At 70.6% G+C, this 57,671-nt stretch carries 44 protein-coding genes, 1 tRNA gene and 1 pseudogene (2 of these 46 cut by a window edge); 29 read left to right on the top strand and 17 right to left on the bottom strand.

What is annotated here, in order from left to right; genetic code table 11:
* Both AQJ67_RS03460 and AQJ67_RS03455 read right to left on the bottom strand, forming a co-directional pair.
* Positions 1 to 1,118, bottom strand: the 5' portion of a protein-coding gene (locus AQJ67_RS03460; RefSeq protein ID WP_062716450.1) for an AMP-dependent synthetase/ligase. 709 nt of this gene lie to the left of the window's left edge; the window shows 1,118 of its 1,827 coding nt (coding positions 1-1,118); it begins with the start codon at positions 1,116 to 1,118; its stop codon lies beyond the left edge, outside the window.
* A gap of 492 nt (positions 1,119 to 1,610) precedes the next feature.
* Complete coding sequence (locus AQJ67_RS03455; RefSeq protein ID WP_062716449.1) at positions 1,611 to 2,474, bottom strand: LysR substrate-binding domain-containing protein; 864 nt, start codon at positions 2,472 to 2,474, stop codon at positions 1,611 to 1,613.
* Positions 2,475 to 2,667: 193 nt separating this feature from the next.
* On the opposite strand from AQJ67_RS03455, the gene AQJ67_RS03450 reads away from it, so the two are divergent.
* The gene (locus AQJ67_RS03450) at positions 2,668 to 3,723 is read left to right on the top strand and encodes a bile acid:sodium symporter family protein (protein ID WP_062716448.1); all 1,056 of its coding nucleotides are present in this window, start codon (positions 2,668 to 2,670) and stop codon (positions 3,721 to 3,723) included.
* On the opposite strand, the gene AQJ67_RS03445 is transcribed toward AQJ67_RS03450, so the two are convergent.
* The 3 genes from AQJ67_RS03445 to AQJ67_RS03435 form a co-directional block, all read right to left on the bottom strand.
* Positions 3,659 to 4,894 carry a DUF4185 domain-containing protein gene (locus AQJ67_RS03445; RefSeq protein ID WP_062716447.1) on the bottom strand — a complete coding sequence of 412 codons (1,236 nt, stop codon included), beginning with the start codon at positions 4,892 to 4,894 and terminating at the stop codon, positions 3,659 to 3,661. The genes AQJ67_RS03450 and AQJ67_RS03445 overlap by 65 nt on opposite strands.
* 19 nt (positions 4,895 to 4,913) lie before the next feature.
* Positions 4,914 to 6,794 (bottom strand): sialidase family protein, encoded by a 1,881-nt coding sequence (locus AQJ67_RS03440; protein ID WP_062716446.1) that lies wholly within the window; start codon positions 6,792 to 6,794, stop codon positions 4,914 to 4,916.
* Positions 6,795 to 6,926: 132 nt separating this feature from the next.
* Complete coding sequence (locus tag AQJ67_RS03435; protein ID WP_062716445.1) at positions 6,927 to 7,844, bottom strand: quinone oxidoreductase family protein; 918 nt, start codon at positions 7,842 to 7,844, stop codon at positions 6,927 to 6,929.
* A 99-nt stretch (positions 7,845 to 7,943) separates the two neighbouring features.
* On the opposite strand from AQJ67_RS03435, the gene AQJ67_RS03430 reads away from it, so the two are divergent.
* Positions 7,944 to 8,381 carry a MarR family winged helix-turn-helix transcriptional regulator gene (locus tag AQJ67_RS03430; RefSeq protein ID WP_062716444.1) on the top strand — a complete coding sequence of 146 codons (438 nt, stop codon included), beginning with the start codon at positions 7,944 to 7,946 and terminating at the stop codon, positions 8,379 to 8,381.
* Between the two features lie 134 nt (positions 8,382 to 8,515).
* Here the strand turns inward: AQJ67_RS03430 and fdhD are convergent, their stop codons facing one another.
* The 5 genes from fdhD to AQJ67_RS03405 are packed head-to-tail and all read right to left on the bottom strand — an operon-like array spanning position 8,516 to position 15,004.
* Entirely contained in the window at positions 8,516 to 9,379 is an 864-nt protein-coding gene (gene fdhD / locus AQJ67_RS03425; RefSeq protein WP_062716443.1) for a formate dehydrogenase accessory sulfurtransferase FdhD, read from the bottom strand.
* 23 nt (positions 9,380 to 9,402) lie between these two features.
* On the bottom strand, positions 9,403 to 10,263 hold the full coding sequence (locus AQJ67_RS03420; protein WP_062716442.1) for a 2Fe-2S iron-sulfur cluster-binding protein: 861 nt from the start codon (positions 10,261 to 10,263) through the stop codon (positions 9,403 to 9,405).
* Positions 10,260 to 12,083: an NAD(P)H-dependent oxidoreductase subunit E gene (locus AQJ67_RS03415; RefSeq protein WP_062716441.1), complete on the bottom strand. Its 1,824-nt coding sequence runs from the start codon at positions 12,081 to 12,083 to the stop codon at positions 10,260 to 10,262. Before AQJ67_RS03415 ends, AQJ67_RS03420 begins: the two co-directional genes overlap by 4 nt.
* 6 nt (positions 12,084 to 12,089) lie before the next feature.
* Complete coding sequence (locus AQJ67_RS03410; RefSeq protein WP_062716440.1) at positions 12,090 to 14,036, bottom strand: molybdopterin oxidoreductase family protein; 1,947 nt, start codon at positions 14,034 to 14,036, stop codon at positions 12,090 to 12,092.
* Positions 14,033 to 15,004: a 2-dehydropantoate 2-reductase gene (locus tag AQJ67_RS03405; protein WP_062716439.1), complete on the bottom strand. Its 972-nt coding sequence runs from the start codon at positions 15,002 to 15,004 to the stop codon at positions 14,033 to 14,035. Before AQJ67_RS03405 ends, AQJ67_RS03410 begins: the two co-directional genes overlap by 4 nt.
* Positions 15,005 to 15,255: 251 nt before the next feature.
* Here AQJ67_RS03405 and AQJ67_RS03400 point away from each other — a divergent pair, with 251 nt between their 5' ends.
* From AQJ67_RS03400 to AQJ67_RS03320, 19 genes and pseudogenes are all read left to right on the top strand, one after another.
* Positions 15,256 to 16,614, top strand: coding sequence for an OFA family MFS transporter (locus AQJ67_RS03400; protein WP_062716438.1), 1,359 nt, complete (start codon positions 15,256 to 15,258; stop codon positions 16,612 to 16,614).
* Positions 16,595 to 16,729, top strand: coding sequence for an MFS transporter small subunit (locus tag AQJ67_RS50125; RefSeq protein WP_273634024.1), 135 nt, complete (start codon positions 16,595 to 16,597; stop codon positions 16,727 to 16,729). The genes AQJ67_RS03400 and AQJ67_RS50125 overlap by 20 nt, the downstream gene beginning before the upstream one ends.
* 160 nt (positions 16,730 to 16,889) lie before the next feature.
* Complete coding sequence (locus tag AQJ67_RS03395) at positions 16,890 to 17,828, top strand: beta-ketoacyl-ACP synthase III (RefSeq protein ID WP_062716437.1); 939 nt, start codon at positions 16,890 to 16,892, stop codon at positions 17,826 to 17,828.
* Positions 17,829 to 18,000: 172 nt separating this feature from the next.
* Positions 18,001 to 18,678, top strand: a complete 678-nt coding sequence (locus tag AQJ67_RS03390) for a GntR family transcriptional regulator (protein ID WP_062716436.1) — start codon at positions 18,001 to 18,003, stop codon at positions 18,676 to 18,678.
* Positions 18,679 to 19,079: 401 nt separating this feature from the next.
* Positions 19,080 to 20,261 carry an ROK family transcriptional regulator gene (locus AQJ67_RS03385; protein WP_062716435.1) on the top strand — a complete coding sequence of 394 codons (1,182 nt, stop codon included), beginning with the start codon at positions 19,080 to 19,082 and terminating at the stop codon, positions 20,259 to 20,261.
* 131 nt (positions 20,262 to 20,392) lie between these two features.
* Positions 20,393 to 21,913, top strand: coding sequence for a sugar ABC transporter ATP-binding protein (locus AQJ67_RS03380; RefSeq protein ID WP_062716434.1), 1,521 nt, complete (start codon positions 20,393 to 20,395; stop codon positions 21,911 to 21,913).
* A complete protein-coding gene (locus AQJ67_RS03375) occupies positions 21,910 to 22,929 on the top strand; it encodes an ABC transporter permease (RefSeq protein WP_062716433.1) in 1,020 nt (339 codons plus the stop codon). The genes AQJ67_RS03380 and AQJ67_RS03375 overlap by 4 nt, the downstream gene beginning before the upstream one ends.
* 17 nt (positions 22,930 to 22,946) lie before the next feature.
* The gene (locus AQJ67_RS03370) at positions 22,947 to 23,984 is read left to right on the top strand and encodes a substrate-binding domain-containing protein (protein ID WP_062716432.1); all 1,038 of its coding nucleotides are present in this window, start codon (positions 22,947 to 22,949) and stop codon (positions 23,982 to 23,984) included.
* A 547-nt stretch (positions 23,985 to 24,531) separates the two neighbouring features.
* Positions 24,532 to 25,830 carry a Gfo/Idh/MocA family protein gene (locus tag AQJ67_RS03365; RefSeq protein ID WP_062716431.1) on the top strand — a complete coding sequence of 433 codons (1,299 nt, stop codon included), beginning with the start codon at positions 24,532 to 24,534 and terminating at the stop codon, positions 25,828 to 25,830.
* Between the two features lie 15 nt (positions 25,831 to 25,845).
* Positions 25,846 to 26,844 carry a sugar phosphate isomerase/epimerase family protein gene (locus AQJ67_RS03360; protein ID WP_062716430.1) on the top strand — a complete coding sequence of 333 codons (999 nt, stop codon included), beginning with the start codon at positions 25,846 to 25,848 and terminating at the stop codon, positions 26,842 to 26,844.
* A gap of 264 nt (positions 26,845 to 27,108) precedes the next feature.
* Positions 27,109 to 30,834 carry a ThuA domain-containing protein gene (locus AQJ67_RS03355; RefSeq protein WP_062716429.1) on the top strand — a complete coding sequence of 1,242 codons (3,726 nt, stop codon included), beginning with the start codon at positions 27,109 to 27,111 and terminating at the stop codon, positions 30,832 to 30,834.
* An 84-nt stretch (positions 30,835 to 30,918) separates the two neighbouring features.
* The gene (locus AQJ67_RS03350) at positions 30,919 to 32,226 is read left to right on the top strand and encodes an inositol-3-phosphate synthase (RefSeq protein ID WP_244190348.1); all 1,308 of its coding nucleotides are present in this window, start codon (positions 30,919 to 30,921) and stop codon (positions 32,224 to 32,226) included.
* Complete coding sequence (locus AQJ67_RS47455; RefSeq protein WP_159058706.1) at positions 32,216 to 32,551, top strand: hypothetical protein; 336 nt, start codon at positions 32,216 to 32,218, stop codon at positions 32,549 to 32,551. The genes AQJ67_RS03350 and AQJ67_RS47455 overlap by 11 nt, the downstream gene beginning before the upstream one ends.
* A complete protein-coding gene (locus AQJ67_RS03345) occupies positions 32,548 to 33,513 on the top strand; it encodes a sugar phosphate isomerase/epimerase family protein (protein ID WP_062716428.1) in 966 nt (321 codons plus the stop codon). The genes AQJ67_RS47455 and AQJ67_RS03345 overlap by 4 nt, the downstream gene beginning before the upstream one ends.
* A gap of 434 nt (positions 33,514 to 33,947) precedes the next feature.
* A pseudogene (locus AQJ67_RS03340) lies at positions 33,948 to 34,634 on the top strand (EboA domain-containing protein); the annotation flags it as partial.
* Positions 34,634 to 35,554 carry a TatD family hydrolase gene (locus AQJ67_RS03335; RefSeq protein WP_062716427.1) on the top strand — a complete coding sequence of 307 codons (921 nt, stop codon included), beginning with the start codon at positions 34,634 to 34,636 and terminating at the stop codon, positions 35,552 to 35,554. The pseudogene AQJ67_RS03340 and the gene AQJ67_RS03335, both read left to right, overlap by 1 nt.
* 3 nt (positions 35,555 to 35,557) lie before the next feature.
* Positions 35,558 to 36,727 carry a metabolite traffic protein EboE gene (gene eboE / locus AQJ67_RS03330; protein WP_062716426.1) on the top strand — a complete coding sequence of 390 codons (1,170 nt, stop codon included), beginning with the start codon at positions 35,558 to 35,560 and terminating at the stop codon, positions 36,725 to 36,727.
* A gap of 35 nt (positions 36,728 to 36,762) precedes the next feature.
* Positions 36,763 to 38,229 carry an alkaline phosphatase family protein gene (locus tag AQJ67_RS03325; protein ID WP_062716783.1) on the top strand — a complete coding sequence of 489 codons (1,467 nt, stop codon included), beginning with the start codon at positions 36,763 to 36,765 and terminating at the stop codon, positions 38,227 to 38,229.
* An 83-nt stretch (positions 38,230 to 38,312) separates the two neighbouring features.
* On the top strand, positions 38,313 to 39,371 hold the full coding sequence (locus AQJ67_RS03320) for a sugar phosphate isomerase/epimerase family protein (protein ID WP_062716425.1): 1,059 nt from the start codon (positions 38,313 to 38,315) through the stop codon (positions 39,369 to 39,371).
* A 66-nt stretch (positions 39,372 to 39,437) separates the two neighbouring features.
* Here AQJ67_RS03320 and AQJ67_RS03315 read toward each other — a convergent pair whose 3' ends face one another.
* From AQJ67_RS03315 to AQJ67_RS03295, 5 genes are all read right to left on the bottom strand, one after another.
* A complete protein-coding gene (locus AQJ67_RS03315; protein WP_079055736.1) occupies positions 39,438 to 40,829 on the bottom strand; it encodes an OFA family MFS transporter in 1,392 nt (463 codons plus the stop codon).
* Between the two features lies 1 nt (position 40,830).
* A complete protein-coding gene (locus tag AQJ67_RS03310) occupies positions 40,831 to 42,216 on the bottom strand; it encodes an OFA family MFS transporter (protein ID WP_062716423.1) in 1,386 nt (461 codons plus the stop codon).
* A 120-nt stretch (positions 42,217 to 42,336) separates the two neighbouring features.
* Positions 42,337 to 44,481, bottom strand: a complete 2,145-nt coding sequence (locus AQJ67_RS03305; RefSeq protein WP_062716782.1) for an acetate--CoA ligase family protein — start codon at positions 44,479 to 44,481, stop codon at positions 42,337 to 42,339.
* Between the two features lie 4 nt (positions 44,482 to 44,485).
* Positions 44,486 to 45,727, bottom strand: coding sequence for a formyl-CoA transferase (gene frc / locus AQJ67_RS03300; protein ID WP_062716422.1), 1,242 nt, complete (start codon positions 45,725 to 45,727; stop codon positions 44,486 to 44,488).
* A gap of 10 nt (positions 45,728 to 45,737) precedes the next feature.
* On the bottom strand, positions 45,738 to 47,420 hold the full coding sequence (locus tag AQJ67_RS03295) for a thiamine pyrophosphate-binding protein (protein ID WP_062716421.1): 1,683 nt from the start codon (positions 47,418 to 47,420) through the stop codon (positions 45,738 to 45,740).
* A 145-nt stretch (positions 47,421 to 47,565) separates the two neighbouring features.
* Between AQJ67_RS03295 and sucC the strand changes: the two genes are divergently transcribed.
* The 3 genes from sucC to AQJ67_RS03280 all read left to right on the top strand — a co-directional run bounded on the left by sucC (position 47,566) and on the right by AQJ67_RS03280 (position 51,245).
* The gene (gene sucC / locus AQJ67_RS03290) at positions 47,566 to 48,699 is read left to right on the top strand and encodes an ADP-forming succinate--CoA ligase subunit beta (RefSeq protein WP_062716420.1); all 1,134 of its coding nucleotides are present in this window, start codon (positions 47,566 to 47,568) and stop codon (positions 48,697 to 48,699) included.
* A 14-nt stretch (positions 48,700 to 48,713) separates the two neighbouring features.
* Positions 48,714 to 49,598 carry a succinate--CoA ligase subunit alpha gene (sucD, locus tag AQJ67_RS03285; RefSeq protein WP_062716419.1) on the top strand — a complete coding sequence of 295 codons (885 nt, stop codon included), beginning with the start codon at positions 48,714 to 48,716 and terminating at the stop codon, positions 49,596 to 49,598.
* A 105-nt stretch (positions 49,599 to 49,703) separates the two neighbouring features.
* The gene (locus tag AQJ67_RS03280) at positions 49,704 to 51,245 is read left to right on the top strand and encodes an aldehyde dehydrogenase family protein (protein WP_062716418.1); all 1,542 of its coding nucleotides are present in this window, start codon (positions 49,704 to 49,706) and stop codon (positions 51,243 to 51,245) included.
* A gap of 39 nt (positions 51,246 to 51,284) precedes the next feature.
* Here the strand turns inward: AQJ67_RS03280 and AQJ67_RS03275 are convergent, their stop codons facing one another.
* Positions 51,285 to 52,616 (bottom strand): DUF2254 domain-containing protein, encoded by a 1,332-nt coding sequence (locus tag AQJ67_RS03275; protein WP_062716417.1) that lies wholly within the window; start codon positions 52,614 to 52,616, stop codon positions 51,285 to 51,287.
* A gap of 142 nt (positions 52,617 to 52,758) precedes the next feature.
* Between AQJ67_RS03275 and AQJ67_RS03270 the strand changes: the two genes are divergently transcribed.
* Positions 52,759 to 52,843: transfer RNA gene (locus AQJ67_RS03270), tRNA-Leu, on the top strand.
* A gap of 171 nt (positions 52,844 to 53,014) precedes the next feature.
* Here the strand turns inward: AQJ67_RS03270 and AQJ67_RS03265 are convergent.
* On the bottom strand, positions 53,015 to 53,545 hold the full coding sequence (locus AQJ67_RS03265) for a MarR family winged helix-turn-helix transcriptional regulator (RefSeq protein WP_079055735.1): 531 nt from the start codon (positions 53,543 to 53,545) through the stop codon (positions 53,015 to 53,017).
* Positions 53,546 to 53,759: 214 nt separating this feature from the next.
* Here AQJ67_RS03265 and AQJ67_RS03260 point away from each other — a divergent pair, with 214 nt between their 5' ends.
* The 4 genes from AQJ67_RS03260 to fusA all read left to right on the top strand — a co-directional run.
* Positions 53,760 to 54,983 (top strand): cytochrome P450, encoded by a 1,224-nt coding sequence (locus tag AQJ67_RS03260; RefSeq protein WP_062716416.1) that lies wholly within the window; start codon positions 53,760 to 53,762, stop codon positions 54,981 to 54,983.
* 45 nt (positions 54,984 to 55,028) lie between these two features.
* A complete protein-coding gene (locus tag AQJ67_RS03255) occupies positions 55,029 to 55,229 on the top strand; it encodes a ferredoxin (protein WP_062716415.1) in 201 nt (66 codons plus the stop codon).
* A 109-nt stretch (positions 55,230 to 55,338) separates the two neighbouring features.
* On the top strand, positions 55,339 to 55,464 hold the full coding sequence (locus tag AQJ67_RS50120) for a hypothetical protein (protein ID WP_279616869.1): 126 nt from the start codon (positions 55,339 to 55,341) through the stop codon (positions 55,462 to 55,464).
* 262 nt (positions 55,465 to 55,726) lie between these two features.
* Positions 55,727 to 57,671, top strand: partial view of an elongation factor G gene (gene fusA / locus AQJ67_RS03250; protein ID WP_062716414.1) — the 5' portion only. It continues 104 nt past the right edge of the window; 1,945 of the gene's 2,049 nt are visible here — the first part of the coding sequence; its start codon is at positions 55,727 to 55,729; the stop codon falls past the right edge of the window.

Below are 57,671 nucleotides of genomic sequence, written 5' to 3'. Positions count from 1 at the left end.
AACAGACCGAGCCGGCGGTCCATCCCCGAACCACCGGTCATCGCCTGCTTGATACGGCCGCCCATCGCGGCCCGCATCTTGGCGTAGACGAGCTTGTCGAAGACCTGGTGCTGCATCCGCAGCCCGGCCGACGGGCCGGGACCGATGCCCCACGCCTTGGCCTCCATGGCGTCCGCGTACTTCACGGCGACCTCGACGGCCTTCTCGAAGGCGCCCGACCTGCCCTCCTTCTCGGCCTTGCGGCGGGCGGCGTTGAAGACCTTCTCGAAGATGTACGGCACGGCCAGGAAGAAGGTCGGCTTGAACGCGGCGAGGTCCGGCAGCAGGGCGGCCGCGTTCATCTGCGGCTGGTGGCCGAAGCGGACCCGGCCGCGGATCGCGGCGACCTGCACCATCCGGCCGAAGACGTGCGCGAGCGGCAGGAAGAGCAGGGTCGCCGCCTCGTCGCCCTTCTTGGAGTGGAACACCGGCTCCCAGCGCTCGATGACGGTGTCCGCCTCGTACATGAAGTTGCCGTGCGAGATGACACAGCCCTTGGGGCGGCCCGTCGTCCCCGAGGTGTAGATGATCGTCGCGACGGAGTCGGGGGTGACCGCCTGCCGATGGCGGTGGACCACCTCGTCGTCGAGGTGGGCGCCGGCGTCGTACAGCTCCTGCACGGCGCCCGAGTCCAGCTGCCACAGCTGGTGCAGCCGCGGCAGCCGGTCGATGACGGTGGCGATCGTCATCGCGTGGTCCTCGTGCTCCACGATGGCCGCCGAACATTCGGCGTCGTACAGCATCCAGAAACACTGCTCGGCCGACGACGTGGGGTAGACCGGCACCACCTGGGCGCCGATCGTCCACAGGGCGAAGTCGAAGAGCGTCCACTCGTAGCGCGTACGGGACATGATCGCGACCCGGTCGCCGAACCGGATGCCGCGGGCGAGCAGGCCCTTGGCCAGGGCTAGCACCTCGTCCCGGAACTCCGCGGCGGTGACGTCCCGCCACTGCCCGCCCTCGTCCTTGCGGCCGAGGGTGACATACAGCGGGTCCTCCTGGGCATGCTGGAAGACGACGTCGGCCAGGCCGCCCACCGGCGGTGCCAACGCCAACGGAGGGTTGGTGAACTCGCGCAAACCCCGCTCCCCGCTCCCCGTCCGAATGCCTCGCTGACGCTCCGCTCAGCGCCGTGAAAGCTACCCCAACCGCGTTTCGGACGGGAGGGGGCCGGAAATCGACGGGTGCTCAGGTACGCACAGGTCAGCGCGGGAAAATGCGCTCACATGGGGAAGGGTCGGACATGAAACTGACGGTTGAGTAAGTTTCGGGCCCGTAATCTCCACCGAATCTGTACACGACCCGATCGCCGGGCACGGGCCCAGTGGATGATGCCGTCACCGGCGCGCAGCCGTCTCCTCCCTCAGCGTATGAGCCGCCGCACGTGTCACTGAGCCTTGATGTGGAGTCGCTGGGTCATCGGTCGCCGGCGGCTGAGCCAACCCAGGGGCGCGGGGCTGTATCGATGTGCGGCTCCGCCGCGTGGGCGCGACCAGCCACGATGGCGCCGCAGACGGCAGACGGCAGACGGCAGACGGCAGATCGGCATACCGCGGCACCCAGCGGAGCGCCTAGCGCCGGTGCAGCCGGTCGCCGCCCGCCAGGATCGCCGCCGCCAGCGCGTCCGCGGCCCCCTGTGCCGCCGTACGGCGTGCTCCGTGGACCAGCACGAAGTCGACCCGCCCCAGCTCCGGCAGCCCGGCCCGGTCCGGCACCCGCACGAGACCCGGCGGGATCAGGCCCCGCGAGTGCGCCATCACGCCGAGCCCCGCCCGCGCGGCGGCGATCAGCCCGTTGAGGCTGCCGCTGGTGCACACGATCCGCCACTCGCGCCCCTGCCGCTCCAGCGCCTCCAACGCCAGGGCCCTGGTGATGCCCGGTGGCGGATAGACGATCAACGGCACCGCACGCTCCGGCTCCAGGCGGAGCCGCTCCGCGCCGATCCACACCAGCCGGTCGTGCCAGACCAGCTCGCCGCGCGGTTCCTCCGGGCGTCGCTTGGCCAGCACCAGGTCCAGCTTTCCGGCCGCCAGCTGCTCGTGCAGCGTGCCCGAGAGCTCGACCGTCAGCTCCAGGTCGACCTCGGGGTGGTCGTAGCGGAAGCCCTCCAGGATCTCCGGCAGCCGGGTCAGCACGAAGTCCTCGGACGCGCCGAACCGGAGCCGGCCGCGCAGCCGGGTGCCGGTGAAGAACGCCGACGCCTGCTCGTGCACCTCCATGATGCGGCGGGCGAAACCGAGCATCGCCTCACCGTCCTCGGTCAGCTCCACGGAGTGGGTGTCCCGGGAGAACAGCGGCCGCCCGGTGGCGTCCTCCAGCCGCCGTACGTGCTGGCTGACGGTCGACTGGCGCAGGCCGAGGCGGCGGGCGGCCTGCGTGAAGCTCAGGGTCTGCGCCACCGCCAGGAACGTACGCAGATGCGAGGGGTCGTACACGCGTCCCAGGCTACCTGTGGTTATCGCGGAACGTGATGACAGTCAGAGTGGTATGCCGGATTCCCGATCGCTGGCCGCCGGAGGACGATGGAGAGGGCACGTCCGTGCCGGGAACCCGAAGTTCAGCGAACGACAGCCGAGTACGACAGCGAAGTAGTGGAGCACAGTGAAACGCCTGCAATGGCCGCGTTGGATGCCGATCGACCCGTACATCCTGCTGCTGCTCGGGACCGTGGGCCTCGCGGCTCTCCTCCCGGCGCGCGGGGCGGCCTCCGACGTGGCGTCCGGTGCCTCCACGGCCGCCATCGCCTTCCTCTTCTTCCTCTACGGCGCCCGGCTGTCCACCCGGGAGGCGTTGGACGGGCTGAAGCACTGGCGGCTCCATGTCACCGTCCTGGCCTGCACGTTCGTCGTCTTCCCGCTCCTTGGCCTCGCCGCCCGCGGCCTGGTCCCGGTGCTGCTGACCCACCCCCTCTACCAGGGCCTGCTCTTCCTCACCCTCGTCCCGTCGACCATCCAGTCGTCGATCGCCTTCACCTCGATGGCCCGCGGCAACGTGCCCGCCGCGATCTGCGCCGGCTCCTTCTCCTCGCTCGTCGGCATCGTCCTCACCCCGCTCCTCGCGGCGGCCGTGCTCGGCAGCAGCGCGGGCGGCTTCTCCGCCGACTCGGTGGTCGAGATCGTGCTGCAGCTGCTGGTGCCGTTCGTCGCCGGGCAGCTGCTGCGGCGCTGGATCGGAGGCTTCGTCGCCCGGCACAAGAAGGTCCTCGGGCTCGTCGACCGCGGCTCGATCCTGCTGGTCGTCTACACCGCGTTCAGCGAGGGCATGGTCCAGGGCATCTGGCACCAGGTGAGCCCGGCCCGGCTGGCCGGACTGATGGCCGTCGAAGTCGTGCTGCTGGCCGTGATGCTGGCCCTGACCTGGTACGGCGCCAAGGCGCTGCGCTTCAACCGCGAGGACCGCATCGCGATCCAGTTCGCCGGCTCGAAGAAGTCCCTCGCCTCCGGGCTGCCCATGGCCAGCGTCCTGTTCGGCGCGCACGCCTCGCTGGCCGTGCTGCCGCTGATGCTCTTCCACCAGATGCAGCTGATGGTCTGCGCGGTCATCGCCAAGCGCCGGGCCCAGGACGCCGACATCGATACGGACACCGATACGGACACCGATGCCGACGCCGCCGAGGCGGTCACCGCGTCGGCGCCACCCGAAGCGTCACGAACCGCGGTCGGTACAGGGACACGTTCCTGCTGAGCTGCGCCGCGGCGCCTGTCGTCTCCAGCCAGTTGACGTCGTAGCTCAGCACGAGCCGCCCGTCGACGCTCAGTTCGGGATGCGTCTGCGGGTTGTAGGCGGCGACCTGGCCGCCCGGCGGCAGCGCCGGGCTGAAGTCCCTCGTCGGCCCGTGCCACGGGCCGACGGGGGAGCAGGCCCAGTACGACGTCACGGTCGTCAGCCCCTCGGTCCCGGCGGCCATCGTGAACAGCACATACGTACCCCGCACCCGCGCCACCGAGAACGCGCTGCCCACCCCCTTGCGCCGCCCGTCCCCGAGCACCGCACCAGGCCGGGCCCCAGGCCCCGCCCACCGCGAGCCGTCCCAGTACCGCCAGGCCCCCGGCTCGGCGAGCCTGCCCTCGGGCACGCGCGCGACGTACGCCCGCGAGGCCGGCCGGGACGCGGCCTGACCGTCGTCGCCCCCGAAGACGTACGTCCAGCCGCCCTCCTCCACCAGCGTCGTCCCGAACAGCACACGCCGCGACGGATCCGGCACCAGCTGCTGGTCGAGCACCTTGACGACCGACTCGACCCGCAGCTCGGGCAGCGAGAGCGTGGCGACCTCCGTGGCGGTGGGCACCCCGTAGATCCACGGCGCCTGCCCTGCCGTACGCACCCACAACAGCACCCGTACGACCTGCTCGTCCGCACCGGGGGAGCGGGGCTCGACGCGGGCCGCGACCGGCCAGCGCCACTGGTTCGGAACCGGGTCGGGGAACAGGGGAGCGGCGAGCGTGCGCTCCAGGCGTCCGTCACGCATGACGACCGCCGCGTTGCGGACCAGGGGAGCGGCCGTGTCCCGCCAGGTCGAGGACTCGCCGTAGGGGTTGGGCGGGGCGTGCACCTGGCCGAGGTAGGTGTCCGAGAACAGCCACAGCAGCCGGCCGTCCGGCAGCCGCACCGAGTGCGTGCCGTCGCCGCCGGTCCAGTCGTCGGTGCGGGACGGGTCGTCGCCGTACCGGGCGAACTCACCGGTCAGGTCGCCGTCCGCCGACCAGGCCGCCACCGAGTGCGGCCGGCACGCGGCACCGCCCTCCCGTTCGCCGTCGTCCGGGAGGGCGGTGAGCAGTACCGCCGCGAGAACCAGGGCCAGCAGGAGGCCGAGCCCGGTTCCCGTGCGCTGTCGTGCTCGTGCGTCGTCGGGCACGCCTGGGACGTTAGTGGTCTCAGCCCACCTGGTCCATGGGCAGCCACAGGACGGTGTCCGACGTGGCCGAACCCTTACGGGCTCCGACCCGCGTCGCCGCGCCGAGCTCCGTGTCGCCGAGCGCCCGGTTCCACACCCGGACGTCGTCGATCGCGCCGGTCAGGAAGGCCCGGCTGTCCATGCGCTGCCCGACGTGCACGCCGAACGGCGAGTTCCGGCTGACCGAACCGGCCACGTCCGTGGTGCTGATGGCCCTGCCGTTCAGGAACAGCGTCAGCTGTCCGCCGCCGCGCCGCAGTGCGAGGTGGTGCCACTCGCCGTCGTTGTGGGCGCCCCCGGCCCACACGGACGAGGTGCGCACCGTCCCGAACCCCTCCCGGGTGGTGATCAGGGCCCGCACCCGGTCGTTGTCGGGCTCACCGCGCAGCCACACCTGGGGCTGGGTGGAGCCGATCCCGCCCATCCACAGGAACGGCTGCTCACCGGAGGCGGCGGAGTACCGGAAGAACAGCGAAACCGTGAACTCCCGCGTCCCCAGCGGCAGTCGGGACCGGTACGGCAGACGTACGGCGTCGTCGTCGCCGTCGAACTCCACGGCCCGGCCCAGCACACCGTCCGTCACCCGGGCGCCCCCGAGGACGGTCGCCCGGGGCGCGCCCGCGGCGAGGTCGGCGGTGGTCGGGTCGGGGCCACGACGCGGCCCGAGCCAGTCCTCGGTGAAGCGGGCGAAGCGGATCTCGTCCCGCGCGTCCACGGCGCCGCCCTCGTACATCAGGCCGACCGTGGACGCGTCGACGCCGACCATGTCGGAGTAGCCCGACCAGTCCGTGCTGACGACCTTGCCGCGGTCCACGCTGTCCCAGGTGGTGCCGCCGTTCCAGGAGGACCGGATCATCATGGTCCGGCGGCGGTCGGGATCGCCGGGCGCGGACAGCAGAAGCCGGTTGCCCAGGCGGAGCGTGGCGCCCTGCACTTGGGGCGTGTAGAGGTCCGGGAGGTCCTTGAACGGCCCGGTGAAGCTGTCGCCGCCGTCCCGGCTGTACGTCTGGGAGCGATGCCCGAGGTCGGTGCCGTCCTGTTCCCGCCCGCTGATGAGGATCGTGCCGTCCGCCCGCTCGGTGAGGGTCACCTCGGACGGCTTCTGCCGGAAGGTGCGGTCGGCGGCGGAGATGGCCCACGAGTCGGTGGCACCGATCCGCCAGCTGTCGCCGCCGTCGTCGCTGACGATGAGCGCGGCGTGGTTGTTGGTGACCCGACTTCCGTCCCAGGTCTCGGTGTTGACGCCGAAGACCAGCCGCCCGGCGTGCTTGCCCCTGGTGAGCTGGATGCCGTGGACGGGGCCGGTGGCGTACCAGGAGTTCCAGGCCGCGGGCAGTATCTGGTCGCTCAGATCGCGGGGCTCGGACCAGGTCGCACCGTCGTCGTCGCTGTACTGAAGATAGGGGGTGCGCTCACACGGCACCGAGCAACTGCCGCTGTCCGTACGGCCTTTGTTGTACGTCTCCGCCAGCAGGATCCGCCCGGTCTCACGGTCCACGATCGGCGCCGGGTTGCCGTGCGTGTCGCCGTCGCCCTCGTTGACGACCTGGAGCGGCCCCCAGGTGCGGCCGCCGTCCGTCGACCGCTTGAGCACGAGGTCGATGTCGGCGGCGTCCCCGCAGTTGAGCACCCGCCCCTCGGCGAACGCCAGCAATGTGCCGGCCTTGGTCTTCACGATCGCCGGGATACGGAAGCAGGCGTACCCGGGATCCTGGTCGGCCCGGAAGAGGACCTGCTGCTCGAACGGGGGTGTTGTGGTGGCCGGTTGGGAATCGGCCGGAACCGATGTCGCGGCCGTCGCCGTGAGGGCGACGGCCGCGACGAGGGCAGCTCTGAGACGTGCGCGAACTCTTGACGGCATGGTGCGGCCCGCCCTTCATCGTCTGGTCATGTGTCCAGGCATCCGAACATCCGGACATCCCACGTCCAAGGTGCGCATCACAGACGTTAGTTGGGCTATCGCACACATCACAAGAACCGTGCACGTGTCACCTCACGGATGGAGTACTACTTTCCCCCGGTTGGCCCGCGCCTCGATGGCCGCGTGCGCCGCAGCGGCCTCCTCCAACGCGAACACTCCGTGCACGGCGGGCGTCAGAACCCCCTCGGTGAAGAGCTTCCACAGCTCCTGCCGCCACCGCTCGTACAACTCGGGCTCCTCCCGGGCGATCCGCGCCATCTGGAACCCGACGACGGACTTCGCGCCCACCAGAAGGTCGTACGCCCGGATGGTCCCGCCGCCCGAGCTGTACGCCACGAGCCGCCCGCCCGGGACGAGTGCGGCGAGGGCCGGGGTGAGCAGGTCGCCGCCGACGGCATCGAGGACGTAGTCGACGGGAGCTCCCCAGTCGTCGTCCGCGTAGACCACCACCTCGTCGGCGCCGAGGCCGAGCACGAAGTCCGCCTTGGCCGGATCGGACACGGCGCCGACGACCCGCCCGGCACCCCGCGCCCGCGCGAGCCGCACGGCGAGCTGCCCCACGCCGCTCGCCGCCGCGGTGACCAGGGCCGCCTCGCCGGGCTCGGGCCGGGCGGCCTCCAGCGCGCCGAGCGCGACCAGGCCGCTGCGGACGAGGGCCACGGCATCGGTGGCGGTGGCCTGGTCGGGGATCGGGGAGGTCATCGCCTCGTGCAGGAGGGCGTATTCGGCGTACCCGTGTCCGAAGCACAGCCCGGTCACGCGGTCGCCAGTGCCGAAGCGGGAGACTCCGGCGCCCACGGCCACGACCCGCCCCGCGATCTCGCCGCCCAGCGGCACGGGCTCGGCGGCCTCGGTGACCTTGCGGACGACGGGGAGCGTCACACCGATCGCCTCGCAGCGGACGAGGAGCTCACCGGGGCCGGGTTCGGGGACGGGGACCTCCTCCACGAACAGGGGGCCGCCGGTGGACTCGTAGCGGACGCGGCGCATCGCGCCTCCAGAAGTCATTGGGGCTACCAACGGTTTGGACACGCTGACGCTATCGCCACTTCGTTGGGGAGTCCAATGACTTCTCGATAGGGTGGGCCCATGTCCGAAGCCCCGCTCCCCGCGATCCGCTCCCTCCCCAGCTGGCTGCTCGGCCGCGCGGCCGCCCGCGGCCGTTCCCTGGTGGCCGAGGCCCTCGCCGCGGAGGGCATGAAGATGTGGCACCACGTGGTCCTCTCCGCGGTCCGCGACCTGGCCCCCGTCGCACAGGCCGACCTCGGCCGCAGCGTCCAGCTCGACCCGAAGGACCTGGTCGGGATCCTCAACGACCTCCAGACCCGGGCACTCGTACTGCGCCGGCCGGACCCGAACGACCGCCGCAAGAACGCGGTCTCCCTCACGGACGAGGGCGCCCGCCTCCTGACACGCTGCGAGAAGGCCGCCCGCGAGGCCAACGACGCACTCCTCGCTCCGCTCTCGACGGCCGAACGCGACCGATTCATGGACCTGTTGATCCGGATTTCCGGTACGCGGAGCTGACGACGGCCGCGACCTGGCTCTCCCCAGCCGCGGCCCCGTACGCGCCGACAACAGAAAACAGCGGGGCCCCTGCAGGCGCAGGGGGCGCTCCCCGCCGTTCAGGGCCCCGCCGGCGTGCCGCGGGGGAACCGGCCTCAGCCCTGGGCGGCCGCGGCCCGCAGGGCGATGCGGTCCTCACCCGCGTACACGTTCATGGAGCTGCCCCGCAGGAAGCCCACCAGCGTCAGCCCCGTCTCCGCGGCCAGGTCCACCGCGAGGGACGAGGGCGCGGAGACGGCCGCGAGCACCGGAATGCTCGCCATCACGGCCTTCTGGGCGAGCTCGAAGCTGGCGCGTCCCGAGACCAGCAGAACGGTGCGGGACAGCGGCAGATCGCCGTTCTGCAACGCACGGCCGACCAGTTTGTCGACCGCGTTGTGCCGGCCGACGTCCTCCCGTATGTCCAGCAGTTCGCCGTCCTCGGTGAACAGGGCCGCCGCGTGCAGACCCCCGGTCCGGTCGAAGACCCGCTGGGCCGCGCGCAGCCGGTCGGGGAGGCTCGCGAGCAGGTCGGGGTCGAGCCGGACCGGGGGAGCGATGCCGCCGTGGGTGTCGTCGACGGGCCAGCGGGCGGTCGTCCGTACGGCGTCCAGGGACGCCTTGCCGCACAGCCCGCAGGACGAGGTCGTGTAGACGTTGCGTTCGAGGGTGATGTCGGGGATCACCACTCCCGGCGCGGTCCGCACGTCGACCACGTTGTACGTGTTCGAGCCGTCCACCGTGGCGCCCGCGCAGTACACGATGTTCTGCAGGTCGCCCTGCTCGGCGAGGACGCCCTCGCTCACCAGGAACCCGGCGGCGAGCGCGAAGTCGTCGCCGGGTGTGCGCATGGTGATCGCCAGCGGTTTTCCGTTGAGGCGGATCTCCAGGGGTTCCTCGGCGACGAGCGTGTCCGGGCGGGTGGAGACCACCCCGTCCCGGATCCGGATCACCTTGCGTCGTTCCGTGACTCGTCCCATGTTCCCGTCCCCACCAGTCCTGATCAGTCCCGGTTCTGTACGTGCTGGTAGCCGAAGCGGCCCTTGATGCACAGGTTGCCGTGGGTCACCGGGTTGTCGTGCGGCGAGGTGACCTTCACGATCTCATTGTCCTGCACGTGCAGGGTGAGATTGCAGCCCACACCGCAGTACGCGCACACCGTGGTCGTCTCCGTCTGCGCCGACTCGTCCCAGGTACCCGCCGCCCGCATGTCGAACTCGGACTTGAAGGACAGCGCCCCGGTCGGGCAGACCTCGATGCAGTTCCCGCAGTACACGCACGCGGAGTCGGTCAGCGGGGCGTCGTGCTCCACGGCGATCCGGGCGTCGAAGCCCCGCCCGGCGACGGAGATCGCGAAGCTGTTCTGCCACTGGTCGCCGCAGGCGTCGACGCACTTGTAGCAGAGGATGCACTTGTCGTAGTCGCGCACGTACAGCTCGTTGTCGATCTTCGGCTCCTCGTTGAGCCGCGCCGCCTCCGGACCGAACCGGTCCGGTTTCGCCTCGTACTCCTTGATCCACCCGGCGACCCGCGGGGTCGTCGACAGGTCGACCGACGAGGCGAGCAGCTCAAGGACGATCTTGCGACTGTGCCGGGCGCGTTCGGTGCCGGTCCTCACCTCCATTCCGGCCTCGGCCTTGCGCGAGCAGGCCGGGACGAGCGTCCGCGAACCCTCGACCTCGACGACACACACGCGGCAGGCGTTCTTGGGCCGCAGCGTGTCCCCCTCGCACAGGGTCGGGATGTCCTTCCCGGCCGCCCGGCAGGCGTCGAGGATCGTCGAGCCCTCGGTCGTGCGCACGGGCTCCCCGTCCAGGGTGAACTCCAGCAGCCGGCGCGGGATCCCCAGCGGTACCACGGTCATTCGTACGCCCCCAGACGGTCGATGGCGGATTCCACGGCGTTCCACGCGGTCTGCCCGAGACCGCAGATCGAGGCGTCCCGCATCGCGCGGCCGACCTCCCTGAGCAGGGCGATGTCGTCGGAGGCCGCCGCACCCGTGCGCTCCACGATCCGGTGCAGTGCCTCCTCCTGCCGTACGGTCCCGACCCGGCACGGCACGCACTGCCCGCACGACTCGTCCCGGAAGAACTCGGCGATCCGCAGCAGCAGCCGGGGCAGCGGAACGGTGTCGTCGAAGGCCATGACCACACCCGAGCCGAGGGTCGTGCCCGCCTCCCGTGTGCCCTCGAAGGTGAGCGGGATGTCCAGCTCGTCGGGCCGTACGAAGCCGCCGGCCGCGCCGCCCAGCAGCACCGCCCGCAGCCCGTCCCGTACGCCCGCCAGCTCCAGCAGCTCACCGAGCGTCGCGCCGAAGGGCAGTTCGTAGATACCGGGCCGCGCCACGCTCCCGGACACGCAGAACAGCTTCGGCCCGGTGGACTTCGCCGTACCGATCGCCGCGTAGGCCGGGGCGCCCATCGTCAGGACGGGCAGCACATTGACCAGCGTCTCGACGTTGTTCGCCACCGTCGGCTTGCCGAACAGCCCCTTCTCCACCGGGAACGGCGGCTTGGAGCGGGGCTCGCCCCGGTAGCCCTCGATGGAGTTGAACAGAGCCGTCTCCTCACCGCAGATGTACGCCCCCGCGCCTCGCCGGATCTCGATGTCGAAGGCGTAGCCCTGCCCGAGGACGTCTTCCCCGAGCAGCCCACGCGCGCGTGCCTGTGCGAGGGCGTGCTCCAGACGCGTCAGCGCCCTCGGGTACTCGCCGCGCAGGTACAGGTATCCCTTGTGCGCGCCGGTCGCGTACGCCGCGATCGTCATCGCCTCGACCAGCGCGTACGGGTCGCCCTCCATGAGCACGCGGTCCTTGAAGGTGCCCGGCTCGGATTCGTCGGCGTTGCAGACGACGTAGTGCGGGTGGTCGGGCTGCGACGCCGTGGCCTGCCATTTGCGGCCGGTGGGGAAGGCGGCGCCGCCACGTCCGACCAGGCCGGAGTCGGTGACCTCGCGGATGACTCCGGCGGGACCGAGCTCGAAGGCCCGGCGCAGTGCGGTGTAGCCGCCGTGGGCGCGGTAGTCGTCCAGCGACGACGGGTCGACGACTCCGACGCGCCGCAGCAGGACCAGGTCGTCGCTTCCCGCCTGCGGTACCGCCATCGCGGCCGGCGGCTCCTCCGGCGCCGAGTCGGGTGCGCTCGCGGCGAGTACGGCGTCGTGCACGGTCGTCGGCGCCGAGACCGCCGTACGCACCGGATCCCCGGCCTTGATCGCGAGCGCCGCCGGGGCGCGTTCGCACAGGCCCAGGCAGGGACTGCGCTCTACCGAAACACCGCTGCCCAGGCCGAGCCGTGCCTCGATCCCGGCGCACAGTTCGCTCGCTCCGGCGGCCGCGCACGCGAGGTCCGTGCAGACGTGGAGCACGGTCGAGGGGCGTGGCTTGACGGAGAACATGGCGTAGAAGGTGGCGACGCCGTACGCCTCCGCCGGCGGCACCGTCAGCCGCCGGCACAGGTAGTCGAGGGCGCCCTCGCTGATCCAGCCGATCCGGTCGTTGATGGCGTGCAGCCCCGGCAACAGCAGGTCGCGGCGGTCCCGGGCCTCGCGGCCGCCCCTGGCCCACCTGAGGTCCGCGTCGGAACGGTCGGCGCCCTCCCAGGACGACTCGGGCGGGCCGAGCAGGGCGTCGACGGCGGCCCGTTCGTCGTCCGTCGGTTTGCTGTCACCGAAGTGCAGGTCCACTTGACGTCACCTCACGATGGTCGCGACGGGGAGCTTCTCGATCCGGATCGCCGACGCCTTGAACTCGGCCGTGCCCGCGATCGGGCAGTTCGCCTCGATCGTCAGCTGGTTGGTGTCCACCTCGTCGGGAAAGTGCATGGTCATGAAGGCCAGCCCGGGCCGCAGCGCGGTGTCCACCCACACCGGTGCGACGACCGAGCCGCGCCGCGAGGTCACCTGGACCTCCTCGCCGACGACGACCCCGTACCGCTCGGCGTCCTCCGGGCACAGCTCGACGAACTCGCCGCGCCGCAGCGGGGAGGCGAAACTGCCGCTCTGCACCCCGGTGTTGTAGGAGTCGAGCCGCCTGCCGGTGGTGAGCCGGATCGGGTACTCCTCGTCGGTGAGATCGACCGGCGGATCGTGCTGGACCAGCCCGAACGGCGCCGCCATACCGCGCTCGGCCGGGTCCTTCTCCCACAACCGGCCGTGCAGATACGTCGGTTCGAGCTGTTCGGTGCTCGGGCACGGCCACTGGATGCCCTGGTGCTCCTCCAGGCGTTCGTACGTCATCCCGTAGTGGTCCGGCGAGACCGACCTGAGCTCGTTCCACACGGCCTCGGCGTCGGCGTACTTCCAGTCGTGGCCGAGCCGCGCCGCCAGCTCGCAGATGATGTCGATGTCCTCGCGCGCCTCACCGGGCGGGGTGACCGCGCGCCGCACCCGCTGCACGCGCCGCTCGCTGTTGGTGGTGGTGCCGTCGGTCTCGGCCCACCCGGCGGTCGCGGGGAGGACGACGTCCGCGAGCTGGGCCGTCTTCGTCAGGAAGATGTCCTGGACGACGAGGAAGTCCAGCTGCCGCATCCGCCGTACGGCCTGCTCGCTGTCCGCCTCGGACTGCGCCGGGTTCTCGCCGATGCAGTAGACGGCCTTGAGCGCGCCCTCCTCCATCGCCTCGAACATCTCCGTGAGGTTGAGGCCGTAGTGGGGCTGGATGACGGTGTCCCAGGCCGACTCGAACTTCAGCCGGGTGCCGGGGTCGAGGATGTCCTGGAAGCCGGGCAGGCGGTTGGGGATGGCGCCCATGTCGCCGCCGCCCTGCACGTTGTTCTGCCCGCGCAGGGGTTGCAGCCCGCTGCCGTAGCGCCCGACATGTCCCGTCAGCAGGGAGAGGTTGATCAGCGCGCGGACGTTGTCGGTGCCGTTGTGGTGCTCGGTGATGCCGAGGGTCCAGCACAACTGGGCGCGCTCGGCGCGGGCGTAGGCGTGCGCCAACTCCCTTATGGCGGCGGCCGGGACTCCCGTCACCTTCTCGGCGAGGGACAGTGTCCAGGGCTCGACGAGCGCCTTGTAGTCCTCGTAGCCGCTGGTCGCCCGCTCGATGAACGCCTCGTTGGCGAGGCCCGCGTGGATGATCTCGCGGCCGATCGCGTGCGCCATCGGGATGTCGGTGCCGACGTTCAGTCCCATCCAGCTCTCCGCCCACTCGGCGGTGGAGGTGCGGCGCGGGTCGACGGCGTACATCCGGGCGCCGTTGTGGATGCCTTTCAGCACGTGCTGGAAGAAGATCGGGTGCGCGAAGCGGGCGTTGGAGCCCCACATCACGATGACGTCGGTGTGCTCGATCTCCTCGTAGGAGGAGGTGCCGCCGCCCGAGCCGAAGGCCGCGGAGAGACCCGCGACGCTCGGGGCGTGACACGTCCGGTTGCACGAGTCGACGTTGTTGGTGCCCATGACGACCCGGGCGAACTTCTGCGCCACGTAGTTCATCTCGTTGGTGGCGCGGGCGCAGGAGAACATGCCGAAGGCGTCCCGGTTGCGGGCCAGCCCCTCGGCCGCGCGGTTCAGGGCCTCCTCCCAGCTCGCCTGCCGGAAGGGCTCGTCTCGTGAGTCCCGGACGAGGGGGTGGGTGAGCCGGGTGTAGGTCTTCGGGGTCCGGTCGCGTTTCCTCGTGCGGCGTTCGTCAGAGTTCATGCGGCGCTCCTCAGCGCGAGCAGGTCCGAGATGGCGTGCACGGTGCGCAGGGTGGGCACCTCCACGCCGGTGATCTCCGCCAACTCGACGACCGCCGCGAGGAGTACGTCGAGTTCGAGCGGCTTGCCGCGCTCCAGGTCCTGGAGCGTGGAGGTGCGGTGGTCGCCGACGCGTTCGGCGCCCGCGAGGCGGCGCTCGATGGAGACGCCGACCTCGCAGCCGAGGGCCTCGGCGACGGCGAGCGTCTCGGTCATCATGGTCTCGATGACCTTGCGGGTGCCGCCGTGCAGACACATCTGCCGCATGGTGGCGCGGGCCAGCGCGCTGATCGGGTTGAAGGAGATGTTGCCGAGCAGTTTGAGCCAGATGTCGTTGCGCAGGTCCGGCTCCACCGGGCACTTCAGGCCGCCGGCCACCATGGCCTCGCTGAGCGCGAGACAGCGCCGGGAGACGCTGCGGTCGGGCTCGCCGACGGAGAACCGGGTCCCTTCCAAGTGCCGTACGACACCGGGGTCTTCGAGTTCGGTGGCGGCGTAGACCACGCAGCCGACGGCCCGTTCGGGCGCGAGCACCGCACTGACCGCGCCGTCGGGGTCCACGCTCTCGACGCGGTGGCCGTCGTGGGGGCCGCCGTGCCGGTGGAAGTACCACCAGGGGATGCCGTTCTGGGCGGCCACGACGGCCGTGCCGTCGTGCAGAAGGGGCTCGATGAGCGGCCCGCACGCCGCGTACGAGTTGGCCTTCAGACCGAGGAAGACATAGTCGACCGGCCCGACTTCGGCCGGGTCGTCGGTCGCGTGCGCGCGGGCGGTGAAGTCGCCGCGCGGACTGAGCACCCGCACCCCGTGCTGCCTCATGGCCGCGAGATGCGGTCCACGGGCGATGAGGTGCACGTCGGCGCCGGCGCGATGCAGCGCCGCTCCGACGTAGGCGCCGATCGCACCGGCGCCGAGGACTGCAACTTTCACTTCGGAACGCTCCGTTCGGTCGAGGGAGTACCGCGGAGGTGGCTGGGAAGTAGTGTCCGATCCGGTCGAATCTCGTCGACTGAATATTGTCTACAGTATGGATAGGGGGTCAGCAAGGGGTCGCGCACGGCGTTCGGGGAAGGCTTTTCCGGACAGTGTTCGACCGTTCGTCGCGCCCGGCATACCGCTCACCGCATACGGTCGACGCGCCGACTTCTCAAGTTCCCGCTCGCTCCCTACCGTTCGGGATCATGAGTCCACCGGTCGCACCCCCGGGCTGGAGCCGCTGGCTGGTTCCCCCCGCCGCGCTCTCCGTCCATCTCTCCATCGGCCAGGCCTACGCCTGGAGCGTGTTCAAGCCGCCGCTCGAATCCGCCCTCGGCCTGAGCGGCACGCAGAGCGCGCTGCCGTTCCAGCTCGGCATCGTCATGCTCGGTCTGTCGGCCGCGTTCGGCGGCACGCTGGTGGAGCGCAACGGGCCGCGGTGGGCCATGACGGTCGCCCTCATCTGCTTCTCGTCCGGCTTCCTGCTCTCCGCGCTGGGTGCCGCCACCGAGCAGTACTGGCTGATCGTCCTCGGCTACGGCTTCGTCGGCGGCATCGGCCTCGGCATCGGCTACATCTCGCCGGTCTCCACGCTCATCAAGTGGTTCCCCGACCGGCCGGGCATGGCCACCGGCATCGCCATCATGGGCTTCGGCGGCGGCGCGCTCATCGCCTCGCCCTGGTCGGCCCAGATGCTGGAGTCGTTCGGCAGCGACAGCTCCGGGATCGCGCTGGCGTTCCTCGTGCACGGGCTGTCGTACGCCGTCTTCATGCTGCTCGGTGTGCTGCTGGTCCGCGTGCCGCGCACCGAGAAGCCGGTCGGCGGTGACGGGCCCAGCGCCTTGGACGGACCGCAGGTGTCCGCGCGCAACGCCGTGCGCACGCCGCAGTTCTGGTGCCTGTGGGTCGTCCTCTGCATGAACGTGACCGCGGGCATCGGCATCCTGGAGAAGGCCGCGCCGATGATCACGGACTTCTTCGCGAACACCTCCACACCGGTGTCGGTCTCGGCCGCCGCCGGCTTCGTCGCGCTGCTGTCCGCCGCCAACATGGCCGGCCGCATCGGCTGGTCATCGACCTCCGACCTGATCGGGCGCAAGAACATCTACCGCCTCTACCTGGGCGCGGGCGCCCTGATGTACGGCCTGATCGCGCTGGCCGGCGACTCCTCGAAGCCGCTGTTCATCCTGTGCGCGCTGGTGATCCTCTCCTTCTACGGCGGCGGCTTCGCGACGATCCCCGCCTATCTGAAGGACCTCTTCGGCACCTACCAGGTCGGCGCCATCCACGGACGGCTGCTCACCGCCTGGTCCACGGCCGGTGTCCTCGGGCCGCTGATCGTGAACTGGATCGCCGACCGGCAGGAGGAGGCGGGCAAGGACGGCGCGTCCCTCTACACCATGTCCCTGTTCATCATGATCGGGCTGCTCGCCGTCGGCTTCGTCGCCAACGAACTCGTCCGGCCCGTCGACCCGCGCCATCACGTCCCCGTTCCGGCGTCGCAGGAGGAGCCGACGGATCAGTCGAAGGAGAAGGAGGCCGCCGATGTCCAGCAGCAGCAGTAGCGGTCCGCCGAGCCGCCGGGGTCTGATCGCCTTCGCCTGGGTATGGGTGGGGGTGCCGCTCGCGTACGGGCTCTACGAACTCGTACAGAAGGCGACGCAGCTGTTCACCGGGTAGGTGCGGGGTAGGTGTTCGGAAAGTGTTCGGGCGTCCGAGGGTCTGAGGGAAGCTGACAACGTGGGCGCCCGTTTCCTGTGGCATCACTTGCACCCGTACCCGTGAGTCACTGATCAGACTGGTGAATCCCGCTACCCAAGGCCCGAGGGGATCACCAACGATGAACGGCTCGCGCATCGCCGCAGTCGGCCACTATCAGCCCGCCAAGGTACTCACCAACGAGGACCTGGCGGGCATGGTCAACACCAGTGACGAGTGGATCACATCCCGGGTGGGCATCCGTACGCGCCACATCGCCGGGCCCGACGAGCCGGTCGACGAGCTCGCCGCGCACGCCGCCGCGAAGGCACTCGCCGCCGCGGGGCTCGCGCCCGGCGACATCGACCTGGTCCTGGTCGCCACCTCCACCGCGATCGACCGCTCCCCGAACATGGCGGCCCGGGTCGCGGCCCGCATCGGCATCCCCTCGCCCGCCGCGATGGACGTCAACGTCGTCTGCGCCGGTTTCACCCACGCGCTGGCCACCGCCGACCACGCTGTCCGGGCGGGGGCCGCGTCCCGGGCGCTGGTGATCGGCGCCGACAAGATGTCCGACGTGACCGACTGGAGCGACCGCACGACCTGTGTGCTGGTCGGCGACGGGGCCGGCGCGGCCGTCGTGGAAGCCTCCGAGGAGGGCGGTATCGGTCCGGTGCTGTGGGGCTCGGTGCCCGAGATGGGGCACGCGGTGCGCATCGAGGGACAGCCGGCACGGTTCGCCCAGGAGGGGCAGAGCGTCTACCGCTGGGCGACGACACAGCTGCCCGCCATCGCCCGCCGGGCCTGCGAGCGGGCCGGTCTCGCCCCCGAGGACCTCGCCGGGGTCGTCCTGCACCAGGCCAACCTGCGCATCATCGAACCCCTCGCGCTCAAGCTCGGCGCCGTCAACGCCGTCGTCGCGCGCGATGTCTCCGAGTCCGGGAACACCTCGGCCGCGAGCATCCCGCTGGCCTTCTCCAAGCTCGTGGAGCAGGGGCGGATCTCGTCCGGGGACCCGGTGCTGCTGTTCGGGTTCGGCGGGAACCTGTCGTACGCCGGGCAGGTCGTGCGCTGCCCCTGACGCCGCTGCCGCGGGCCTCCGGTGGTCGCTGACGCGGGTGTGACGTGGCCAACTCCTCGGTCCCCTGGCCTTTGTGCGCCGTAGACTGTAGACGAAAGACAATCAATACTGGCTTTCCGTGACGGTCGGCTACCGGATGCAGTCGCCCGGCCTTCGCCCAGGAGGGGGACCGATGTTGTCGACAGGACTGCCGCAGGGTGCGGTGCCCAAGCTCGAACGGCCCGGCCCGCTGCGCGACCGTGTCTACGAGGCGCTGCTCGAACTCATCACGACCCGTGCCCTCCAGCCGGGCCAGCACCTGGTCGAGAGCGAACTGGCAGGTCACCTCGGCGTGTCCCGGCAGCCGGTGCGCGAGGCGCTCCAGCGGCTGAACACCGAGGGCTGGGTCGATCTGCGGCCCGCGCAGGGCGCGTTCGTGCACGAGCCGACGGAGGAGGAGGCCGACCAGCTCCTCACCGTCCGTACGCTGTTGGAGGCCGAGGCCGCCAGACTCGCCGCCGCCCACGCCGACAAGGCCGGCATCGCGGCCCTGGAGGAGCTGTGCGCGGAGGGCGAGAAGGCCGTGGCCGCCGATGACGTGGACACCGCCGTCGCCCTCAACGCCCGCTTCCACGCGAAGATCATGGACCTCGCGGGCAACACCGTCCTCGCCGAACTGGCCGCCCAGGTCGACCGCCGCGTCCGCTGGTACTACACGCCCGTGGCCCGCCAGCGCGGCCAGCAGTCCTGGATCGAACACCGGGGCATGATCGCCGCGATCACCGCCCGGGACGAGCAGCGCGCCACCGAGCTGATGCGGGAACACACGGAGCACACGCGACGGTCGTATCACGCGCGGGCCAAGTCCTGAGCTGCGCCGCGGTGTTCAGGACCGCGGCGGCAGCACGAACCGTCTGACGAGGATCCCCTGAGCCGTCCGCGTTCCCCCCAGTACTCCTGTCGGCAGCACTCCTGTCGGCGGAGAAAGCATGGCCAACCATGGCCCGATTGCGCCCCGTTGGCGCACATGGGCGATCAGCCGCGGCGTCGGACTCACCCCTCGCGCACTCTTTGCGCATCCTTGCGCATCCTTGCGAAGCCCTCGCGCCCTCTCCTTTGTCCTGTGAGTGGAGAAAGTTGACGGCAATCTGTGCGCAAGTTCTTCCCAGTCCCGGCAGGCGCTGCTACGTTCCCCTCGAAAGCAGGCCACCCCGGGTGGCCGAAACCCGGCGCGCACAGGCCGAATGAGGCGGGGAGGGGCTCGTGAGACGTATGACCGCGCGACCCGCGAACGCCCATCAGGCACGACTGCTCAAGCTGCTGCGCGACGGCGGACCCAACTCCCGGGCCCAGCTGGGCGATCAGATCGACCTCTCACGGTCCAAGCTGGCCGTGGAGGTGGACCGGCTGCTGGAGACGGGCCTGGTCGTGGCCGACGGACTCGCCGCCTCCCGCGGTGGCCGCCGCTCCCACAACGTCCGGCTCAACCCCGGGCTGCGCTTCCTCGGCGTCGACATCGGCGCGACCTCGGTCGACGTCGCCGTCACCAACGCCGAACTGGAGATCCTCGGCCATCTCAACCAGCCCATGGACGTACGCGAGGGGCCCGTCGCGGTTTTCGAGCAAGTCCTGTCCATGGCCGCGAAGTTGAGGGTCTCCGGGCTCGCGGAGGGTTTCGACGGCGCCGGCATCGGCGTCCCGGGACCGGTCCGCTTCCCCGAGGGCGTGCCGGTGGCCCCGCCGATCATGCCGGGCTGGGACGGCTTCCCCGTGCGGGAGGCGCTCAGCCAGGAGCTGGGCTGCCCGGTCATGGTCGACAACGACGTGAACCTCATGGCGATGGGGGAGCAGCACGCGGGCGTCGCACGCTCCGTGGGCGACTTCCTCTGCGTCAAGATCGGCACCGGCATCGGCTGCGGCATCGTCGCGGGCGGTGACGTCCACCGTGGGGTCACGGGCAGCGCGGGCGACATCGGGCACATCCAGGCCGTGCCGGACGGCCGCCCCTGCGCCTGCGGCAACCGGGGCTGCCTTGAGGCGCACTTCAGCGGGGCGGCCCTCGCCCGGGACGCCGTGGAAGCGGCCCAGCAGGGGCTCACTGTCGAGTTGGCCTCGCGGCTTGAGGCGAACGGCACCCTGACCGCCGTCGACGTCGCGGCCGCGGCCGCCGCCGGTGACGCCACCGCGCTCGACCTGATCCGCGAGGGCGGCAACCGCGTCGGCCAGGTCATCGCCGGACTCGTCAGTTTCTTCAACCCCGGCCTGGTGGTGATCGGTGGCGGGGTGACCGGCCTCGGCCACAACCTCCTCGCCGCGATCCGCACCCAGGTCTACCGCCAGTCGCTGCCCCTGGCGACCGGCAACCTCCCCATCGTCCTGGGCGAGCTGGGCCCCACCGCCGGCGTCATCGGCGCGGCCCGGCTCATCAGCGACCACCTGTTCTCACCCGCGTAAGCCACCCACCCCGTACGGCTCACCGGCACCACACCTCGCACCTCGCTCCGCCCTGCATCGCTCCGCCCTGCATCGCTCTGTCCTGCCTCGCCCTGCCCTGAACCGGCCCGCACGCCCGCCAAGGGGACCTCATGGCACCAGTACCACCGCTGCTCAGCATGAACGGCATCACCAAGTCGTTCCCCGGAGTCCGCGCCCTCGACGGCGTCGACCTCGACGTCCAGGCCGGTGAAGTGCACTGCCTGCTCGGCCAGAACGGCGCCGGCAAGTCCACCCTCATCAAGGTCCTGGCCGGCGCCCACCAGCCCGACACCGGCACCATCCGCTGGCGCGGCGAGGGGGTCACCCTCCGCTCGCCGATCGCCGCGATGCGCCTCGGCATCGCCACCATCTACCAGGAACTCGACCTGGTCGAGCACCTGTCGGTGGCCGAGAACGTCCACCTCGGCCATGAACCCACGGCCGCCGGTTTCGTCGTACGTGGAAAGGTGGCCCGAGCATCAACAACCCAGTTGCTCAAGCGACTTGGGCATCCGGAGATCGACCCGGCCAGGCTGGTCGGGGACCTGTCGGCGGCCCAGCAGCAGATCGTTTCGATGGCCCGGGCGCTCTCCCACGACGTACGGCTGATCGTGATGGACGAGCCGTCCGCCGCCCTCGACCCGGACGAGGTCGACAACCTCTTCCGCATCGTCGGCGACCTCACCTCCGCCGGAGTCGCCGTCGTCTATATCTCGCACCGGCTGGAGGAGATCCGCCGGATCGGCGACCGGGTGACCGTGCTGAAGGACGGGCGGGCCGTGGCGGGCGGGCTTCCGGCGAAGACGACGCCGACACGGGACGTCGTGGCGATGATGACGGGGCGCAACGTCGAGTACGTGTTCCCCGAGCGGCCGCCGAAGGACGCGACGGGCGGCGAGCCGCTGCTGGAGGTGCGGGGACTCGCCCGGCACGGGGAGTTCGAGCCCCTCGACCTGACCGTGCGGCCCGGGGAGATCGTGGGGCTCGCGGGACTGGTCGGCTCGGGGCGCTCCGAGATCCTGGAGACGATCTACGGGGCCAGGAAGCCGAGCGCCGGTCAAGTCCTCGTGGACGGACGGCCGTTGAAGCCGGGCAGCGTACGGGCCGCCGTGCGCGCCGGACTCGGGCTCGCCCCCGAGGAACGCAAGGCGCAGGCGCTGCTGATGCTGGAGTCCGTCACCCGCAACGTCTCCGTCTCCTCCATGTCCCGCTTCTCCCGCGGCGGCTGGATCGACCGCGCCGCGGAACTGGGCGCCGCGCGGGCCGCGACCCGTGAGCTGTCGCTGCGGCCCGACAACCCCTCGGTGCCCGTGCGCACCCTCTCCGGCGGCAACCAGCAAAAGGCCGTCCTGGCCCGCTGGCTGCTGCGCGGCTGCCGCGTCCTGCTGCTCGACGAACCCACCCGCGGCGTCGACGTCGGCGCCCGCGCCGAGCTGTACGCGGTCGTGCGCCGACTGGCCGACGAAGGCCTCGCCGTGCTGCTGGTCTCCAGTGAAGTGCCCGAAGTCCTCGGCCTCGCCGACCGCGTCCTGGTCCTGCGCGAAGGCCGCGTCGTCCACACCGCACCGGCCCGCGAACTCGACGAACACCGCGTACTCGACCTCGTCATGGAAGGAAGCCCGGCGTCATGACGCAGCACGCCTCCCCGCCCCGGGACAGCACCGGCAAGGTGCCGTCCGCCGGAGCGGCGCCCGCCTGGCGGGGCCTGATGGCCCGCGCCGACGTGCGCACCCTCTCCCTGCTCGGCGTCCTCGCCGCGCTGATCCTCATCGGCGGCATCACCAAGCCGGACGAGTTTCTGGACACCCGCAACCTCCAACTCGTCCTCACCCAGGGCTCCGTGATCGGCGTCGTCACCGTCGGCATGACCTTCGTCATCACCTCCGGCGGCATCGACCTGTCCGTCGGCGCGATCGTCGCGCTCGCCTCGGTGTGGGCGACGACCGTCGCGACCCAGGAGTACGGATTCGCCGGCATCCTCTTCACGGCGGTGATCGTCGGCGTGGCGTGCGGGCTGGTCAACGGAGTGCTGATCGCGTACGGCGCGATGGTCCCGTTCATCGCCACGCTCGCCATGCTGGCCTCCGCGCGCGGACTCGCCCTCCAGATCACGGACGGCAAGACGCAGATCGTCACCATCCCCTCCGTGCTGGACCTCGGCGAGCGCGACGCGTACGTGCTCGGCATTCCGCCGCTGGTCATGGTGTTCGCGGTCGTGACGATCATCGGCTGGCTGATCCTCAACCGCACGACCTTCGGACGCCGCACGGTCGCCGTCGGCGGCAACGCGGAGGCGGCCCGGCTCGCCGGCATCGACGTCCGACGCCAGCGGCTCTACCTCTATCTGCTGTCCGGACTGTGCTGCGGCATCGCCGCCTTCATGCTGATCATCCTGTCCGGCTCCGGCCAGAACACCAACGGCAACCTCTACGAACTCGACGCCATCGCGGCCGCGATCATCGGCGGCACGCTGCTCAGCGGGGGTCGCGGCACCATCACCGGCTCAGTGCTCGGCGTCCTGATCTTCACCACGATCACCAACATCTTCGCCCTGAACAACCTGCAGAGCGACGTCCAGCAGATCGCCAAGGGCGCGATCATCGTCGCCGCCGTGCTGGTCCAGCGCCGTACCGCGAGCACGACCTGAGGAAAGGGTTCACCGTCATGCCAGAGCTCACCAGTCGCAGAGGGCTGCTGTTCGGAACCGCCGCGATGGGCGCCGGTGCCCTCCTCGTGGGTTGCACCAGCAACGAGTCGGACGACGAGCCGGCCGCCAACGACCAGCCGGCCGCCGACGACAAGCCCGGCAAGGAGGTCACGATCGGCTTCGCCGGTCCGCAGGCCGACCACGGCTGGCTCAACGCCATCAACGACAACGCCAAGAGCCGGGCCAAGAAGTACTCGGACGTCACCCTGGAGATCACGGAGGGGTCCAACGACACCGCCGCGCAGATCGGCCAGATCGAGACGCTGATCAACAAGAAGGTCGACGTCCTGGTGGTGCTGCCCGCCGACGGCAAGGCGCTCACCCAGGTCGGCCTGAAGGCGATGCGCGCGAACATCCCGGTCATCAACCTCGACCGGATCTTCAACACCCCGCAGGCGTACCGCTGCTGGATCGGCGGCGACAACTACGGCATGGGCCTCAACGCCGGGCACTACATCGGCGAGAAGCTCAAGGGGAAGGCCGACGCCACGGTCATCGAACTGGCCGGCCTGGACAACCTGGAGCTGACCCAGCAGCGTACGCAGGGCTTCGACGACGCCCTGAAGAACTACCCGAACATCAAGAAGGTGGCCCGTCAGGCGGCGGAGTTCACGGTCGAGTCCGGGCAGGCCAAGATGGCCCAACTCCTTCAGGCGCAGTCGAAGTTCGACGCCCTGTGGAACCACGACGACGACCAGGGCGTGGGCGCGCTGCGGGCCATCGAGCAGGCCGGTCGCGACGACTTCCTCATGGTCGGCGGCGCCGGCGCGTTGTCCGCCTTCCAGGCGATCAAGAAGGACGACGGCGTCCTCAAGGCCACCGTCCTGTACCCGCCGACCATGGCGGCGTCCGCCATCGACCTGGCCCGTGCCCTGGGGCAGAGCAAGGGCGTCGGCGGCATGGCCGAGTTCGAGATCCCCGCCTCGATCACGCTCTACTCGGCGGTCGTCGACAAGGACAACGTCGACCAGTACATGCCCACCGGCTTCAAGTGAGGCGCACCCTGCCCGACGGGGCGAGGCGTCCGTCGGGCAGGGCCGTGGGCGTTCAGGGATCGAGCCGACCCTCGATCGGGCTCCGGGCTCCGGGCTCCGGGGTCGGGGGTTGGCTGCGGGCGAGTGGTGGACGGGGGTGGGGGCGCCGTGGCACGGGGGCGCGGCGACCGGGCCGGGGAGTCGACGTTGGCAGCCCACTGCCCTGTTGACCCGCAGTCCCGTAGACCGCAGTCCCGTTGACCCGCAGGTCCGCAGGTCCGCAGATCCGCAGATCCGCAGTTCCGTGGACCCGCAGTCCCGCAGATCCGCATCCCGTTGACCCGCAGGTCCGCAGGTCCGCAGGTCCGCAGTTCCGTGGACCCGCAGTCCCGTAGGTCGGCAGGTCCGGTAGACCCGCGGTCCCGTTGACCCGCAGGTCCCTGGGCCACGCAGGACCGTAGGCGACGCAGGTCCGCAGACCGGCGAGGCCCGAGCCGACAGGACGGCACGATCCGCTGAGCGCCCCCGCAACCCCCCACCGCTGCACGACGACGAGGAGGACTATCGCATGGGACAGCCGCAGCAGCCCGACGAGGCCGAGGCGCAGGCAGGGGCCACGGCTGACGGGGCGGGCGTGTCCGGCCCCGCGGCCGGGACCGGGCCCGAGGTGTCCCCGCCAGGCACGGCGGCCGGAAGGCCGCCGCTGCGCGTCGGCATGGTCGGCTACGCGTTCATGGGTGCCGCGCACTCGCAGGGCTGGCGCACGGCGGGCCGGGTCTTCGATCTGCCCCGCAGCCCGGTCCTGGCCGCGATCTGCGGGCGGGACGCCACCGCTGTGCGGGCGGCGGCCGAGCGGCACGGCTGGGCGTCGACCGAGACCGACTGGCGGGCCCTGATCGCGCGGGACGACATCGACCTCGTCGACATCTGCACCCCGGGCGACAGCCACGCCGAGATCGCGCTCGCCGCGTTGGCCGCAGGCAAGCACGTCCTGTGCGAGAAGCCCCTCGCGAACAGCGTCGAGGAGGCCGAGGCGATGGCGGGCGCTGCCGAACAAGCCTATGAACGCGGCCAGTTGGCCATGGTCGGCTTCAACTACCGTCGGGTGCCCGCCACCGCCCTCGCCCGCAGCATGGTCGCCGACGGCCGCCTCGGACGCCTGCGCCACGTACGGGTGACGTACCTTCAGGACTGGCTCGTCGACCCGCAGTTCCCGCTGACCTGGCGGCTGCGCAAGGAACTGGCGGGCTCGGGCGCGCTGGGCGACCTGGGCGCGCACATCATCGATCTCGCGCAGTACCTGGCGGGGGAGAGGCTGAGCGGCGTGTCCGCGCTGACGGAGACCTTCGTACGGGAGCGTCCGCTGCCCGGCGGGGCGGTGAAGGGGCTGTCCGCCGTGTCGGCCGAGAGCGCCACGGGGCTGGTCACGGTCGACGACGCCGCCGTGTTCACGGGCCGCTTCCCCTCCGGCGCCCTCGCCTCCTTCGAGGCCACCCGCTACGCCACCGGCCGCAAGAACGCCCTGCGCATCGAACTCAACGGCGAGCGCGGCTCGATCGCCTTCGACCTGGAACGCCTCAACGAACTCTCCTACCACGACGGCATCGAACCCGGCGCCCACGCCGGCTTCCGCCGCATCCTCGTCACCGAACCCGACCACCCCTACCTGGACGCCTGGTGGCCGCCGGGCCACGGCCTCGGCTACGAGCACACCTTCGTCCACCAGGCCCGCGACCTGGTCCACGCCATCGCCGAGGGCCGGCAGCCCGAACCCTCCTTCGCCGACGGGCTGCACGTGCAGCGCGTGCTCGCGGCGGTGGAGGAGAGCGCCGAGAAGAACTCCGTCTACACCCCGATCGCGGTCTGAGGAGGCTGACGCGCAATGCCGCGTACGTTCACGCTGTTCACCGGCCAGTGGGCCGACCTGCCGCTGGAGGAGGTCTGCCGGCTCGCCCGCGACTTCGGCTACGACGGTCTCGAACTCGCCTGCTGGGGCGACCACTTCGAGGTCGACAAGGCCCTCGCGGACCCGTCGTACATCGACTCCAGGAAGGCCCTGCTTGACAAGTACGGCCTCAAGTGCTGGGCGATCTCCAACCATCTGGTCGGCCAGGCGGTCTGCGACGCCATCATCGACGAGCGCCACCAGGCCATCCTGCCGGGCGAGGTGTGGGCCGACGGCGACCCGGAGGGCGTCCGGCAGCGGGCCGCCGCGCGGATGAAGGACACCGCGCGGGCCGCGGCCGCCTTCGGCGTCGACACGGTGATCGGCTTCACCGGCTCCGCGATCTGGCACCTCGTCGCGATGTTCCCGCCCGCGCCCGAGTCGATGATCGAGCGCGGCTACGAGGACTTCGCGACCCGCTGGAACCCCATCCTGGACGTTTTCGACGAGGAGGGCGTGCGGTTCGCGCACGAGGTCCATCCCAGTGAGATCGCCTACGATTACTGGACGACCTGGCGGGCCCTGGAGGCGGTCGGGGGGCGCCCCGCCTTCGGCCTCAACTTCGACCCCTCCCACTTCGTCTGGCAGGACCTCGACCCCGTCGGCTTCCTCTGGGACTTCCGCGACCGCATCTACCACGTCGACTGCAAGGAGGCCCGCAAGCGCCTCGACGGCCGTAACGGCCGCCTCGGCTCCCATCTGCCGTGGGGTGACCCGCGCCGGGGCTGGGACTTCGTGTCGGCCGGGCACGGCGACGTCCCCTGGGAGGACGTCTTCCGGATGCTGCGCTCCATCGACTACAAGGGCCCGATCTCCGTGGAGTGGGAGGACGCCGGCATGGACCGGCTCCAGGGCGCCCCGGAGGCGCTGACCCGCCTCAAGGCGTACGACTTCGAGCCGCCCAGCGCGTCCTTCGACGCCGCGTTCAACAGCTGAACCACGCACCCGGCGCAGGTCGGGGACGGGGACCGGCAGCACCGCCGGTCCCCCCTTCCGACCTGCGCGGATCCTGCTTTGTCCTGTGCTGGGAGAAAGCCTGAACGATCCTGACGCAAGGGGTGTTCGCCCCGCACGGACGCGGTTACCGTCCCTGAAGTGTTCAGGACACAAACACCTCCGGGGTGACGGCGCACCCCGGCGCCCGCACCGCACGTCCACGCACCCACCCCGTACGGCACACCCCGTTCCCGGAGGGACTTCGTGCACAGAACCAGACCCATCAGCAGCACCCGCACCCCCAGGCGCCCCAGGCTTCGCACCGCCGTCGCCCTGTTCTCCGGCCTGCTCCTGGCCGTGGGCACCCCGGCCACCGTCGCCGGCGCCCACCCCGGACACCCGGAACACGACGAACCGGCAGCCGCCGAGGGCCAGTTCCAGCAGGTACCGCTCGCCAAGGGCGAACCCGAGATGGGCGAGCCGATGTCGCTCGCCGTGCTCCCGGACCGCAGCGTCCTGCACACCTCGCGCGACGGCACACTCCGCCTGACCGACCAGGGCGGCGTCACCAAGGTCGCCGGCAAGCTCGACGTCTACAGCCACGACGAGGAGGGCCTCCAAGGCGTCGGCATCGACCCGGACTTCAAGAACAACCGGGCGATCTACCTTTACTACGCCCCGCCCCTGGACACTCCCACGGGCGACGCCCCCGAGACCGGCACCGCCGCGGAATTCAAGAAGTTCGACGGCGTCAACCGCCTCTCGCGCTTCACCCTGAACGCCAACGGCACGCTCAACACGGCCAGCGAGAAGAAGGTCATCGACGTCGCGGCCTCCCGTGGCACCTGCTGCCATGTCGGCGGCGACATCGACTTCGACGCGGACGGCAACCTCTACCTGTCGACCGGCGACGACACCAACCCCTTCGCCTCCGACGGCTACACCCCGATCGACGACCGGCCGAACCGCAATCCGGCCTTCGACGCCCGCCGCAGCTCCGCCAACACCAACGACCTGCGCGGCAAGATCCTCCGTATCAAGGTCGCCGAGGACGGCTCGTACACCGTCCCCGAGGGCAACCTCTTCGCCCCGGGCACCGAAGAGACCCGTCCCGAGATCTACGCGATGGGCTTCCGCAACCCGTTCCGGATGAGCGTCGACGACAAGACCGGCATCGTCTACGTCGGTGACTACGGCCCCGACGCCGGCGCCGCCAGCCCCAGCCGGGGACCGGCGGGACAGGTCGAGTTCGCCAAGGTCACCAAGGCCGCCAACTTCGGCTGGCCGTTCTGCACGGGCAACAACGACGCCTACGTCGACTACGACTTCGCCACCGGCGCCTCCGGTGAGAAGTTCGACTGCGCCGCCCCGAAGAACACCTCGCCGTACAACACCGGCCTCACCGACCTGCCGCCCGCGCAGGCCGCGTGGATCCCGTACGACGGCGGCTCCGTGCCCGAGTTCGGCACCGGCTCCGAGTCGCCGATGGCCGGCCCGGTCTACCGCTACGACCCCGACCTCGACTCCAAGGTGAAGTTCCCCGAGGCCTACGACGGCGACTTCTTCGCCGGCGAGTTCGGCCGCCGCTGGATCAAGCGGATCGAGCAGAACGACGACGGCTCCGTCGCGAAGATCAACGACTTCCCGTGGACCGGCACCCAGATCATGGACATGGAGTTCGGCCCCGACGGCGCGCTCTACGTCCTCGACTACGGCATCTCCTGGTTCCAGGGCGACGAGCACTCCGCGCTGTACCGCATCGAGAACGCCGAGGACGGCTTCTCCCCGATAGCCGAGGTGAGCGCCGACAAGACGTCCGGCGCGGCCGGCCTGAACGTCAAGTTCACCGCCTCCGCCAAGGACGCCGACTCGACCGACCTCACCTACAGCTGGGACTTCGGCGACGGCACCAAGGGTGAGGGCCTCAACCCCACCCACAAGTACAAGAAGGTCGGCACCTACAGCGCCACCTTCACCGCCAAGGACCCCGAGGGCAACACCGGCAACGCCAGCGTCCGGATCGTCGTCGGCAACACCGAGCCCAAGGTGCGGATCGACATCCCGGGCAACGGCGCCCTGGCCGAATTCGGCAAGCCGGTCCCCTTCAAGGTGACCGTCACCGATCCCGAGGAGACGGTCGACTGCTCCAAGGTCAAGGTCACCTACAGCCTCGGCCACGACTCCCACGCCCACGAGCTGACCAGCGAGATGGGCTGCGAGGGCACCCTGACGCCACCCGCGGGTGACGGCGGACACGACCCCAACGCCAACATCTACGGCGTCGTCGGCGCCGGCTACACCGACGGCGGGGCGAACGGCCAGGAGGCACTGACCGGCACCGCCCGCACCGTCCTCCAGCCGCTGCACCGCCAGGCCGAGCACTTCACCACCCAGTCGGGCGTCTCGGTCATCGACAAGACCGGTGCCAACGGCGGCAAGACCGTCGGCAACGTCAACGACGGCGACTGGATCTCCTTCACCCCCTACCGGTTCGCCGGGCAGAAGAAGATGACCGTCAGGGCCTCCTCCGGCGGCGCGGGCGGCTTCATCGAACTGCGCACCGGCTCGCCCGACGGACCGCTGCACGGCTCGGCGTACATCCCGCCCACCGGCGGCTGGGAGACGTTCCAGAACGTCGACGTGCCCCTGCGGGCGCTGCCCAGGAAGACCACGGACATCTACCTGGTCTTCAAGGGCGGCGACGGCGCCCTGTACGACGTGGACGACTTCGAGTTCTCCACCCAGCCGTTCAAGGGCGGCAAGAAGGTCCTGGTCTTCTCCAAGACCGCCGGCTTCCGGCACGACTCCATCCCGGCCGGCATCGCCGCCCTGAAGGAGCTCGGCGGCCCGGCCGGCATCACGGTCGACGCGACCGAGGAGGCAAGGCAGTTCACCACGACCAACCTCGCCAAGTACGACGCGGTGGCCTTCCTGTCCACCACGGGTGACGTCCTCAACGCCGAGCAGCAGCAGGCGTTCGAGAACTACGTGGCGGGTGGCGGCGGCTACATGGGCATCCACGCGGCCGCCGACACCGAGTACGACTGGGCGTTCTACGGCGGTCTCGTCGGCGCCTACTTCGACTCGCACCCGGCCATCCAGAAGGCCACCGTCCGCGTCGAGGACCACGACCACCCGTCCACCGGGCACCTCGGCGACGCCTGGGAGCGCACCGACGAGTGGTACAACTACCGCACCAACCCGCGTGAGCAGGCCAAGGTCCTCGCCACCCTGGACGAGACCACCTACCAGGGCGGGAACATGAAGGGCGACCACCCGATCGCCTGGTGCCAGAGCTACGGCGGCGGCCGCTCCTTCTACACCGGCGGCGGCCACACCAAGGAGTCCTACGCCGACGAGGCCTTCCGGGCCCATCTGCTCGGCGGCCTGCAGTACGCCACCGGCCAGGTGAAGGCGGACTGCAAGCCGAGCAAGGGCTACCGGGAGATCTTCAACGGCCAGACCCTGGACGGCTGGAAGCAGGCCGGCCCCGGCAAGTTCAACGTCAAGGACGGCACCCTGGGGACCGAGGGCGGCATGGGCCTGCTCTGGTACCAGGCCAAGGAGCTGAAGTCGTACTCCCTCAAGCTCGACTGGAAGATGCAGGGCGACGACAACTCCGGGATCTTCGTGGGCTTCCCGGCCTCCGACGACCCCTGGTCCGCCGTGAACAAGGGCTACGAGATCCAGATCGACGCCACCGACGCGCCCGAGCGCACGACGGGGTCCGTCTACTCGTTCAAGTCGGCGAACATCAAGGCCCGTGACCAGGTCCTGCGTCCGCCCGGCCAGTGGAACTCCTACGAGATCAAGGTCCAGGGCGAACGCCTCCAGGTGTTCCTCAACGGAGTCAAGATCAACGACTTCACCAACAAGGACCCCCAGCGGAGCCTGACCGACGGTCACATCGGCCTGCAGAACCACGGTGCCGACGACCAGGTCTCCTTCCGCAACATCCAGTTGAAGGAACTGCCCACCACGGGCGGCTGAGCGGCGGCGGGCGGGGGACGCCGGACCCCCGCCCGCCGTCTTCGTCCCACCCCCCGGGGTTCGCGCACGACAAGGAGGCTGCCCATGTCCGCGTCCCTCTCCCGACCGCGTGTGGGAGTGTGGCTGATCGGAGCCCGAGGCTCCGTCGCCACCACCGTCGTCACGGGGTGCGCCGCCATCACCGCGGGGCTGCATCCGCCCACCGGCATGGTCACCGAGACCTCGGCCTTCACCGACAGCGGCCTGCCTGCCCTGTCCGACCTCGTCTTCGGCGGCCACGACACCCTCGACTGCCCCCTGCCCAAACGTGCCGAGACCCTGACCGCCGGCGGCGTCCTCCCACCCGGTACCGCGACCGCCGTCTTGGCCGAACTCGCCGCCGCCGACCGGGAGATCAGGACCGGCGGCCCCACCCCGGGGGACACCAGGAGCGACGCCGAACTGATCACGGCCTTCGCCGACGACATACGCGACTTCACGCACCGCCACGAACTCGAGCGGACCGTGGTCGTGAACGTCGCCTCCACCGAACCGGCGTCCCAGGCGCCCGACGCCCCGCTGCCGGCCAGCACCCTGTACGCGCTGGCGGCCCTGCGCGCGGGCTGCCCCTACGTCAACTTCACCCCGTCCGAGGGTCTGCACCACCCCGTCGCCGCCCGCGAGGCCGAGCGCAGCGGCCTGCCCTACGCCGGCCGGGACGGCAAGACCGGACAGACCCTCCTGCGAGCCGTGCTGGGCCCGATATTCGCGCAGCGGGCACTGACGGTCCGGGCCTGGTCCGGGACCAACCTGCTCGGCGGCGGAGACGGCGCCGCCCTCGCGGACCCGGCCGCCGCGGCCGCGAAGAACGCCGGCAAGGAACGCGTCCTCGCCGACACCCTCGGCACCGTCCCCGAGGGCGAGGTCCACATCGACGACGTCCCCGCTCTCGGCGACTGGAAGACCGCCTGGGACCACATCGCCTTCGACGGATTCCTCGGCACCCGCATGATCCTCCAGACCATCTGGCAGGGCTGCGACTCGGCCCTGGCCGCGCCCCTGGTCCTGGACCTGGCCCGCCTCACGGCGCGGGCCCACGAGACCGGCCTGACCGGCCCGCTCACCGAACTCGGCTTCTACTTCAAGGACCCGGTGGGGGACGGGCCGGCGAGCCTGGGGGAGCAGTACGCCGCGCTGGCGGGCCTGGCCGAGCGGCTCCGCCCTGCGGGCACCGGCGAGACCACGCGGGAGTCCGCCGAACGGCTGGAAGCCGACGCGCGGGGCACGAGCCTCGGCCAGTGCGTGCAGCGAGCTGCTGGTGGGGGCGCGGGTCCCGGCGACTCGGCCAACGACGCGCCCGCACAGGGCGCCGACTCGCGCGAGCGTGCCGTAGGGGAGCGTCGTGAGCCGTAGCCGTAGCCGTAGCCGTAGCCCTCGCCATAGCCGCAGCCCTCGCCATAGCCGTGCCCAGGCCGAACTGCTGTGGCTCACCGCCCGGTTCGCCATTCCCGGCGACGCACTGAGCGGCCCGGTCGCCCACGCCGTCCGCCCCCGCGTCCACGCCCCGCTCAATGCCTCACCGTTCCTGCCCCGGCGACCCGTCGGCGGCGGCACCCGAGCCACCGTGCCGCCCCAGGCGCCGCTCGCGGCCCGAGACGGATCAGTGCTCACCGCCACGGCCGTCCCCGCGCTCGCCCCGCTCGGACGGGCGCACACGAAGAAGGTGAGCGTCACATGAACCCGCGGCCCCACCCGGCGCAGGCCCCCGGAGAACCGGCCGCCTCCCCCACCCCCCTCCGCTTCGGCTACGGCACCAACGGCCTCGCCGACCTCCGCCTCGACGACGCCCTGGCCCTGCTCGCCGACCTCGGCTACGCCGGAGTCGGCCTGACGCTCGACCACATGCACCTCGACCCGTACGCCCCCGACCTCGCCGCCCGCACCGACCGCCTGGCCCGACGGCTCGACGCACTCGGTCTGGACGTCACCGTGGAGACCGGCGCCCGCTACGTTCTCGACCCGCGTCGCAAGCACGGCCCCTCCCTTCTCGACCCCGACCCGGACGACCGCGCCCGCCGCGTCGACCTGCTGCTCCGCGCCGTCCGCGTCGCGGCCGACCTCGGCGCCCACGCCGTCCACTGCTTCAGCGGAACCACGCCGCAGGGAACCGACCCGGACACGGCCTGGCACCGCCTGGCCGACGCCCTCACCCCGGTCCTGGACGCCGCCACCACCGCCGGCGTCCCTCTCGCCGTCGAACCCGAACCAGGCCACCTCCTCGCCACCCTCGCCGACTTCCACCGGCTCCGCCGCACCCTCGGCGACCCGGACCTCCTCGGCCTGACCCTCGACATCGGCCACTGCCAGTGCCTCGAACCCCTCCCTCCCGCCGACTGCGTACGTGCCGCCGCCCCCTGGCTGCGTCACGTCCAGATCGAGGACATGCGCCGCGGTATCCATGAACACCTCCCTTTCGGCGACGGCGAGATCGACTTCCCACCCGTCCTCGCCGCCCTCTCCGCCACCGGTTACCAGGGCCTGACCGTCGTCGAACTGCCCCGCCACTCCCACGCCGGCCCTCAATTCGCCGAACTCTCCCTCCCGTTCCTCCGCCGCGCCGAGGCCACGGCCACCCGATCACCCGTACTCGTCCCACACCCCGGCGATCCCTCCGCCACCCGTGAAGGGAGCACCTCATGACGCACCCCCGCATCACCCCGGCCACCCCGGGCGCGGACACCGAGGCCCGCGCGCGCACCGACATCCGTGCAGGCGCGGAGCCCCACCAGGCCACCGAGCGCGGGCCGGACGCCGACGGCCAGGACCGGGGTACGGAGTCCACACGGGAGGCCGACAGCCAGGACCGGGGCACGGCGTCCCCACGGGAGGCCGACGGCCAGGACAGACGGACGGAGTCCAAACCGGCCGCCGACAGCCAGGACCGGAGTATGGAGTCCAGACCGGATACCGAATGCCGGACGGATACCGAATGCCGGACTGATACCGAATGCCGGACGGATACCGAGGGCCGGACGGGTGCCGATGGCCGGACGGGTGCCGACGGTCGGACGGGTGCCGACGGCCGGGCAGGGGCAGAGGCAGGCACCCCCGGGCATCGGGAGTCCGCCCGGCCCCCAGGGCCCGACCCGCAGGGCACGAGCCCCGCCCTCACCCCACCGGCCGACCTGCGCCGCCACGTCACGGCCCGCCTCGGCAGCGTCGCCCGCTCCTGGCTCCACCGAGCCCTCGACGAAGCCGCCGCGCACCCCGGCACCCACGGCCCCATCTCCGTCTGGGAGCTGCGCATCGCCGAGGCCGGCCGCCGCTGCGGGTCCGACTACGCCGACGCCGCCCGCGTCCTCATCCTGCACGCGGCCCGCGCGGACACGGACGCCGTCACCCGCGTCTACTCCCAGGGCACCGCCGCCGAACGCCGTGCCGTCCTGCACGCGCTGCCCCATCTCGTGCCCGGCCCCGACGCCCTCCCGCTCGTCGAGGACGCCCTGCGCACCAACGACACCCGCCTCCTCTCCGCCGCCGTCGGCCCTTACGCCGCCCGGCACCTCGACGCCCACCAATGGCGCCACGCCGTACTGAAGTGCCTGTTCACCGGCGTGCCCGTCGACGCCGTGGCCGAACTGGACCGCCGCGCCCACCGAGACGCCGAACTCGCCCGCATGCTCGGTGACTACGCCGCCGAACGCACCGCCGCGGGCCGCCCCGTCCCCGAAGACCTGCACCGCGTCCTGACCCTGACCGACCCCACAGCCACTCCGCCGGCCCCCCACGGCACCCGCGGCACCGACGGCAAGGAGTCCTGATGCGCCTCTTCGACCCCCACATCCACATGACCTCTCGGACCACCGACGACTACGAGGCCATGCACACCGCCGGCATCCGCGCCGTCGTCGAGCCCTCCTTCTGGCTGGGCCAACCCCGCACCTCGGTCGCCTCCTTCCTCGACTACTTCGACTCCCTTCTGGGCTGGGAGCCCTTCCGCGCCGCCCAGCACGGCATCGCCCACCACTGCACGCTCGCCCTCAACCCCAAGGAGGCGAACGACCCGCGCTGTGTCGCCGTCCTCGACGAACTGCCCCGGTATCTCGTCAAGGATCAGGTCGTCGCCGTCGGCGAGATCGGCTACGACTCGATGACCCCCGCCGAGGACACCGCCCTCGCCGCCCAGCTCCAGCTGGCCGCCGCCCACGAACTCCCCGCGCTCGTCCACACCCCGCACCGCGACAAGCTCGCGGGCCTGCGCCGCACCCTCGACGTCGTCCGGGAATCCGCACTGCCCCCGGACCACGTCCTGGTCGACCACCTCAACGAGACCACCGTCAAGGAGGCCAAGGACAGCGGCTGCTGGCTCGGGTTCTCCGTCTATCCCGACACCAAGATGGACGAGGAACGGATGGTCGCGATCCTCCGGGAGTACGGCCCCGAGCAGGTACTGGTGAACTCCGCCGCCGACTGGGGCAGGAGCGACCCCCTGAAGACCCGCCGGGTCGCGGACCTGATGCTGGCCGAGGGCTTCGACGCGGACGACGTCGATCTCGTGCTGTGGCGCAACCCGGTCGCCTTCTACGGGCTCAGCGGCCGCCTCGACCTCGACATCACGACCCCGGAAGCCACCCACGAGGGCAACTCCATCCTCCGTGGCGCCCCGAAGGACTCTGACGGACCGGCGGGCGCACCGAGACAGCGGCACGACCCTGCCGGCGCACCGGCCACGGGAGCGTGAGCCATGCGCTTCCGCCACCCCGACGGCTCCACCGTCCACCTCGCCTACTGCACCAACGTCCACCCGGCCGAGACCCTCGACGGCATCCTCGCCCAGCTCCGCGACCACTGCGAACCCGTCCGCCGCCGGCTCGGCCGAGACCGCCTCGGCATCGGCCTGTGGCTCGCCAAGGACGCCGCTCACGCCCTCGTCAGCGACCCGTCCGCCTTGCGCGGACTGCGCACCGAACTCGACCGGCGAGGCCTCGAGGTCGTCACCCTGAACGGCTTCCCGTATGAAGGATTCGGAGCCGAAGAGGTCAAGTACCGTGTGTACAAACCGGACTGGGCCGACCCAGAGCGCCTCGACCACACCACCGCCCTGGCCCGTGTCCTCGCCGGACTTCTCCCCGACGACGTCACCCAGGGCAGCATCTCCACCCTGCCCCTCGCCTGGCGCACCGCCTACGACGAGCAGCGCGCCGAGACCGCCCGCACCGCCCTGCTCACCCTCGCCGAACGCCTCGACGCCCTCCAGGAGCTGACCGGCCGCGACATCCGCGTCGGCCTCGAACCCGAACCCGGCTGCACCGTCGAGACCACCGCCGACGCCATCACCCCACTCACCGCGATCGGCGACGACCGCATCGGCATCTGCGTCGACACCTGTCACCTCGCCACCTCCTTCGAAGATCCGCACACCGCCCTGGACGCACTCGCCGAAGCACGCGTCCCCGTCGTCAAGTCCCAGCTCTCAGCCGCTCTGCACGCCGAACACCCCCACCTCCCCGAAGTCCGCGAGGCCCTCGCCGCCTTCGACGAACCCCGCTTCCTGCACCAGACCCGCACCGCCACCGCCGCCGGCCTGCGCGGCACCGACGACCTGGGCGAGGCCCTCAAGGGCGACGCCCTGCCCGACGCCTCGCCCTGGCGGGCCCACTTCCACGTCCCGCTCCACGCGGCCCCCGCCGCACCCCTCACCTCCACACTCCCCGTGCTCAAGACCGCCCTGACCCGCCTCGTCGGCGGCCCGCACCCGCTCACCCGCCACCTGGAGGTCGAGACCTACACCTGGCAGGCCCTCCCACCCGAACTGCGGCCCCGAGCCCGCAGCCAGCTCGCCGACGGCATCGCGGCCGAACTCACCCTCGCCCGCGATCTGCTGACCGACCTCGGCCTGAAGGAGCTGCCATGACCGAGCCGCTCGACCCGACGGACGCCGCGGACCTGATGGATCCGGCGGACCCGGCCAGCCCGACAGCGCCGCCCACCGCACCCCGAGGCCGCCCAGCACCCCGACCGGACGCCACCGCTCAGCGCCGCCCCACCCCTCTCCTCGTCCTCGACGTCGTCGGCCTCACCCCCCGTCTCCTCGACCACATGCCGCACCTCAAGAGACTCGCCCAGTCCGGCTGCCACGCCCCGCTCGGCACCGTCCTGCCCGCCGTCACCTGCGCCGCCCAGTCCACCTTCCTCACCGGCACCCACCCGTCGGAGCACGGCATCGTCGGCAACGGCTGGTACTTCCGTGACCTCGGCGACGTACTCCTGTGGCGCCAGCACAACGGCCTGGTCGCCGGCGACAAACTCTGGGACGCCGCCCGCCGCGCACACCCCGGCTACACCGTCGCCAACATCTGCTGGTGGTACGCCATGGGCGCCGACACCGACTTCACCGTCACCCCCCGTCCGATCTACTACTCCGACGGCCGCAAGGAACCCGACTGCTACACCCGCCCGCCCGCCCTGCACGACGAACTCACCGGGAGACTCGGCACGTTCCCGCTGTTCCACTTCTGGGGCCCCGGCGCCGATCTCGTGTCCAGCCGCTGGATCATCGACGCGACCCGCCACATCATCCGCACCCGCCACCCCGACCTGGCCCTGTGCTACCTCCCTCATCTCGACTACGACTTGCAGCGCTTCGGCCCCGACGACCCACGCTCCCTGAAGGCGGCCGCCGACCTGGACGCAGCTATGGCCCCGCTGCTGGACGACGCCCGATCCGAGGGCCGTACCGTCGTCGCGCTGTCCGAGTACGGCATCACTCGCGTGAGCCGCCCCGTCGACATCAACCGCGCCCTGCGGCAGGCAGGGCTGCTCGAAGTACACACCCAGGACGGCATGGAGTACCTGGACCCGATGGCGTCACGCGCCTTCGCGGTCGCCGACCACCAGATCGCCCATGTCTACGTACGCAGGCCGGAAGACCTCGACGCGACCCGGGCCGCCCTGGACGGACTGCCCGGCATCGAGCAACTCCTCGACGACGAGGGCAAGAAGGCCCACCACCTCGACCACCCGCGCTCCGGCGAGCTCGTCGCCGTCGCGGAGCCGGACGCCTGGTTCACGTACTACTACTGGCTGGACGACGCCCGCGCGCCCGACTTCGCGCGACTCGTCGAGATCCATCGCAAACCCGGCTACGACCCGGTCGAACTCTTCATGGATCCCCTCGACCCCTACGTCAAGGTCAAGGCGGCGACCGCGCTCGCCCGCAAGAAACTCGGCATGCGCTACCGCATGGCGGTCGTGCCTCTGGATCCCTCACCTATTCGCGGCAGCCATGGCCGCATCCCAGCGAGCGACGCCGACGGTCCGCTCCTCATCTGCTCCACCCCCCCCCGCGCTGTCGGCGACCGCGTCGCGGCCACCGATGTGAAGTCACTTCTGCTCCAACTCGCCGGTCTCGGCTGAGCGGTCAGCCCGCTCAGCTCCGACTGATCACAAGTGAAGCACTCACCACTGACAACGGCCTTCGATCACAGGGAGTTCCAGGCATGAGCCGCTTTTCCCAGACGGATCCCGAACTCACCCACCGCCTCAGCAGACGAGGCATGCTCGGCGTGGCCGCGGGCACCACGGCCGCGGCCCTGCTGGGCGCCGCCGCTGCCCCCGTGACCGCCGCTCCGGGCGCCGCGTCCACCACCGACGCGACCTCCCGCGGCGCCGGCCGCGGCCGTCCCGTCCTGCCGCCCGGTCGCCTCGGCATCCAGCTCTACAGCCTGCGCGACAAGGTTTCCACGCTCGGTTTCGCCCCTGTCTTCGCCGAGTTGGAGAAGTACGGCTACGACGAGGTCGAGTTCGCCGGATACACCCAGGGCTCGGCCGGACCGATCACCCTCGCCCAGCTCAAGAGGCTGGCGAGGAACCACGGCCTGAACCCGATCGGCAGCCACGTCGGCTACTACTCCGACGACCCGAACGCCTACACCTTCGCCCAGAACCTCACCAAGGTCCTCGACGACGCCCAGGCCCTCGGCCTGAAGCACATAGGCACCGCGTCCGGCCCGTTCCGCTACGGCTCCACCGTCGACGCCTGGAAGCGTGCCGCCGAGGAGTTCAACACCTACGGTGCCGCGGCGAAGGCGCGCGGCTTGAAGTTCTACCAGCACAACCACTCCGAGGAGTTCTCCTTCGCCACCGACAACCCCAAGGTGCGCCTCTACGACGTGCTGCTCGCGGAGACCGACCCCGACCTCGTGTACCTGGAGATGGACATCTTCTGGGCGTACTCCGGCCAGTTCCGCTTCTCGAAGCGGCCCGACGGATCGGCCGCCCCCTTCGAGCCCCTGGACTACGTACTGAAGCAGCCGCACCGCTACCCGCTCTTCCACGTCAAGGACGGCGTGAGCGATCCGACCAACCAGTACGGCTACGACATGGTCGACGTCGGTGACGGCGACATCGACTACAAGCGGTTCATCTCCGCTGTGACCAGGCTGCGCGGACAGCGGTTCGCCCACCACTGGCAGGCGGAGCACGACAACCCGACCGAGTCGTTGACCTTCGCACGCCGTTCGAGCGCGCATCTGCACTCGCTGCGGGAGAAGTGCTGACGGTCCTCGAACCGACATGAGGAGGCCCTCCCCGAGCGGGGAGGGCCTCCTCACATGCGCGACCGGTCAGTGCACGGGGTGCGGGACCGTCGCGCTCCGCCCTGGCTGCCGCAGCAGCAAAGCGATGGCCGCGGCCACCAACGACACGCCGCCGGCCAGCGCGTACGCGCCGTCGTAGCCCCAGGCCGCGACGACCATGGAACCCAGTCCGCCGCCGAACAGGCCGCTGATCAGCTTGCCGCTGTAGACGAGCCCGTAGTTGGTGGCGTTGTAGTTCTCCCCGAAGTAGTCGGGGGTGAGCGCCGCGAACAGCGGGTAGAAGGCGCCGCCGCCGAAACCGGAGAGGAAGGCGAAGAACAGGAACAGCCATTCGCTCCTGAGATCGCCCGCCCAGATCACGCCGAACTGGGCGAGGCCCAGCACGACGATCACGAACACCAGCGTCGACTTGCGGCCCCACCGGTCCGACAGCCAGCCCACGACACCGCGGCCGATGCCGTTGATCACCGCCATCACGCCCATCGACGACGCAGCGACCAGCGGGCCGAAGCCCACGTCCTTGGCGTAGTCGACCTGGAAGGAGATGCCGAAGATCGACACCCCGGCGGTCAGTACGACGGACAGCCACATCAGGGGCAGCATGCCGGTCCTGATGGCCTCCCGGGGCGTGTACTGCTTCACCGCCGGAGGGTTCTTGGCGAGGCTCACCGCGTTCTTCCGGTCGCCCGTGTGCGTCTGCGGATCGACGTCCGCGGGCCACCAGTTCTTCGGCGGGTCCTTGAAGAAGTACGCGCATCCGAGGACGACGATCATGATGTAGCAGCCGATCAGGTCCAGCACCCGGTGGTAGTTCGCGGTGTCGAACCCGTAGTTGAAGATGAAGATGAACGGCAGTGATCCGTACGCGAATCCGCCGTTGACGAACCCGGTCCGGGCGCCGCGCCGTTCGGGAAACCACTTGCCGACCATGTTGATGCAGGTCGCGTAGACCAGGCCGGCCCCGAGGCCGCCGACGACCCCGAAGCCGAGGATCGCCAGCAGGACGTTGTCCAGGTGCGAGAGGGCGAGGAACCCCAGCAGGCACATGCCCGAGCCCAGGTACATGGCCCTGCGGGCCGTCAGGATGCCCTTCTCGCGCAGCCAGCCCGCAGGGAAGGCGATGCCGGCCTGGAAGAACACCCAGACGCTGAGGATCCAGAAGGTGTTGCTCTGCGTCCAGCCGTGCGCATGGGACAGGGTGTCCTCGGCAGAGCCGTACGCGTATTCGAAGACGCTGATGGCCATCATGGCGATCCACGGGAGATACACCATGATCTTGCGGGAGTGGCCGAGGATGTCGCGGTCGGTCTCGCCGATGCGATAGACGCGCCCGCGCGCGTCGGTCACCTCACGGTAGGGACGGTGTGCGGCGTCGGATGATGCGGACGAACTGCTTGCTGCGTACGGATCTGCCGTCATGTCAGGCCATGTCCTCGCCGAGCGGTCGTGGGTTGGGGGCGACGCGCGTTTCCTTGTCGCGTCCTGGCGGGCTGAGGAACAGCGCCACGCAGCCGGCGAAGAGCGAGATGGAGCCGGCCAGGATGAAGGCACCGGAGTGTCCCCAGGCGCTGACGACCACGGCACCCATGCCCGCGCCCAGACCGGAGACGAGCTTGGCGCTGTAGACCATGCCGTAGTTGGACGCGTTGTTGTTCTCGCCGAAGTAGTCGGCCGTGAGCGCCGCGAACATCGGGAAGATGGCGCCGCCGCCGAAGCCGGAGATCGCGGAGAAGATCAGGAAGAACGTCAGGTGCTTGCTCTCCGCCGACCAGAGGATGCCGTACTGGGCGAGGCCCAGGATGACGCAGACGGCGAGCAGGCACCGCTTGCGGCCGTAGAGGTCGGACAGCCAGCCGATCACGCCGCGCCCGGTGCCGTTGACGACCGCCTTCAGTGACATGGCCGTCGCCACGATCCCGCCGGCGAAGCCGGCCTCCTCACCGATGTCCACCTGGAAGGCGATACCGAAGATGTTCACGCCGGACGTGCACGCCAGACAGAACCACATCAGGGCGACCCGGCCGGTCTTCCAGGCTTCCAGAGGCGTGTACTGGCGCACCGCGGGCGGGTTCATCCGCAGCGAGCGCGCGGCGCGCGAGTCCTTGGGAGGGTTGAGCGGGTCGATGTCGGCGGGCCACCAGTTCTTCGGCGGGTCCTTGAAGAAGAAGCCGGCCACGCCCACCATCAGGGCGAGGAGGAGCCCGACCGAGACCAGCACCCAGCGGAAGTTGGTCAGGTCCATGTAGCCGGTGAAGAGGAAGACGAAGGGCACCGAGCCGTAGGCGAAACCGCCGTTGACGAATCCGGTCTTGCCGCCCTTGCGCTCCGGATACCACTTGCCGACCATGTTGACGCAAGTGGCGTAGACCATGCCGGCGCCCATGCCGCTGAACATGCTGAAGCCGATGTAGGCGACGACGACATGGGGTGCGTAGGCCAGCGAGAGATAGCCCAGCAGGGTGCCCGCCGCACCCAGCATCATGGCGAAACGGGCCGGCAGCTTGCCGGACTCACGCAGCTTGCCGGCGGGGAAGGCCACCGCGGCCTGGAAGAAGACCCAGACCGTCATCATCCAGAAGATGTGCGCACTGGCCCAGTGGTGCGCGGTGTGGAGCGTGTCCTCGGCGGACGCGAACGCGTACTCGGCGGACGAGATGCCCATCATGCCGATCCAGGGCAGGATGACCATCCACTTGCGTTTGCGCCCCATGATGTCGATGTCGGACTCACCGACGCGGTAGACGCGTCCGTTCTTGTCGGTCACCTCCCGATAGGCGGCGACCCTTGGAACGTCGGTTGTGGTCATGTCGGTTGCACCCCTTGCGTCGAAAGTTCTGGCCAGCGCCCCCTGTCCAATGCCTTTCGTGTGCGCACGGGTCCCGGGGCCGGCCGACGCGCACCGTCGGCCGGCCCGTGCTCCCTCACCTCATGAACCGCCCCCCAACAACCCCGCCGCCCGCGCCCACCGGTATTTGGCGCCCAGCACGGCCACCGGCTTCTCGGTCGTGTACGGGTACGCCACGACCCCCCGCTCGTACAGGTACTGGCAGGCCTCCTCGACCTCGACGTCGCCCGCGAGCGACGCGACGACGGGCTTCTCGATACCGCGCTGCCGGAACTCGGCCACCACGCGCGCGGTGAGTTCCGCGAAGACCATCGGGGGAGTGACGATCGTGTGCCAGTAGCCCAGGACCAGTGCGTGGATACGCGGGTCCTCCAGACCGAGCCGGATCGTCGCCTCGTACGTCGACGGCGGCTCGCCCCCCGTGATGTCCACCGGGTTGCCCGCGGCCCCGAAGGGCGGGATGAACTTCCGGAAGGCCTCGTCCAGGTCCGGCGGGATCTCCATCAGGGACAGCCCGTTGTCGGTCACGGCGTCCGACAGCAGCACGCCGCTGCCGCCGGCTCCGGTGATGATCACGATGTTGTCGCCCTCGGGAGCGGGAAGCACCGGCAACGCGCGCGCGTACTCGAGCATCTCGTTCAGGCCGGGCGCCCGGATGACACCGGCCTGCTTGAGAATGTCGTCGTACACGGCGTTGTCGCCGGCGAGCGCACCGGTGTGCGAACCCGCGGCCTTCGCGCCCGCCGCCGTACGGCCCGCCTTGAGGACGACGACCGGCTTCTTCGGTACGGTCGCCCGCGCGGCCTCGACGAAGGCGCGGCCGTCCTTGAGGTCCTCCAGGTGCATCGCGATGCACTCGGTGTGCGGGTCCTCACCGAACCAGGTCAGCAGGTCGTCCTCGTCCAGGTCCGACTTGTTGCCGAGGCCGACGATCGCCGACACGCCCGTCTTGGTGGTCCGCGCGAAGCCCAGGATGGCCATACCGATGCCGCCGGACTGCGAGGTCAGCGCCACCCCGCCCTTGACGTCGTACGGCGTGCAGAACGTGGCGCACAGGTCCTGCCACGTCGAGTAGTAGCCGTAGATGTTCGGTCCGAGCAGCCGGACGCCGTGCCGCTCGGCGATCTCCACGATCTCCGCCTGGAGCTCGTGCTCACCGGTCTCCGCGAACCCGGAAGGGATCAGGACGGCGTTCGGGATCTTCTTGCGTCCCACCTCCTCCAGGGCCGCGGCCACGAACTTGGCGGGGATAGCGAAGACCGCCACGTCCACCTCACCGGGAACGTCCGTGACACTCTTGTACGCCTTGCGGCCCAGAATGTCATCGGCCTTGGGGTTCACCGGGTGGATGTCCCCGGCGAAACCTCCGTCGATGAGGTTGCGCATGACCGAATTGCCGATCTTGCCCTGCTCGTTGGACGCCCCGATGACGGCCACCGACGCCGGCTGCATCAGGCGTCGCATGGAGGTGAGGATCTCCTCGCGCGAGTAGCGGCGACGCTGCTTCGCCGGCGCCTCGGAGAGGATCACCCGGATGTCGGCGGCCACCGCGCCCTCCGCGGTGGCGATCACCGGGTTGAGGTCCACCTCGGCGATCTCCGGGAAGTCCGTGACCAGTTGCGACACCCGGCGGATCTGCTCGGCTACCGCCCACCGGTCCACCCCCGCCTGGCCGCGTACCCCGCGCAGGATCTCCGCCGACCGGATCGAGTCCAGCATGGACAGTGCCTCGTCGGCGTCCACGGGGGCCAGCCGGAAGGTGACGTCCTTGAGGACCTCGACGAGCACCCCGCCGAGCCCGAAGGCCACGACCTTCCCGAACGTCGGGTCGGTGACCGCGCCGACGATGACCTCCTGCCCCTGCGGAAGCAGCTCCTGCACCTGCACGCCCTCGATACGGGCATCCGCGTTGTACGCGCGCGCGTTGTCGATGATCTTGTGGAACGCGGCCCGTACGTCCGCCGCCCCTTCGACGCCCACGATCACCCCGCCGGCGTCGGTCTTGTGCAGGATGTCCGGCGAAACGATCTTCATGACGACCGGTCCGCCGAAGCGCGCCGCGTACGCCACCGCCTCGTCGACGTCGGTCGCGAGCTCCTCGCCCGGTACGGCGATGCCGTACGCGTCGGCGATCACCTTGCCCTCGGGCGCGGTGAGCGCCGTACGGCCCTCGGCCCGCACCGAGTCGAGGAGCGTCCGCACCCGCAGGACGCGGTCTTCGGCCATCACGTCAGATCACTCCGTTCGACTTGAGCAGGCGCAGTTCCTCGTCACCGAGGCCGAGCTCGCCGATGTAGACCTCTTCGTTGTGCTGGCCGAGCAGCGGTGAACTGGACACCTCGACGGGGGAGTCGGAGAGCTTGAGCGGACTGCCGACGGTCACGAACTCGCCCCGCTCGGGGTGCGGCACGGTGACGACCATGTCGTTGGCGACCAGCGAGGAGTCCTCGATGATCTCCTTGGTGGACAGGATCGGCCCGCACGGGATGTTGTGCGCGTTGAGCCGCTCCAGGACCTCCCACTTGGGCAGGGTCGAGGACCACTCCTCGATCAGCTGGAACATCTTGTTGAGCTTGGGCAGCCGGGCCTCCGGCGTGGCCCACTCGGGGTCGTCGGCGAGTTCGGGCCGGCCGATGAGCTCGCTGAGCGGCTGCCAGCCGACGGGCTGCACGATGACGTACACGTAGTCGTTCGGGCCGCCCGGCGCGCACTTGACCGCCCAGCCGGGCTGACCGCCGCCGGACGCGTTTCCCGAGCGGGGAACTTCCGTGCCGAAGTCGTCGTTCGGATATTCAGCAAGCGGCCCATGTGCCAGGCGCTGCTGGTCCCTCAGCTTCACCCGGCACAGGTTGAGTACAGCGTGCTGCATGGCCACGTTGACCCGCTGCCCACGCCCGGTGTTCTCGCGCTGGAACAGCGCCGCGAGAATCCCCGCGACGGCGTGCACACCCGTCCCCGAGTCCCCGATCTGGGCTCCGGTCGCCAGCGGCGGCCCGTCCTCGAAACCGGTGGTCGACATCGACCCGCCCATGGCCTGAGCGACTACCTCGTACGCCTTGAAGTTGGTGTACGGACCGTCCCCGAACCCCTTGATGGAGGCATAGACGATACGCGGATTGATCTCCTGGATGCGGTCCCAGGTGAAGCCCATCCGGTCGACCGCGCCCGGCCCGAAGTTCTCGACCATGACGTCGGAACGCCGGATCAGCTCGGTGAGGATCTCCTTGCCACGCTCGGTCTTGGTGTTGAGGGTGATGCTCCGCTTGTTGCAGTTGAGCATCGTGAAGTAGAGGGAGTCGACGTCCGGGAGGTCGCGCAACTGCTTGCGTGTGATGTCACCGGTCGGCGCCTCCAGCTTGACGACGTCCGCGCCGAGCCAGGCCAGCAGTTGGGTCGCGGAGGGGCCGGACTGGACGTGGGTCATGTCCAGGACGCGGATGCCTTCGAGAGCCTTGGTCGACGTACCAGTCATGAAGGCCTCCTCACTTGTACATGGTCTGGTTCATGGTTCCGGGGGCGTACGCGTCCGGGTCGACCCAGACGTTGATCAGCGACGGCTTGCCGGACTCACGGGCGCGCCGCAGCGCGGGGCCGATGTCGGCGGGGTCACGGACCTCCTCGCCGTAACCGCCCAGCATCTGCGCGAACTTGTCGTAGTGGACGTCGCCGAGGGTGTTGCCGACCCGCTCGCGCTCCAGGCCGTACTTCTGGGCCTGGCCGTAGCGGATCTGGTTCATGGAGGAGTTGTTGCCGACGATGCCGACGAAGGGGAGGTTGTAGCGGACGAGTGTCTCGAAGTCCCAGCCGGTCAGGGAGAAGGCCCCGTCGCCGAAGAGCGCGACGACCTCCTTGTCGGGCCGCGCCTGCTTGGCCGCGAGCACGAACGGCACCCCGACGCCGAGCGTGCCCAGCGGACCCGGGTCCATCCAGTGCCCGGGCGACTTGGGCTGCACGACCTGACCGGAGAAGGTGACGATGTCGCCGCCGTCGCCGATGTAGATCGAGTCCTCGGTGAGGAAGTCGTTGATCTCGCTGACCAGCCGGTACGGGTGGATAGGCGAGGCGTCCGACTTCAGGCTGGGCAGCCGCTTCTCCAGAGCGGTCTGCTCTGCGGCGCGCAGCTCGTCGAGCCACTCCTTGCGCTTCGACGCGCCGCCGTTGACGCGCCCGGAGGCCGCCTCGGTCACCGACTTCAGCACGAGCCCGGCGTCGCCCACGATGCCGAGGTCGATGTCGCGGTTCTTGCCGACGGTGCGGTAGTCGAGGTCGATCTGGACGACGGTCGCGTCCGGGGAGAGCCGCTTGCCGTAGCCCATGCGGAAGTCGAAGGGGGTACCGACGACGACGATGACGTCGGCGTTGGAGAAGGCGTACCGGCGTGACAGCTGGAAGTGGTGCGGGTCGCCGGGCGGGAGTGTGCCTCGGCCGGCGCCGTTCATATAGGCGGGGATGTTGAGGGTGCGGACGAGTTCGATGGCCGCCGCGGTGCCTCGTGTCGTCCAGACCTGGCTGCCGAGCAGGATGGCCGGCTTCTCGGCGTGGACCAGCAGGTCGGCGAGCTTCTCGATGGCCTCGGGGTCACCGGCCGAGCGGGTGGAGGCGCGGTAGGCGCCCTCCTTGGGCACGCGCGCCTTGCTCACCGGCACCTTGGCGTCGAGGACATCGCGCGGGATCTCCAGGAAGGAGGGGCCGGGCGCGCCGTGGTAGCACTCGCGGAACGCCATCGACACCATGTCCGCGGCGCGCGCCGTGTCCGGCACGGCCGCCGCGAACTTGGTGATCGGCGTCATCATGTCGACGTGCGGGAGGTCCTGGAGGGACCCCATCTTGTGCTGGGTGAGGGCGCCCTGGCCGCCGATGAGCAGCATCGGGGACTCGGCGCGGAAGGCGTTGGCGACGCCGGTGACGGCGTCGGTGGTGCCGGGACCCGCGGTGACGACCGCGCAGCCGGGCTTGCCGGTGATACGGGCGTAACCGTCGGCGGCATGGGCGGCGACCTGCTCGTGACGGACGTCGACGACCTCGATGCCCTCGTCGACGCAGCCGTCGTAGATGTCGATGATGTGGCCGCCGCACAAGGTGTAGATGCGGTCGACCCCCTCGGCCTTCAGCGCCTTGGCAACGAGATGACCACCGGAAATGACGTCCTGGGTGTCGTCGGGCATGGCGAAGTCCTGTCCCTTCGTAGGGGGTTGGAACGGCTCTCGCGGTACATTGCATACAGTCGACGAATACTGTATGAACCTTGTTATCCCGCATCCGGTGGGTGGTGTCCAGGGGGCGTGCGGCACTTTTGAGTCAGGAGCCGGAATGGACCTGTACGAGCACCAGGCAAGGGAACTCTTCGAGGAACACGGCATCTTGGTGCCGCGGGCAGAGGTGACGGACTCACCCAAGGAAGCCCGCGAGATCGCACGTCGGCTCGGCGGCCGGGTCGTGGTCAAGGCGCAGGTGAAGACCGGTGGCCGAGGCAAGGCGGGCGGCGTGAAGCTCGCCGCGGACCCCGCGGCCGCCGAGATCACGGCACGCCAGATCCTCGGCATGGACATCAAGGGCCACACCGTCGGCAAGGTGATGCTGGCCCAACCCGTGGACATCGAGACCGAGTTCTACGTGTCCTACGTACTCGACCGCGCGGCGGGCGGCTTCCTCGCCATCGCCTCGGCCGAGGGCGGCATGGAGATCGAGGAGATCGCGGCCACCCGGCCCGACGCCGTGGCGCGCATCCCGGTCGACCCGGCCGAGGGCGTCACCTCGGCGAAGGCGGGCGAGATCGCCGAAGCGGCCGGACTGCCGCCGCAGACCGTCGACGTCCTCGTACGACTGTGGGAGGTGCTGGTCCGCGAGGACGCCCTCCTCGTCGAGGTGAACCCGCTCGTGCGCACCGCGCAGGGACAGATCCTCGCCCTCGACGGCAAGGTAACCCTCGACGACAACGCCCGCTTCCGGCAGGCACGTTGGGGCGCCGACACCGTGGAGCACGACGACGCGCTGGAGGCGACGGCCGCCGCCAAGGGCCTCAACTACGTCAAGCTCGACGGCGAGGTGGGCATCATTGGTAACGGCGCCGGCCTGGTCATGTCGACCCTCGACGTGGTCGCGGGCTGCGGCGCCCGCCCCGCCAACTTCCTCGACATCGGCGGCGGTGCCTCGGCCCAGATCATGGCCGACGGGCTCTCCGTCATCCTCTCCGACCCGGCGGTGAAGTCCGTCCTCGTCAACGTCTTCGGCGGAATCACCGCATGCGACGCCGTCGCCGACGGCATCGTGCGGGCCCTGGACAGCATCCAGTTGACCAAACCGCTCGTCGTACGCCTCGACGGCAACAACGCCGCACGTGGCCGAGCCATCCTCGACGACCGCGCGCATCCGCTGGTCCAGCAGGCCACCACCATGGACGGCGCCGCGCAGCGGGCCGCCCGACTCGCCGCCGCCACAGCCTGAGGAGACACGACGACATGGCCATCTACCTCACCAAGGAGAGCAAGGTCCTCGTCCAGGGCATGACCGGCGGCGAGGGCATGAAGCACACCCGGCGCATGCTCGCCGCCGGGACCAACGTCGTCGGCGGCGTCAACCCGCGCAAGGCGGGCCGCACCGTCGACTTCGACGACCGAGCCGTCCCCGTGTTCGGCACGGTCGCCGACGGCATGCGCGCGACCGGCGCCGACGTCACCGTCGTCTTCGTACCGCCCGCCTTCACCAAGGCGGCCGTCATCGAGGCCGCCGACGCCGGCGTCCAACTCGCCGTCGTGATCACCGAAGGCATCCCCGTCCACGACTCCGTCGCCCTCACCTCCTACGCGAAGGCACGCGGCACCCGCGTCATCGGCCCCAACTGCCCCGGCCTGATCACCCCCGGCCAGGCCAACGCGGGCATCATCCCGGCCGACATCACCAAGCCCGGCCGCATCGGCCTGGTCTCCAAGTCCGGCACGCTCACGTACCAACTGATGTACGAGCTCCGCGACATCGGCTTCTCCACCTGCGTCGGCATCGGTGGCGACCCCGTCGTCGGCACGACCCACATCGACTGCCTGGCCGCCTTCCAGGACGACCCCGACACCGAACTCATCGTCCTGATCGGCGAGATCGGTGGCGACGCCGAGGAACGCGCGGCCGCGTACATCCGCGACCACGTCACCAAGCCGGTCGTCGGCTACATCGCCGGCTTCACCGCACCCGAGGGCAAGACGATGGGACACGCGGGCGCGATCGTGTCCGGCTCGTCCGGCACGGCGGCGGCCAAGCAGGAAGCGCTGGAGGCGGTCGGCGTAGGAGTCGGCAACACGCCCACCGAGACCGCGCGACTGGTGCTGGAGTGCCTTGCCGCAAAGGCCTGACGCCACTCACGGCCCACCCGGAGGCACCTTCAGGTGGCGCCGCGCCTGGCCGGCTTCCGACACAGCCATCACCGCCCCGACTGTGCACCGAGAGCGGAGACCCTCATGGCAACCACGCTCACCCTCAAATCCGGCACCTCCTGGGCCGATGCCTGGCAGCGCTGCCTGACCGTCGCACCGGAGGCATTCCGGGACGACCGTGTCCTCAACCTCTGGAACTCCACCTGGCAGGCCGACGGCCGTGCCCTTCCCGCCACCAGCCCCGTCGACGGCAGCCCGATCGCCGGCCCGCCGCGCCTTGACCGGGCCACCGCCCACCAGGCCGTCCGCGCATCGCTCGACCAGCACCGCGCCTGGCGGCACATCCCCCTGGACGAGCGCCGCGCCCGGGTCGCCGCCACCCTCGACGCCCTGACCCAGCACCGCGACCTGCTCGCTCTGCTCCTCGTCTGGGAGATCGGCAAGCCCTGGCGGCTCGCCCAGGCGGACGTCGACCGGGCCATCGACGGCGTGCGCTGGTACGTCGACGGGATCGAAACGATGGTCGCGGACCGGGCTCCGCTGGACGGCCCGGTTTCCAACGTCGCGAGCTGGAACTACCCGATGAGCGTGCTCGTTCACGCAGTGTTGGTACAAGCACTGGCAGGCAACGCGGTCATCGCCAAGACCCCGACCGACGGCGGTGTCGCCTGTCTGACCCTGGCCTGTGCGCTGGCCGCCCGCGAGGGCATACCCGTCACCCTCGTCAGCGGCAGCGGAGGCGAGCTGTCGGAGGCGCTGGTGCGGGCGCCCGAGATCGGCTGTGTCTCCTTCGTCGGCGGCCGCGACACCGGCGCCGCGGTGGCCACGGCCGTCGCCGACCTAGGCAAACGACATGTACTCGAACAGGAGGGACTCAACACCTGGGGCATCTGGAACTACACGGATTGGGACGCGCTCACGGCGGTCGTGCCCAAGCTCTTCGACTACGGCAAACAGCGCTGCACGGCGTACCCGCGCTTCGTCGTCCAGCGTGAGCTGTTCGACGAGTTCCTGGCCGCGTACCTCCCGGCGGTACGCAGGCTGAGAGTCGGCCACCCGCTGGCGGTCGAGAAGCGGGACGACGCCTACCCGCAGCTGGACTTCGGGCCGGTGATCAACGCGGCCAAGGCGAAGGAACTCCAGGACCAGGTCGCCGAGGCCATCGACCGCGGCGCCGTCCCGCTGCACCGGGGCCGGCTCGCGGACGCCCGCTTCCTGCCCGGCCAGGACACCTCGGCGTACGTACAACCGGTCACGCTGCTCAACCCGCCGCCGTCTTCTCCGCTCCACCACGCGGAACCCTTCGGCCCGGTCGACACGATCGTCCTGGTCGACACGGAGGCGGAACTGCTGGCCGCGATGAACGCGTCCAACGGCGCGCTCGTCGCCACCCTGTCCACCGATGATCGGGCGACGTACGAGCGCCTGGCCCCGCAGATCCGCGCGTTCAAGGTGGGGCACGGCAAGCCGCGCTCCCGTGGGGACCGGGACGAGTTGTTCGGCGGCTTCGGCGCGTCCTGGCGCGGGGCGTTCGTCGGCGGCGAACTGCTGGTGCGTGCGGTGACGCAGGGGCCGGCGGGCGAGCGGCTGCCCGGGAACTTCCCGGAGTACCAGCTTCTTCCGTGAGCGGAGAGGCGCCGGGGCATCGGCCGGCCGGCGAACCGGTCAGCCGATGCCCTGCCGGTCGGGGCGCAACGCGAACGCGCGGTCCGTCGCGTTCGAGGCGCTCTCGTCGACCGCTTGGCGGAGCAGTGCGCGGTGCCGCAGCAACGGCTCCCGCCGATCCGGATGTGCGAGCAGCAGCAGGTCGTCGAGGCCGGCCAGCATGCGGCGTGACACCTGCGGGCTCGCGAGCGCACATCCGCGCACTTCGGTGAACCCGAGATCCACCAGCTCGGTCCACCCCGGCACGGGCTGTACCAGCCTCACGGTCCCCTCCCGGTCACGGTGCAGCGCCACGTCCAGTGGTTGCCGGGTCAGCGCCGCCAGGAACTGCACGATGCGGTCCAGGGCCTGCACGGCCGTCGTCGGATCGTTGATCGCGGGCGACAGGGCTCGCAGCGCGATGTCGGACAACTGGCGCAGCCCGAAACCGAGATCCTGGTGGTAGGTCCGCTCCACCGCGACGGAAGTGGTGTAGCGCAGTGCGCCGAGCGGGGGAACCGCCCCGCCGTGGACCGCCAGCAGGGGCGTGCCGGGCACCACGAAGTCCCCGATCCGCGGGATGAGCCGCAGCACGACGCCGTGTCTGCGGGCCACCCGCACCAGCCGCGCGATGTGCACGTCCCGCAACACCCCAGCCCGTCCCTCGTGCGGCACCCAGGCCGTCGCGGAGCCGAGGTCGGGCGAGTCCGGTCCGCCCGTGTGCGGGGGCATCGAAGCGACAGCCCGGAAGGACTCCGTGGCGATCCGCGCGATCACATGGCTGATCCGCATCAGCCGCAGCGTGGTGTTCACATACAGGACGAAGAGCAGCAGGCTCAGCGCGACCATGCAGAGCGTCAGGATCGACTGCACCAGGGGCAGCGTCGTCACGTCCCGGGGGTCGTCGGCGCTGTCGAAGGCGGTCAGCACCAGCAGGGCCAGCACGAAGGTGGCCAGGAAGACCGCGAAGGTCGCCTTGGTGATCCGGCTGCGCACGAAGAGCCGCACCACACGCGGGGTGAACTGTCCGCTCGCCATCTGCACGGCCACCAGCGAGATGCTGAAGACCACGCCGATGAAGGTCATCATCGCCGACCCGACGGCGCTCACCACAGCCTTCGCGTCCTCCGCGAACCGCAGCAGCTCGTCGAGCGTCTCGTAGTCGCCGTCCTCCCGCAGTGCGTCCACGATGGCCGTGTCGAGCGCCTGCGCCCCGAGCCAGACCACGAAGACACCCACCATCGCCGCGGTCGGCGCGAACCAGAACGTGTCCCGCAGATGCTCCCTCAGGGGCGACAGCGCCCGCGGGCCCCGACGCGCGTGCGGGCGCTGCGTAACCAGCCAGTCACTCATGGTGTGACCCTAGGTGCATCGGAGGGCGAGGTCCCGGACCCCCGCCCGGTGGAAGGAAACGCAGGTGAAAGGCACTCCGAAAGCTTGGTATTGTTGTCCACGTCGCCGAGGGGAACACCCCTGGCAAGGCGGCAGACACCTGGTCCGGGTGGCGGAATGGCAGACGCGCTAGCTTGAGGTGCTAGTGCCCTTTATCGGGCGTGGGGGTTCAAGTCCCCCCTCGGACACAGATTCAGATTGATTCCAACTGATGCGGGTCGAGGTTTCCTCGGCCCGCATCAGCCGTTCGTAAACCGTTCGTAGGCCGATTGAGGTGCCGCCCCAGGCCACCGCGGCCGGCCTCGGTCCGGTCTGCTGACACCCTGACCCGGCGGCGGCGGAGCGGCGGGCGGTCGCGGTCAGTCGTGGTCGCTCGGGACCGGGCTGAGCGCGGCGGGGGATCCCTGGCCGGCTGTGTCGGCGTCGTCCGGGATCCTCGGCCAGGGGCGGCCCGTGATGCGTTCGATGTCCGTGTTGAACTGCCGTAGATCGTCGATGAACCGTTCCAGCCGCTCGGGCGTCCAGTCGGCCACGACCGTGGACAGGCCGGTGACGATTCCCTCGCGTTGCTCGGTGAGGAGACGCAGGCCCTCCTCGGTGATGCGGAACTTGCGGGCGACCCCGCCGGACGGGTCCAGGGTCCGCTCCACCAGGCCGTTGCGCAGGAGGGCCGAGGTCTGGCGGGTGAAGGTCGACGCCGCGAGTCCGAAGGCCTCGACGAAGTCCGGGATGGACATGGGGCCCTGGTTCTCGAGCCTGGTGAGCAGGACGTAGGCGCTCTGGTCCAGCGGGTCCCCGCCGCGCGGGCCCCTGGGTGCCCTCATCTCCTTGTGACGGGTGAGGATCAGCAGCTCTCGCTCGATGCGTTCCGCGGCCTCTCGGGCGCCCACGCCGATCTCCTTCCCGGCCGTACGGCCACGTCCCGGATTCCAGGCTCCGGATGCCGAGTCCCTGGGATCAGATAGCCCACCCTACGGTGAGATTGCGCCATGCATGAAAAGTGCATCATGCACTCTTGATGCATGATGCACAACGTGCGTAACGTCCCGTGCCGTGAACGCTTCCGCGCGCTCACCCACCTCCCCCCATGCAAGGTGATGCCCGATGCGCGAGAACGACCTCGACCTCCTTCGGCTGCCGCTGCCCAGCGACAACCCTTTGGAGCCCCCGGCCGAATGGGAGCGACTGCGCCGCCAGTGCCCGGTGAGCACCGTCGAACTGCCCAGCGGCGACAAGGCGACCTATCTGACTCGCTACGACCACGTCAAAGCCCTGCTGTCCGACGCCCGCTTCGCCCGCCCGACCGCCGAGGACGAGGGCGCCGCCCGGATCGCTCCGGAGGGGGCCGGTGGACCCGCCGCCGACGGAAGTTCGACGCTGACGCTGCCCGACCGCGGTGAGCCGCACCTGCGTTGGCGACGGCAGGTGGGCAAGTACTTCACCGCGAAACGCATGACCGCGCTGCGCCCCGGCATGGTGCGCACCGCCGAGGGCCTCGTCTACGACATGGTCCGCCAAGGTCAGCCCGCCGACCTCAAGGCCTGCCTCGGCTTCCCGCTGCCCGTCTACGTCATCTGCGACATCCTCGGCGTCCCCGCCGCCGACCGGGACCGCTTCTCGCACTGGTCCGACGCCTTCCTCAACGTCAGCCGCTACACCGGAGAGCAGACCCGGGCCGCCTATGAGGAGTTCGCCGAGTACATGTCGGCGCACATCGCCGCGACGCGTGCCGAACCCGGCGAGGACCTGATCAGCATGGTGATCGGGGAGAGCGAGGGGGAGGGGCAGGGGCTGACCGACGACGAACTGCTCGGCACCGCCATGGGTCTCCTGGTCGCCGGGCACGAGACCACCGCCAACATGATCGGCAAGATGGTCGCCATGCTGCTCGCCGACCGCACCCGCTGGGAGCGGCTGCTCGCCGACCAGGGCCTCGTGCGCACCGCGGTGGACGAGGCCCTGCGATTCGACGCCAACCTGGGCTTCGGCATCCGGCGCTATCTCACCGAGGACGTGGAGGTCGACGGCGAGGTGCTGCCGCGCGGCACGACCGTCGTGTGCAGTATGCCCGCCGCCAACCGGGACGAGCGGGTCTTCACCGACGCGGACGACATGGTGCTGTCCCGGTCCCCGAACCCCCATCTGACGTTCGGCGCCGGACCGCACTCGTGCCTCGGGCAGAGCCTCGCCCGCACCGAACTCCAGGTCACCCTCGACGTCCTGCTGCGCAAGCTGCCCACCCTCCGGCTCGCCGTGTCCATCGACGAGTTGCAGCGCGTGGAGGGGCTCCTGGTCGGCGGGTTGAGCACCGTGCCCGTGCGGTGGTGACGGTTCCAGGAAGGCAGAGGACAGGCAGGAAGGCGGACGAGCATCGTGAAAGTCAGTGTGGACCTGGACCGTTGTTGCGGCGCCGGTCAGTGCGTGCTGATCGCACCTGAGGTGTTCGACCAGGGCGACGAGGACGGAATCGTCGTCCTCCTCGAACCGAGCCCGGCAGTGGATCTGCACCCAGTGGTACACGAGGCGGCCGCGGTCTGCCCCGCCTCGGCCATCACGATCGACGACAGCCACTGAAAAAAATCAGCTGCTTCACCACCGCCCGGCTCCCTAGACTCATCACACCAGCACGCGCCGCCCACCACCCGGCGGCGCGTCGTCGTGACGAGTCGAGGGGAGCCGGGCCGTGCGTGACCGCACCGCTGTCGTCGTCTCCCCGTCCCGGTACGGCCGGTACGACGTGATCCTCGTGTCCTCGTCCGCCCGGTGCCCGCTGCGCGGCCGGCACCGGATGCCCGTGACGAACGCCTGAGAGCGCCCGAGTACGTCAACACCCCCTGCCCTGACCCGGTTCCGGCCGGGCGGCAGGTCACGCTCGTGTGCGCGTACGTACCGTCCCGCGTACGTACCGTCCCGCGTACGTACCGTCCCGCGTACGTACCGTCCCGCGTACGTACCGTCCCGCGTACGTACCGTCCCGCGTACGTACCGTCCCGCGTACGTACCGTCCCGGGAATCGCGCTGACCCCTTTTTCGCTTCCGGACCACCCGGAACATCCGAAAGGCCACGGGCCGTGCGCACCAACCCCGACACCCTCGCCGTCGTCCGCAATCTCGGCATCCTCGCCCATGTCGACGCCGGCAAGACCACCGTCACCGAGCGGATCCTCTACACCACCGGCACCACGCACAAGCGCGGCGAGGTCCACGACGGCACCACCGTCACGGACTTCGACCCGCAGGAACGCGACCGTGGGATCACCATCTTCGCGGCGGCGGTGAGCTGTGCCTGGGACGGTCACCGGATCAACCTCATCGACACCCCCGGCCACGTCGACTTCGCCGACGAGGTGGAGCGTGCGCTGCGCGTCCTCGACGGGGCGGTCGCCGTGTTCGACGCCGTCGCGGGCGTAGAACCGCAGAGCGAGTCGGTGTGGCGGCAGGCCGACCGGCACGGGGTGCCGAGGATCGCCTTCGTCAACAAGCTGGACCGCGCCGGGGCCGACCTCGACACGGCCGTCGAGTCGATCCGGGAACGGCTGCATCCGGCTCCGCTCGTCGTGCAGTTGCCCATCGGCGCGGAGGACGGGTTCCGCGGTGTCGTCGACCTCGTACGGATGCGGGCGTTGCTGTGGGCCGACGGCGCCGACACGGCTGTGGAGCAGGCCGTGCCCGAGGAGCTGCGGGAGGAGGTCACCCGGCGTCGGCGGCTGCTGGAGGAGGCCGTGGCCGAGCTGCACGCCGGTGCGCTGGAGGAGTTCTGCGCGCGGTCGGCCCTCTCGCCGGAGACCCTTCGGCTCGCCCTGCGCGAGCTGACCCGCAGCGGCGACGGCGTGGTCGTGCTGTGCGGCTCGGCCTACCGCAACCGGGGGATCGAGCCGCTGCTGGACGCGGTGGTGGCGTATCTGCCGTCGCCGCTGGACGTGCCGGCCGTACGCGGCCTGCGCGACGGCGCCGACGAGGAGCGGCCCGTCGACCCGCAGGCGCCGTTCGCGGCGCTGGCGTTCAAGGTGAGCGCCACGCCGACGGGCCGGTTCACCTATCTGCGCGTGTACTCGGGAACGATCGAGAAGGGAGACACCGTGTGGGACGCGGTCGCCGGGCGCACCGAGCGGATCGGGCGCATCCTGCGGGTCCAGGCGGACCGGCACGCCCAGGTGGACCGGGCCGTCGCCGGGGACATCGTGGCCGTCGTCGGCCTGAAGTCGGCCCGCGCGGGGTCCACCCTGTGCGCACCGGCCGCGCCGCTCGTTCTCGAACCGCCCGGTGTCGCCGACCCGGTGGTGTCCGTGGCCGTGGAGGCGCGCACGTCCACCGGGACGGACCGGCTGGCCTCGGCGCTGGCGAGGCTGGCGGAGGAGGACCCCTCCCTCGTGGTACGGACCGACGCCGAGACCGGGCAGACCGTGCTGTCCGGCATGGGTGAACTGCATCTGGAGGTCGCGGTGGAGAAGATCCGGCGCGACGCCGGGCTGGAGGTCAACGTGGGGCGCCCCCGGGTGGCGTACCGCGAGACGGTCGGCCGAGGCGTGTCCGGTTTCGTGTTCCGGCACGTCAAACAGGACGGCGGGGCAGGGCAGTTCGCGCATGTCGTCCTCGATGTCGAGCCTCTGGACACGGAGTCCGGCTTCGAGTTCCGCTCGGCCGTCGTCGGCGGCAGCGTGCCGCAGGAGTACGTCCGTGCCGTGGAGACCGGTTGCCGTGACGCCCTCGCCGAGGGCCCGCTCGGCGGCCACCCGGTGACCGGGCTGCGCGTCACGCTCACCGACGGGGCCACCCATGTGAAGGACTCGTCCGACACGGCGTTCCGCACCGCCGGCCGGCTCGGCCTGCGCGACGCCCTGCGCGGCTGCGCGATGCTCCTGCTGGAGCCGGTCGTCGAGGTCACGGTCACCGTGCCCGAGGAAGCCGTGGGCGGAGTGCTCGGCGACCTCGCCGCCCGGCGCGGTCGGGTCTCCGGCTCGGTCGCGCGGGCGGGCTCGGCGGTCGTGACGGCGACCGTGCCGCTGGCCGAACTGT

Origin of the sequence: Streptomyces caeruleatus, assembly GCF_001514235.1 — a bacterium.
GTDB classification, from domain to species: domain Bacteria; phylum Actinomycetota; class Actinomycetes; order Streptomycetales; family Streptomycetaceae; genus Streptomyces; species Streptomyces caeruleatus.
This window is presented reverse-complemented; position numbering and strand designations above follow the sequence as displayed.

Coding starts and splice junctions, on each gene's coding strand:
- AQJ67_RS03450 (WP_062716448.1), top strand. CDS start 2,668: ATGCCGATCGACCCGTACATCCTGCTGCTGCTCGGGACCGTGGGCCTC.
- AQJ67_RS03440 (WP_062716446.1), bottom strand. CDS start 6,794: ATGCCGTCAAGAGTTCGCGCACGTCTCAGAGCTGCCCTCGTCGCGGCC.
- AQJ67_RS03435 (WP_062716445.1), bottom strand. CDS start 7,844: ATGCGCCGCGTCCGCTACGAGTCCACCGGCGGCCCCCTGTTCGTGGAG.
- AQJ67_RS03430 (WP_062716444.1), top strand. CDS start 7,944: ATGTCCGAAGCCCCGCTCCCCGCGATCCGCTCCCTCCCCAGCTGGCTG.
- fdhD (WP_062716443.1), bottom strand. CDS start 9,379: ATGGGACGAGTCACGGAACGACGCAAGGTGATCCGGATCCGGGACGGG.
- AQJ67_RS03420 (WP_062716442.1), bottom strand. CDS start 10,263: ATGACCGTGGTACCGCTGGGGATCCCGCGCCGGCTGCTGGAGTTCACC.
- AQJ67_RS03410 (WP_062716440.1), bottom strand. CDS start 14,036: ATGAACTCTGACGAACGCCGCACGAGGAAACGCGACCGGACCCCGAAG.
- AQJ67_RS03400 (WP_062716438.1), top strand. CDS start 15,256: ATGAGTCCACCGGTCGCACCCCCGGGCTGGAGCCGCTGGCTGGTTCCC.
- AQJ67_RS50125 (WP_273634024.1), top strand. CDS start 16,595: ATGTCCAGCAGCAGCAGTAGCGGTCCGCCGAGCCGCCGGGGTCTGATC.
- AQJ67_RS03395 (WP_062716437.1), top strand. CDS start 16,890: ATGAACGGCTCGCGCATCGCCGCAGTCGGCCACTATCAGCCCGCCAAG.
- AQJ67_RS03390 (WP_062716436.1), top strand. CDS start 18,001: ATGTTGTCGACAGGACTGCCGCAGGGTGCGGTGCCCAAGCTCGAACGG.
- AQJ67_RS03385 (WP_062716435.1), top strand. CDS start 19,080: ATGACCGCGCGACCCGCGAACGCCCATCAGGCACGACTGCTCAAGCTG.
- AQJ67_RS03380 (WP_062716434.1), top strand. CDS start 20,393: ATGGCACCAGTACCACCGCTGCTCAGCATGAACGGCATCACCAAGTCG.
- AQJ67_RS03375 (WP_062716433.1), top strand. CDS start 21,910: ATGACGCAGCACGCCTCCCCGCCCCGGGACAGCACCGGCAAGGTGCCG.
- AQJ67_RS03370 (WP_062716432.1), top strand. CDS start 22,947: ATGCCAGAGCTCACCAGTCGCAGAGGGCTGCTGTTCGGAACCGCCGCG.
- AQJ67_RS03365 (WP_062716431.1), top strand. CDS start 24,532: ATGGGACAGCCGCAGCAGCCCGACGAGGCCGAGGCGCAGGCAGGGGCC.
- AQJ67_RS03360 (WP_062716430.1), top strand. CDS start 25,846: ATGCCGCGTACGTTCACGCTGTTCACCGGCCAGTGGGCCGACCTGCCG.
- AQJ67_RS03350 (WP_244190348.1), top strand. CDS start 30,919: ATGTCCGCGTCCCTCTCCCGACCGCGTGTGGGAGTGTGGCTGATCGGA.
- AQJ67_RS03345 (WP_062716428.1), top strand. CDS start 32,548: ATGAACCCGCGGCCCCACCCGGCGCAGGCCCCCGGAGAACCGGCCGCC.
- AQJ67_RS03335 (WP_062716427.1), top strand. CDS start 34,634: ATGCGCCTCTTCGACCCCCACATCCACATGACCTCTCGGACCACCGAC.
- eboE (WP_062716426.1), top strand. CDS start 35,558: ATGCGCTTCCGCCACCCCGACGGCTCCACCGTCCACCTCGCCTACTGC.
- AQJ67_RS03325 (WP_062716783.1), top strand. CDS start 36,763: ATGGATCCGGCGGACCCGGCCAGCCCGACAGCGCCGCCCACCGCACCC.
- AQJ67_RS03320 (WP_062716425.1), top strand. CDS start 38,313: ATGAGCCGCTTTTCCCAGACGGATCCCGAACTCACCCACCGCCTCAGC.
- AQJ67_RS03315 (WP_079055736.1), bottom strand. CDS start 40,829: ATGACGGCAGATCCGTACGCAGCAAGCAGTTCGTCCGCATCATCCGAC.
- AQJ67_RS03310 (WP_062716423.1), bottom strand. CDS start 42,216: ATGACCACAACCGACGTTCCAAGGGTCGCCGCCTATCGGGAGGTGACC.
- AQJ67_RS03305 (WP_062716782.1), bottom strand. CDS start 44,481: ATGGCCGAAGACCGCGTCCTGCGGGTGCGGACGCTCCTCGACTCGGTG.
- frc (WP_062716422.1), bottom strand. CDS start 45,727: ATGACTGGTACGTCGACCAAGGCTCTCGAAGGCATCCGCGTCCTGGAC.
- AQJ67_RS03295 (WP_062716421.1), bottom strand. CDS start 47,420: ATGCCCGACGACACCCAGGACGTCATTTCCGGTGGTCATCTCGTTGCC.
- sucC (WP_062716420.1), top strand. CDS start 47,566: ATGGACCTGTACGAGCACCAGGCAAGGGAACTCTTCGAGGAACACGGC.
- sucD (WP_062716419.1), top strand. CDS start 48,714: ATGGCCATCTACCTCACCAAGGAGAGCAAGGTCCTCGTCCAGGGCATG.
- AQJ67_RS03280 (WP_062716418.1), top strand. CDS start 49,704: ATGGCAACCACGCTCACCCTCAAATCCGGCACCTCCTGGGCCGATGCC.
- AQJ67_RS03275 (WP_062716417.1), bottom strand. CDS start 52,616: ATGAGTGACTGGCTGGTTACGCAGCGCCCGCACGCGCGTCGGGGCCCG.
- AQJ67_RS03260 (WP_062716416.1), top strand. CDS start 53,760: ATGCGCGAGAACGACCTCGACCTCCTTCGGCTGCCGCTGCCCAGCGAC.